The 52,015-nt window shown below is 39.2% G+C and carries 39 protein-coding genes (1 of these 39 only partly in view); 25 read left to right on the plus strand and 14 right to left on the minus strand.

Annotation, left to right across the window (positions count from 1 at the left end; translation table 11 throughout):
• The 4 genes from recA to HMPREF9010_RS02595 form a co-directional block, all read right to left on the minus strand.
• Positions 1-274: the 5' portion of a recombinase RecA gene (gene recA, locus HMPREF9010_RS02610; RefSeq protein ID WP_004302078.1), read on the minus strand. 761 nt of this gene lie to the left of the window's left edge; 274 of the gene's 1,035 nt are visible here — the first part of the coding sequence; it begins with the start codon at positions 272-274; the stop codon falls past the left edge of the window.
• A gap of 26 nt (positions 275-300) precedes the next feature.
• The gene (gene bcp, locus HMPREF9010_RS02605; RefSeq protein ID WP_004302079.1) at positions 301-756 is read right to left on the minus strand and encodes a thioredoxin-dependent thiol peroxidase; all 456 of its coding nucleotides are present in this window, start codon (positions 754-756) and stop codon (positions 301-303) included.
• A gap of 29 nt (positions 757-785) precedes the next feature.
• Positions 786-1,979 carry a saccharopine dehydrogenase family protein gene (locus HMPREF9010_RS02600; RefSeq protein WP_004302080.1) on the minus strand — a complete coding sequence of 398 codons (1,194 nt, stop codon included), beginning with the start codon at positions 1,977-1,979 and terminating at the stop codon, positions 786-788.
• Positions 1,980-2,076: 97 nt separating this feature from the next.
• Positions 2,077-3,360, minus strand: a complete 1,284-nt coding sequence (locus HMPREF9010_RS02595; protein WP_008651323.1) for a hypothetical protein — start codon at positions 3,358-3,360, stop codon at positions 2,077-2,079.
• Positions 3,361-3,505: 145 nt separating this feature from the next.
• On the opposite strand from HMPREF9010_RS02595, the gene HMPREF9010_RS02590 reads away from it, so the two are divergent.
• From HMPREF9010_RS02590 to HMPREF9010_RS02580, 3 genes are all read left to right on the plus strand, one after another.
• Positions 3,506-4,294 carry an META domain-containing protein gene (locus HMPREF9010_RS02590; RefSeq protein WP_008651324.1) on the plus strand — a complete coding sequence of 263 codons (789 nt, stop codon included), beginning with the start codon at positions 3,506-3,508 and terminating at the stop codon, positions 4,292-4,294.
• A 328-nt stretch (positions 4,295-4,622) separates the two neighbouring features.
• Positions 4,623-6,536 (plus strand): molecular chaperone DnaK, encoded by a 1,914-nt coding sequence (gene dnaK, locus HMPREF9010_RS02585; protein ID WP_004302085.1) that lies wholly within the window; start codon positions 4,623-4,625, stop codon positions 6,534-6,536.
• Positions 6,537-6,739: 203 nt separating this feature from the next.
• The gene (locus HMPREF9010_RS02580; RefSeq protein ID WP_008651327.1) at positions 6,740-8,386 is read left to right on the plus strand and encodes a M64 family metallopeptidase; all 1,647 of its coding nucleotides are present in this window, start codon (positions 6,740-6,742) and stop codon (positions 8,384-8,386) included.
• A 175-nt stretch (positions 8,387-8,561) separates the two neighbouring features.
• Here HMPREF9010_RS02580 and HMPREF9010_RS02575 read toward each other — a convergent pair whose 3' ends face one another.
• From HMPREF9010_RS02575 to HMPREF9010_RS26650, 5 genes are all read right to left on the minus strand, one after another.
• The gene (locus HMPREF9010_RS02575; RefSeq protein ID WP_008651328.1) at positions 8,562-10,817 is read right to left on the minus strand and encodes a cation:proton antiporter; all 2,256 of its coding nucleotides are present in this window, start codon (positions 10,815-10,817) and stop codon (positions 8,562-8,564) included.
• A gap of 51 nt (positions 10,818-10,868) precedes the next feature.
• Complete coding sequence (locus tag HMPREF9010_RS02570) at positions 10,869-11,885, minus strand: inorganic phosphate transporter (RefSeq protein ID WP_004312492.1); 1,017 nt, start codon at positions 11,883-11,885, stop codon at positions 10,869-10,871.
• A gap of 15 nt (positions 11,886-11,900) precedes the next feature.
• Positions 11,901-12,548 (minus strand): DUF47 domain-containing protein, encoded by a 648-nt coding sequence (locus tag HMPREF9010_RS02565; protein ID WP_004325331.1) that lies wholly within the window; start codon positions 12,546-12,548, stop codon positions 11,901-11,903.
• Positions 12,549-12,626: 78 nt separating this feature from the next.
• Positions 12,627-13,262 (minus strand): DedA family protein, encoded by a 636-nt coding sequence (locus tag HMPREF9010_RS02560; RefSeq protein WP_004305686.1) that lies wholly within the window; start codon positions 13,260-13,262, stop codon positions 12,627-12,629.
• Between the two features lie 149 nt (positions 13,263-13,411).
• The gene (locus tag HMPREF9010_RS26650; protein ID WP_004305687.1) at positions 13,412-13,843 is read right to left on the minus strand and encodes a hypothetical protein; all 432 of its coding nucleotides are present in this window, start codon (positions 13,841-13,843) and stop codon (positions 13,412-13,414) included.
• 281 nt (positions 13,844-14,124) lie between these two features.
• Between HMPREF9010_RS26650 and HMPREF9010_RS02550 the strand changes: the two genes are divergently transcribed.
• The 5 genes from HMPREF9010_RS02550 to HMPREF9010_RS02530 all read left to right on the plus strand — a co-directional run bounded on the left by HMPREF9010_RS02550 (position 14,125) and on the right by HMPREF9010_RS02530 (position 18,644).
• The gene (locus tag HMPREF9010_RS02550) at positions 14,125-15,384 is read left to right on the plus strand and encodes a carboxypeptidase-like regulatory domain-containing protein (protein ID WP_004319878.1); all 1,260 of its coding nucleotides are present in this window, start codon (positions 14,125-14,127) and stop codon (positions 15,382-15,384) included.
• A 50-nt stretch (positions 15,385-15,434) separates the two neighbouring features.
• Complete coding sequence (locus HMPREF9010_RS02545) at positions 15,435-15,986, plus strand: RNA polymerase sigma-70 factor (RefSeq protein ID WP_004305689.1); 552 nt, start codon at positions 15,435-15,437, stop codon at positions 15,984-15,986.
• Complete coding sequence (locus HMPREF9010_RS02540) at positions 15,986-16,840, plus strand: FecR family protein (RefSeq protein WP_004305691.1); 855 nt, start codon at positions 15,986-15,988, stop codon at positions 16,838-16,840. The genes HMPREF9010_RS02545 and HMPREF9010_RS02540 overlap by 1 nt, the downstream gene beginning before the upstream one ends.
• A gap of 21 nt (positions 16,841-16,861) precedes the next feature.
• Positions 16,862-18,406: a carboxypeptidase-like regulatory domain-containing protein gene (locus HMPREF9010_RS02535; protein ID WP_008651330.1), complete on the plus strand. Its 1,545-nt coding sequence runs from the start codon at positions 16,862-16,864 to the stop codon at positions 18,404-18,406.
• Between the two features lie 61 nt (positions 18,407-18,467).
• Positions 18,468-18,644: a DUF4250 domain-containing protein gene (locus HMPREF9010_RS02530; protein ID WP_004302174.1), complete on the plus strand. Its 177-nt coding sequence runs from the start codon at positions 18,468-18,470 to the stop codon at positions 18,642-18,644.
• A 95-nt stretch (positions 18,645-18,739) separates the two neighbouring features.
• On the opposite strand, the gene HMPREF9010_RS25040 is transcribed toward HMPREF9010_RS02530, so the two are convergent.
• Positions 18,740-24,202: a TIM barrel protein gene (locus tag HMPREF9010_RS25040; RefSeq protein ID WP_008651332.1), complete on the minus strand. Its 5,463-nt coding sequence runs from the start codon at positions 24,200-24,202 to the stop codon at positions 18,740-18,742.
• Between the two features lie 44 nt (positions 24,203-24,246).
• Complete coding sequence (locus tag HMPREF9010_RS02525; protein WP_008651334.1) at positions 24,247-25,416, minus strand: Ig-like domain-containing protein; 1,170 nt, start codon at positions 25,414-25,416, stop codon at positions 24,247-24,249.
• Positions 25,417-25,998: 582 nt separating this feature from the next.
• Between HMPREF9010_RS02525 and HMPREF9010_RS02520 the strand changes: the two genes are divergently transcribed.
• The 3 genes from HMPREF9010_RS02520 to HMPREF9010_RS02510 are packed head-to-tail and all read left to right on the plus strand — an operon-like array spanning position 25,999 to position 31,207.
• On the plus strand, positions 25,999-28,998 hold the full coding sequence (locus HMPREF9010_RS02520) for a SusC/RagA family TonB-linked outer membrane protein (RefSeq protein ID WP_008651336.1): 3,000 nt from the start codon (positions 25,999-26,001) through the stop codon (positions 28,996-28,998).
• An 11-nt stretch (positions 28,999-29,009) separates the two neighbouring features.
• Positions 29,010-30,803 (plus strand): RagB/SusD family nutrient uptake outer membrane protein, encoded by a 1,794-nt coding sequence (locus HMPREF9010_RS02515; RefSeq protein ID WP_008651339.1) that lies wholly within the window; start codon positions 29,010-29,012, stop codon positions 30,801-30,803.
• A 50-nt stretch (positions 30,804-30,853) separates the two neighbouring features.
• Positions 30,854-31,207, plus strand: coding sequence for a hypothetical protein (locus tag HMPREF9010_RS02510; RefSeq protein WP_008651341.1), 354 nt, complete (start codon positions 30,854-30,856; stop codon positions 31,205-31,207).
• Positions 31,208-31,525: 318 nt separating this feature from the next.
• Here the strand turns inward: HMPREF9010_RS02510 and HMPREF9010_RS02505 are convergent, their stop codons facing one another.
• Positions 31,526-32,614, minus strand: coding sequence for a LacI family DNA-binding transcriptional regulator (locus HMPREF9010_RS02505; protein ID WP_008651343.1), 1,089 nt, complete (start codon positions 32,612-32,614; stop codon positions 31,526-31,528).
• Positions 32,615-32,806: 192 nt separating this feature from the next.
• Between HMPREF9010_RS02505 and HMPREF9010_RS02500 the strand changes: the two genes are divergently transcribed.
• The 14 genes from HMPREF9010_RS02500 to HMPREF9010_RS02435 all read left to right on the plus strand — a co-directional run bounded on the left by HMPREF9010_RS02500 (position 32,807) and on the right by HMPREF9010_RS02435 (position 48,826).
• Positions 32,807-33,988, plus strand: coding sequence for a Gfo/Idh/MocA family protein (locus HMPREF9010_RS02500; protein WP_008651346.1), 1,182 nt, complete (start codon positions 32,807-32,809; stop codon positions 33,986-33,988).
• Between the two features lie 11 nt (positions 33,989-33,999).
• The gene (locus HMPREF9010_RS02495) at positions 34,000-35,472 is read left to right on the plus strand and encodes a divalent metal cation transporter (RefSeq protein ID WP_050428304.1); all 1,473 of its coding nucleotides are present in this window, start codon (positions 34,000-34,002) and stop codon (positions 35,470-35,472) included.
• 4 nt (positions 35,473-35,476) lie between these two features.
• The gene (locus tag HMPREF9010_RS02490; protein ID WP_008651351.1) at positions 35,477-36,313 is read left to right on the plus strand and encodes a sugar phosphate isomerase/epimerase family protein; all 837 of its coding nucleotides are present in this window, start codon (positions 35,477-35,479) and stop codon (positions 36,311-36,313) included.
• Positions 36,304-37,248: a sugar phosphate isomerase/epimerase family protein gene (locus HMPREF9010_RS02485; protein ID WP_008651353.1), complete on the plus strand. Its 945-nt coding sequence runs from the start codon at positions 36,304-36,306 to the stop codon at positions 37,246-37,248. Before HMPREF9010_RS02490 ends, HMPREF9010_RS02485 begins: the two co-directional genes overlap by 10 nt.
• Before the next feature lie 57 nt (positions 37,249-37,305).
• On the plus strand, positions 37,306-38,457 hold the full coding sequence (locus HMPREF9010_RS02480; protein WP_008651355.1) for a putative NADH oxidase: 1,152 nt from the start codon (positions 37,306-37,308) through the stop codon (positions 38,455-38,457).
• A gap of 39 nt (positions 38,458-38,496) precedes the next feature.
• Complete coding sequence (locus HMPREF9010_RS02475) at positions 38,497-39,495, plus strand: sugar phosphate isomerase/epimerase family protein (protein ID WP_157453735.1); 999 nt, start codon at positions 38,497-38,499, stop codon at positions 39,493-39,495.
• 7 nt (positions 39,496-39,502) lie between these two features.
• Complete coding sequence (locus tag HMPREF9010_RS02470; protein ID WP_149964963.1) at positions 39,503-40,465, plus strand: VOC family protein; 963 nt, start codon at positions 39,503-39,505, stop codon at positions 40,463-40,465.
• A gap of 86 nt (positions 40,466-40,551) precedes the next feature.
• A complete protein-coding gene (locus HMPREF9010_RS26230) occupies positions 40,552-42,171 on the plus strand; it encodes a DUF1080 domain-containing protein (RefSeq protein WP_050428306.1) in 1,620 nt (539 codons plus the stop codon).
• A gap of 28 nt (positions 42,172-42,199) precedes the next feature.
• Positions 42,200-42,712 carry an RNA polymerase sigma factor gene (locus HMPREF9010_RS02460; RefSeq protein ID WP_008651363.1) on the plus strand — a complete coding sequence of 171 codons (513 nt, stop codon included), beginning with the start codon at positions 42,200-42,202 and terminating at the stop codon, positions 42,710-42,712.
• Between the two features lie 164 nt (positions 42,713-42,876).
• A complete protein-coding gene (locus HMPREF9010_RS02455) occupies positions 42,877-43,416 on the plus strand; it encodes an RNA polymerase sigma factor (RefSeq protein WP_004302175.1) in 540 nt (179 codons plus the stop codon).
• Positions 43,417-43,420: 4 nt separating this feature from the next.
• On the plus strand, positions 43,421-43,765 hold the full coding sequence (locus HMPREF9010_RS02450; protein ID WP_004305697.1) for a hypothetical protein: 345 nt from the start codon (positions 43,421-43,423) through the stop codon (positions 43,763-43,765).
• Positions 43,766-43,798: 33 nt separating this feature from the next.
• On the plus strand, positions 43,799-44,359 hold the full coding sequence (locus HMPREF9010_RS02445; protein WP_008651365.1) for a hypothetical protein: 561 nt from the start codon (positions 43,799-43,801) through the stop codon (positions 44,357-44,359).
• A gap of 48 nt (positions 44,360-44,407) precedes the next feature.
• Positions 44,408-47,164: an outer membrane beta-barrel protein gene (locus HMPREF9010_RS02440; protein ID WP_004319867.1), complete on the plus strand. Its 2,757-nt coding sequence runs from the start codon at positions 44,408-44,410 to the stop codon at positions 47,162-47,164.
• A 90-nt stretch (positions 47,165-47,254) separates the two neighbouring features.
• On the plus strand, positions 47,255-48,826 hold the full coding sequence (locus HMPREF9010_RS02435; protein ID WP_008651370.1) for a ClC family H(+)/Cl(-) exchange transporter: 1,572 nt from the start codon (positions 47,255-47,257) through the stop codon (positions 48,824-48,826).
• Positions 48,827-48,911: 85 nt separating this feature from the next.
• On the opposite strand, the gene HMPREF9010_RS02430 is transcribed toward HMPREF9010_RS02435, so the two are convergent.
• Both HMPREF9010_RS02430 and nfo read right to left on the minus strand, forming a co-directional pair.
• Positions 48,912-50,864 carry an LruC domain-containing protein gene (locus tag HMPREF9010_RS02430; protein ID WP_032852920.1) on the minus strand — a complete coding sequence of 651 codons (1,953 nt, stop codon included), beginning with the start codon at positions 50,862-50,864 and terminating at the stop codon, positions 48,912-48,914.
• Between the two features lie 176 nt (positions 50,865-51,040).
• Positions 51,041-51,874 (minus strand): deoxyribonuclease IV, encoded by an 834-nt coding sequence (gene nfo / locus HMPREF9010_RS02425; RefSeq protein WP_008651372.1) that lies wholly within the window; start codon positions 51,872-51,874, stop codon positions 51,041-51,043.
• Positions 51,875-52,015: the final 141 nt, after the last annotated feature.

Below are 52,015 nucleotides of genomic sequence, written 5' to 3' on the forward strand. Positions count from 1 at the left end.
GGATAGCCAATGTTGTTTTACCGGAAGACTCCGGGCCATAGATTTCGATGATTCTACCTCTAGGGTAACCTCCAACGCCAAGTGCCACGTTCAGGGCAATAGAGCCTGTCGGGATCACTTCTACTTGTTCAACACTATCATCACCCATTTTCATGATAGAACCTTTACCGAAGCTCTTTTCTATCTTTTCCATGGCAGCCTGTAAGGCTTTTAGTTTTTCGCTTGATGCCATTTTATTATCTGTTTCAAAATTAAGTTCATCTTTCTTTGCCATACCTTATTCTTATATAATTAATGGAGTTATTGATTTAAAATCTGTGAGGCATGTTCCTTGGTCTTCACTTCTTTGGGAGTGATAATCCGTTCTACGATTCCTTCTTCATTAATCAGGAAAGTAGTGCGGAAAGTACCCATGTAAGCACGTCCGTACAGTTTCTTTTCTCCCCATACTCCAAACTCTTCCACTAACCTTTTGTCAGTGTCGGCAATCAGGGTAAAAGGAAGATTGTTTTTTTCGATGAATTTCTGGTGCGACTTTTCATTGTCTACGCTGACACCGATTACTTCATAGCCGGCTTTACGTAGTTCGGAATAGTTGTCGCGCAGATTACACGCTTGTGCGGTGCAACCTGATGTACTGTCCTTCGGGTAGAAGTACAACACAATCTTTTTTCCTTTATAAGCACTTAAACGGATTTCTTCGCCTTTTTCATTGATGCCTAAGATTTCCGGTGCTTTATCTCCTACGTTTATCATAACTATCTTTTTAATGAATAAGTCTACTCTTATAATTCCAGATTTTTGTCGAACTCTTCATGCCAGGGAAGACCTTGCTTGTTGAGTTGTTCCATAAACGGATCCGGATTGAACTCTTCTACGTTGTTTACACCCGGACGCTTCCACTCACCTTTGAAGAACATCATGGCTCCGATCATTGCCGGAACTCCAGTGGTGTAGCTCACTCCTTGCATACCTGTTTCCCGGTAAGCTTCCTGATGGCTGCAATTGTTGTATACATAATAAGTACGTTCCTTGCCATCTTTCAAACCGCGGATACGACAACCGATAGAGGTTTCTCCTTCGTAGTTTTCTCCTAAATCCTGCGGGTTAGGCAATACAGCTTTCAAGAATTGCAGCGGCACAATCTTCACTCCGTTGTAATCAACTTCGTCGATTCGTGCCATACCGATGTTTTGGATAACGCGTAAGTGAGTTAAATACTCTTGTCCGAAAGTCATCCAGAAACGTGCACGTTTGATTGTCGGGTAATGTTTCACCAATGACTCTAGCTCTTCGTGATAAAGAAGATAAGAATCACGCGGACCGATGTTCGGATATGTCAGGTCTTTATGAATTTCCAGCGGACCGGTAGTTACCCATTTGCCATTTTCATAATAGCGTCCGTTCTGCGTAATTTCGCGGATGTTGATTTCCGGATTGAAGTTCGTAGCAAATGCTTTATGGTGGTTACCCGCATTACAGTCTACAATGTCCAGATATTGAATCTCATCAAAATAATGTTTAGCTGCATAAGCGGTATAGATGCCACTTACTCCCGGGTCGAATCCGCAACCGAGAATAGCTGTCAGACCTGCTTCTTTGAAGCGATCGTGATAAGCCCATTGCCAACTGTATTCAAAGTGAGCTTCATCCTTCGGCTCGTAGTTAGCGGTGTCCAGATAGTTCACTCCAGCTTTCAGACAAGCTTCCATAATAGTCAGATCCTGATAAGGGAGAGCCACATTAATCACCATTTCCGGTTTGAAATCGTTGAATAAGGCTACCAGCTCATCTACATTGTCTGCATCAACTTTAGCTGTTTTTATATTGGGGTTACCTATTGCCTCGACGATTTTATCGCATTTCTCTTTCGTACGACTGGCAATCATGATATCTGTAAATACATCGGCATTTTGTGCCACTTTGTGCGCAACGACAGTGCCAACACCGCCCGCACCAATAATAAGAACTCTACCCATTTCGTTAATTGCGAATTAAAATATTAAGAATATTGGAATTGTTAGCTTTGCAAATATACGTGATTATTTTCAGATAATCATTCGCAGCTACCCCTTTTTATTTGTAACGCTGCAAGGTTCCATTTTCAAATTCCAGTGTTTTGCCATTGTAAAACCAAGTTTCGAAACGATTGTCTTTTTTTAGCTCGATTTCTATCGGATCACCAATGGACAAACGGCATTCCACTGTACTCATGCCCGTCTCCAGATCTCCCCGGGAGATAATCTGCCAACGATTTTCTGTGATACCCGGATATTTTTTATGTATATCTTCGAATCCGAAAAAGTCTTCGATATAATTTTCATTTCTGACGATAACATCATATTTCAGATCGGTTTCCAATTCATAGATCTCTCCGTCATTGTCTTTTAATGAAAGAATAGCCAGACTGCCGGGAGGAGATAATCTAATATCTTTGATTTGCAGAACTGTATATCGGGGCAGGTGAACGCGTGATTCGGTCTGCTTGTCTTCAAATGATACGATTCTTTTGGCTGGCAGCACCTTTTTAGGATAAACTGTCATTCCCATATATTTATTTTTCAGGCTTTCGATAGTGCCTAGACTCTTATTGGTGAAACTGAATGCATTTGAGAAATATTTCATTCTTTTTTCTCCTTGAAAATCATTCAGGTCCATGCCGGAGTTTGTTCGTGAGAGGGCAACTTCCAGATAATAAGAATGTCCCTGCGTATCTTTGAATACGATTTTTGCCGGATATGCCTGACTGCCGACTCCGATAGCGGTAATCGTTGCTTCCGTATTGACGGGAATGGCTATATCCCGGTAGCCGGAATAATTGTTGGCATCGTCTATCCGGACACTTTCTGCTTGTATATAGACTGTTTTTCCTACCAACAGCTCTTTAGCAGTATCCACATCCTTCAAATAAACCAATCCGTTGATGCCGGCACGGGGAGCCTTTTCGGAGATCTCCTCCAGCCGCATATTCTTTATCTCATAATAATATTTTCCTCCCTCACATTCGAAGATGAAGCGAGTGGAGTAGTTAGTCCCGTTGGGGATATTCTGAGCTTTCTCTTCAGTTCCCGTGAAAGTGAGTATTTTATGTTTCAGCAGGCTGTTGTCTACCCCTTTCTCGGTCTCGTAGCTGGAAAGGGTGGGAAGGAACATGCTCCGTGGAGATGGAACGAACATAAATTTCATTCCGGGTGTCCATTTGCCCAGCGGTAGCAACGGAAAGTTACTTTTGATAAACTGTTCTTCTTGGCCTACAGGGATTTCCTGTGCAGAAGGAGTAGTGACGATGTAATCATTTTGGGCTATGATAGGAGACGTACCACAGTAGAATAGAATCAAAGACAGGACAATTATTCTCATATTTGTTTACTTTAAGTGAACTATGTAAATTGTTCGTTTGTTGTACATTTACTGGCAAATGTATATATTTTATGTTGCATTGGATGTTATTTTCCAATCTTTTTGATATCTTTGCCCTCGATTTTAACTTAAACGTTATAACAATATGAAGAAAGTATTTGTTTCAATTTGCATTGCTGGTGCAGCACTTGCAATGTCTTCGTGCCGTTCGGTTGAGAAGGCAATTTCCCTGTCGTCTATCAATGGTGAATGGAATATCATAGAAGTCAATGGCTCGAAAATCACTCCGGGCGAAAGTAAATCCCTTCCTTTTATCGCTTTTGATACAGCAACCGGTCGTGTGTCCGGCAATAGCGGCTGTAATCGGATGATGGGTAGCTTCGATGTAAATGCGAAGCCGGGAAGTCTTGAACTTACAGGAATGGCTAGTACCCGGATGATGTGTCCGGATATGACTACTGAAAATAATGTATTGAATGCTTTTGCGCAAGTAAAAGGATATAAGAAGGCAGGTAAGGACAAAGTGTATCTTTGCAATTCGTCCAACCGTCCGGTTGTCGTTCTACAAAAGAAGGAGGCTGATGTGAAACTTTCGGTTTTGAATGGAGAATGGAAAATAAAAGAAGTGAATGGTGAAGCAATTCCTTCCGGAATGGAAAAACAACCTTTCATTGCTTTTGATGTGAAGAAAAAGACAATTCATGGCAATGCCGGATGTAATTTGATTAATGGCGGTTTTGAAACCAGTACCAGCAATGCCAAATCAATTTCTTTTCCGGGAGTAGCGAGCACAATGATGGCTTGTCCGGACATGGAAACAGAAGGTAAGGTGCTGAAAGCTATCAATGAGGTGAAGTCATTCGATGTGTTGTCCGGTGGCGGCATTGGCTTGTATGATGCAAATGGCGCATTGGTCATCGTGCTGGAAAAGTAATAAATAGATCAATCTATATAATAGGATATGCCTGTGTCGCACATGACGACACAGGCATATTTTTTTTCTTTCATCGAACCAGAGTCGTCTGTATTTGTTTAAAGAAACAGTTGCTGACTGGCTTTGAATATGACTATGTCAGCAGTGTTTATTTATTAAAACTGTCTTTTTGGCAGATATTATGTCATGCATTCGTATAATTTCTTTTTGGCACACGGTTTGCTTTTTAGTAAGCGTCCGTTCGCGACGAGGCTCCTTGATAAGAGCCGGAGAAACAACCGGACAAAAAGAAATCAATGAATAAATAATAAATAAAAAAATAACGATCATGGGAAAAATTATTGGTATTGACTTAGGAACTACAAACTCTTGTGTTGCCGTATTCGAAGGTAACGAACCTGTAGTAATTGCAAACAGTGAAGGTAAACGTACGACTCCTTCTGTTGTCGCTTTCGTAGATGGCGGTGAACGTAAGGTGGGTGATCCTGCAAAACGTCAGGCTATTACGAACCCTACACGTACAATCTTCTCTATCAAACGTTTCATGGGTGAAACTTGGGATCAGGTACAGAAGGAGGTGACTCGTGTTCCTTATAAAGTAGTGAAAGGTGACAATAACACTCCGCGTGTTGACATCGACGGACGTCTGTACACTCCGCAGGAAATCTCTGCTATGATTCTTCAGAAAATGAAGAAAACTGCCGAAGACTATCTCGGTCAGGAAGTAACAGAAGCAGTAATCACCGTTCCTGCATATTTTTCCGACTCTCAACGTCAGGCTACTAAGGAAGCCGGACAGATTGCCGGTCTGGAAGTAAAACGTATTGTAAACGAACCGACAGCCGCAGCTCTTGCTTACGGTCTGGATAAGGCTCACAAAGATATGAAGATTGCTGTATTCGACCTTGGTGGTGGTACATTCGATATCTCTATCCTCGAATTTGGTGGTGGGGTGTTTGAAGTACTTTCTACAAACGGTGATACTCACCTGGGTGGTGATGACTTCGATCAGGTAATCATCAACTGGTTAGTACAGGAATTCAAGAACGATGAAGGTGCTGACTTGACTCAGGATCCGATGGCTTTGCAACGTCTGAAAGAAGCTGCTGAAAAAGCTAAGATTGAGCTTTCTTCTTCTACAAGTACAGAAATCAACTTGCCGTATATCATGCCGGTAGGTGGTGTGCCTAAGCACTTAGTGAAGACTTTGACTCGTGCAAAATTCGAATCTTTGGCTCACGAATTGATTCAGGCTTGTCTTGAACCATGTAAGAAGGCAATGAGTGATGCAGGTTTGAACAATGCTGATATTGATGAAGTAATCCTTGTTGGTGGTTCTTCACGTATTCCGGCTGTTCAGAAATTGGTAGAGGATTTCTTCGGCAAGGCTCCTTCTAAAGGTGTGAATCCGGATGAAGTGGTAGCAATTGGTGCTGCTGTACAAGGTGCTGTTTTGACAGACGAAATCAAAGGTGTGGTATTGTTGGATGTTACTCCGTTGTCAATGGGTATCGAAACACTGGGTGGTGTAATGACTAAGTTGATCGATGCTAACACTACCATCCCGGCTCGTAAGAGTGAAACATTCTCTACTGCTGCCGATAACCAGACGGAAGTTACTATCCACGTATTACAGGGAGAACGTCCGATGGCTGCACAGAACAAATCAATCGGTCAGTTCAACTTGACAGGTATTGCTCCGGCTCGTCGTGGTGTTCCTCAAATTGAGGTTACATTTGATATCGATGCCAACGGTATCTTGAAAGTATCTGCAAAAGATAAGGCTACCGGTAAAGAACAGGCTATCCGTATTGAAGCATCCAGCGGTTTGAGCAAGGAAGAAATCGAAAAGATGAAGGCTGAAGCTGAAGCTAATGCTGAAGCAGATAAGAAAGAACGTGAAAAGATCGACAAGCTGAACCAGGCTGACAGCGTAATCTTCTCTACTGAAAATCAGTTGAAGGAATTAGGTGATAAGCTGCCTGCTGATAAGAAAGCTCCGATTGAAGCTGCTTTGCAGAAATTGAAAGATGCTCACAAGGCACAGGATTTGGCTGCTATTGATACTGCTATGGCAGAAATCAATACTGCTTTCCAGGCTGCAAGTGCTGAAATGTATGCACAGAGCGGTGCACAAGGTGGAGCACAGGCTGGTCCTGATATGAATGGTGGTGCTGGCCAGCAAGATAACAGCAAGCACGGAGATAACGTTCAGGATGCTGACTTCGAGGAAGTGAAATAAAATCGCTGAATAAGACGATTGAAATAATAGAAAAGGGGTTGAAAGTCATAGACTTTCAACCCCTTTTTATTTTTGAATGACTATTATTCTATATCGGAAAGTTCAAAAAAAAGTCCGTACGTCTTTTTTTTAGGGCGATTTGTCGAATAAATTTTCTGGTAATGAAAATGTAGCTTATCTTTGGTATAACAAAATAACATGTAATGGGTATGAGAACAATTTATCTTCTATTATTTCCCTTGTTTTTGTTTTTTATAGTATCCTGTACTGAAGATGAAGTAGATCCTAACTTTTCGATAGAGAATGTCGGAGATGTCGTGATGGGTTCGGCTAAAGGTTTGCAGGTAACAATCAGTTTTACGGGTACCCGTGAATGGAAGGCGAGTACAGTTGCGGATTGGTTTACAATCGCTCCGGTTTCGGGAGAAGCGGGTACGTGCAATATTACGCTTACTGCTATCAGTGAGAATGTAACAGGAAATGTACGTACAGCAACACTTACATTAACTTCTGGGACATTGACGCAAGACATTACCATAGAGCAGGAATCGGCAGAATTTGTGAATCTCGAGCAGAATATATATAATGTGTCTGTTGAAGGTGGAGAATTGGATATTAGATTCTCTACGAATATAGCTGAAGATGAATTGTTGATTTATGGTTCTTTGGGTACTGGCACTTGGCTGACACAGGAGACAAAAACTCGTGCATCCTCTTCCTACATGCTTAACCTGACTGTATTGCCTAATACTGATGGTGTTTCCCGTACTGCCTATATCTACTTTGTGAAAGTAACTGATATGGAATCGATCGTAGTAGAGATGGTTACTATCATACAAAGGGGGGAAGTAGCTAGTGAAACTACTGATTATTCGTCAGATAAAAAAGTACGTGTTCTGCAAACAGCAAAGTTGGGAAAAGGGCTTCCTATTGTGCTTATGGGCGATGGATTTATAGATACTGAAATTAACGATGGAACTTATGATGCGGTTATGGACAAAGCTTTTGAGAATCTTTTTACGGAAGAACCCATCAAGTCACTTCGAGATTATTTTAATGTATATGCAGTAACTGCGGTTTCGAAACACAATATTTTTGGTACAGGATATGAAACAGCGCTTGGTTGTGAACTGGCGGGTGGAAACAGTACGGGGATTTCCGGTGAAGATAATGCTGTACAACGTTATGTACAATGCGTGGATAATATAGATATGAGTGAAACATTGGCTGTTGTAATTCTAAATTCTCCTGCGTATGCAGGAACTACTTATTTTGGTTATACTAATCAGACGAAAGTGGTTGAGTTTGCTATTGCTTATTGCCCGGTGATATACGATTTGCAAAGTGAAAGTTTCAGGCAGGTACTTGTACACGAGGCTGTTGGACATGGTTTTGCCAAATTGGAAGATGAGTATGCTTATCAGGAAAATGGGACTATTTCTTCTAAAGAAATAAAAAATGTACAGTATCTGCAGACATTAGGATGGGCGCAGAATGTTGATTTTACATCCGATCCATCTCAGGTACTTTGGTCTGCTTTCTTGAATGATAATCGGTATGTGTCAGAAAAACTGGGAGTATTTGAAGGGGCATGTACTTATATAAAAGGGGCGTATCGTCCTTCAGAAGAGAGTATGATGAATAGTAATACCGAGGGATTTAATGCTCCTTCCCGTAAAGCGATATATGATAAAATAATGGAAAGAAGTTTGGGTACACAAATGTCTTATGAGGAGTTTGCCGTATTTGATTTGCAGAATAAATCACAAACGCGCAGTGCTAAACCAACTGTAGGACCAAGTAAACCATTCACACGTCCTCACTTTGTAAATAGAATGTTAGATAAGTAAAGCAGATGAGGCTGAACTTCAAATTTAGTTTTGAGTTCAGCCTCATCTGGACTTTATATGTAACGTATTTATTTTGAATCAGAACTTTATTGCAGTATACAGCCTATACAGAAACATTAAAGCTGTTGTATAGTGGGTACTATACTTTTGTATTCCATTCTGGCTTAGATACCAATTACGTTAAGTACAGTATTTTTCTAATCTTTTCCCGGTTGCCCACAATCCAAACGAGATCTCCTAATTGGAAAGTTGTGTCTTTATCCAAGGTAATCTGTTCGTCATTTCGTTCAATGGCTACAACAATACTATCATGCTTCTCTCCTAAATGAGACTGCGCGATAGTCTGATTTAAAAAGCGGAATTCTTCGTCTACCGTGAAAGAGTGGAGAGTTATCTTTTTATCCACTGCATCTGTATCTGATGTGCTTTTTACATCTTCTATTCTATTTCTGAATTCCTGCAATTGCGTATCTGTACCAACTACTGTCAATTTATCCTGCGGATAGATGTGTTCAGAGCTTTTCGGTATATATATGTTCAGATCGCCACGAGTGATCGCGACGACATTTACTCCAAAATTTTGCCTGAATGAAAGTTCTCCTAAAGACTTGCCGATGTAATCGGAATAAGGCGATACGAGGATAGATGTCAAGTCAAGGTCTTTATCATTGAATTCGCTATTGAAACTTGTTTTTAGCGGGTGCCGTTTTTTAGCTACCTCTTCCCGTCGGTTAAGATTGGCAAGGAATCTTGTTTCCAATCGTGAATATTGCGTGAGGTCTTCCCTAAGAATAAGAATCAATGCTACTACGGCTATGGCAATAATCACACTTATTCCCCAGTTGAGTTTAAAGTAGCTGATGACTACACTAGTGATAAAGAAAAGAGCAACAGATACACGTCCCAGAACCAGGGAAACCAGGCGTCCGTGATTGTAATTCTCGTCTCTCCATAGCTTCAGGAATAATTCCGAAGAGTTGTATTTGTTGGAGATGAGCGCCCATAAAAAAGGAGTCATAAGCAGAAGAGTACCCAGACACATCACCAGTTTGATCCATATAGTGATAGGAGTAAACATTTCGCTGATGGCGGGATAAATGATTTGTATCGACAGCAGCCAAATAGCAGTGAGCAGTACGCTATAGATGACAACTCTCCCAATCATGTTTTTTAGTAATTTCTTCCAGTCACTATCGTGGTTCATGGTCTTCTTGCCGGAAGCATAACGATCTAATGTCTCCTGTACTTTAGTAGGCAATATTTTGTAAAGCCATTCGGCAAAAGGATTGGCTAAACGGATAAAGTAAGGAGTCGTGAAAGTGGTAATAACAGATACAGCCACAATGATAGGTGAAATAAACGGATCAAGCACTTTGAGCGAAACACCCAGTCCGGCAATAATGAAAGCAAACTCTCCGATTTGTGCCAGGCTGAATCCGGATTTGATGGAAGTGTTCAGTGGTTCTCCGGATAAGAGTACGCCAAACGAAGAGAAAATGGCTTTGCCGATAATGGTAACCAATGTAATGATGATGACAGGCCAGGCGTATTCTACCAATACAGCCGGATTCACTAGCATACCGACCGAAACGAAAAAGATAGCTCCGAAGAGATCTTTTACCGGTTGTATGATATGTTCGATATGTTCGGCCTCGATGGTTTCGGCAAGGATAGATCCCATGATAAATGCTCCTAGCGCTGTTGAAAAACCTGTGTAAGTAGCCAATACCACCATTCCCAGACAAAGACCGAGAGAGACAATCAGAAGAGTTTCGTTATTCATCAACTTCTTTGCTTTTTTGAGAAAGGCCGGAATAACGAAGATACCTATGAGAAACCACAGGATTAAAAAGAAAACGACCTTGAGCACACTTATCAGCAAATCTTCACCCACAAAGTCTTGACTCACTGCCATTGTGGAAAGAAGCACCATCATTAAGATAGCAATCAGGTCTTCCACTACCAGAGTACCGAATACGATACCGGTAAAACGTTGGTTACGCAATTCCAGATCATTGAAGGCTTTGATAATGATTGTAGTGGACGACATAGACAACATTCCCCCCAGGAAAATGGAATTCATAGTGCCCCATCCTAATAATTGTCCCACCAAATATCCAATGAGCAACATACTGATTACTTCGGTGATAGCCGTTATAAAAGCTGTGGAACCTACATTCATGAGCTTCTTAAAACTAAACTCCAGTCCGAGTGCAAAGAGCAGGAATATCACACCTATTTCTGCCCATATATTGATATTCTCAATATCTCCTACTGTAGGGAAAATATTAATATAAGGACCTGCCAGCAATCCGGCAATAATGTAACCTAAGACTAAAGGCTGTTTTAGCCATTTGAACAATAAGGTTATGATACTGGCCGATATTAATATCAGCGCAAGGTCGGCAATCAAAGTTGGCAAGTGTGACATTAGGTGTGGGTTTATTTATTATAACATTCCTGATAGATAATATGTTTCCATCTATAAAAAGATGGAAACAATATAATAAATAGCTGCAGCTAAGAGTCCACTGACTGGAATTGTAAGAATCCAGGCAGTCATGAGGCTTTTGGTTACTCCCCAACGAACGGCAGAGAGGCGTTTAGTTGCACCTACTCCAATAATCGCTCCTGTGATAGTATGTGTGGTACTAACGGGGATTTTCAACATTTCCGTAATGTAGAGAGTGAAAGCACCTGCTGTTTCGGCAATCACTCCTTCCAATGGGGTTACTTTGGTAATTTTTGTTCCCATTGTTTTCACTATTTTCCAGCCACCGGACATCGTACCGAGTGAAATTGCTGTGAAGCACGAAAAAGCAACCCAGTCGGGAAGGTCATTGATGCTGTTGATACCCATGCCCAATCCCATTGAATGGCCGGCTATCATGGCAGCGGCAATAATACCCATTACTTTCTGTGAATCGTTCAAGCCATGTCCGACGCTGAAGAGGGCGGAGGATACGAGTTGTAACCTCTTGAACCATTGCTCGGCTGTGTGAGGATGTGCGCGTCGGCAGATGTAGAGGACAAACAGGGTGAAACCAAAAGCAATGACCATTCCGATAAAAGGAGCCAGAAAGATAAAGGCTGCAATTTTAAGAATGATGTTAAGCTGAATTGCTTCAAATCCGTTTGCCATAATGGCAGCTCCTGCAAACCCTCCGATAAGGGTGTGTGAGGAAGAAGACGGAATCCCTTTCCACCAGGTAACCAGGTTCCAAGTGATAGCCGCTATAATTCCTGCTAATATAATGGGCAGGGTGATATATTGCTCTACCACAGTCTTGGATACTGTATTGGCGATACCGAATCCACCTATTATATATTTGGCAATGAAAAAGGCTACGAAGTTGAAGAAAGCAGCCCATATTACAGCTTGAAAGGGAGTAAGCACCCTGGTAGATACGATGGTAGCTATTGAGTTTGCTGCATCGTGAAAGCCGTTGATATAATCGAATATCAGAGCCAGAATGATGATAGTCACTAATAATTCCATGTGTTCCGGCTTGCTTTATGCGTACTTTACAATCAGGTTTTTGAGAATCTTACCTACATGCTCTGCGGCATCGGTCGTTTTTTCCAGTTCATGCATGATCTCCTTTATTTTGATAAGTTCAATGCAATCTTTTTCCTCTTCGAAAAGTTTGGTGATAAAGAATTCGTATACATCATCCGCCTGGTTCTCGATTTCATGTAGTTTGGAACAGTATTCACGGAGAAGAGTCGGTTTCTTACGGAATGTTTCGAGTTCGTCCATGGCTTTGCATATATAGATCGCTTCCTCCTGAATCAAACGGCTCAACTCTTTGCCATTCTCTGAAATAGGACGGGGATTGTAAATAGAGATTCGTTTGGCACAACTGTTTATTCCGTCAATGACGTCATCCATGCAGGAAGCTAAGTCATGAATATCTTCGCGGTCGAAAGGAGTGATAAAGGTAGTACCTAATTCATCAAAAATCAGGTGTGTCAGTCTGTCGCCTTCCCGTTCCAGGTCTTTGATTTTTTTGTAGTAGTCCGAACGTTCTGTAGGTGAGTCATGTTGCAAGCTTTCTATTAAAACAACTGATGCTTCGCAGAGCACTTCTGATAGCTGTTTCAGTAAAGGGAAAAATTTGGGCTCCTTTGGAGTAAACCGGCTAAAAAAAGAATTTTTCATAAGTGTAAAAACTTTAAATTGTTTTTTCTTCTCTATTTATATTAGTAACAAATGAATACAGATTATAGTTTGCTGTTTTTAAGATTTTAGTTTGGCACGTACTACCTCTATAATGGCAGGCAATACAGAGATAAATATGATGGCTACAATCAGTAACTTCAGGTTTTCCTGCACAAACGGAAGGTCGCCGAAGAAATAACCAGCATAACAGAATACGGCAACCCAGAGCGCACCACCAACTAAATTATACATCATAAAATAGTAGTAATTCATCTTTCCCATTCCTGCTACGAAAGGTGCAAATGTGCGTACTATCGGGACAAATCTGGCTAGAATAATTGTTTTCCCACCATACTTTTTATAGAACTCGTGTGTTTTCTCCAGATAACTTTGTTTGAATATCCTGGAGTTGGGATTATTAAACAGCTTTCGACCGAAGAAATGTCCTATCATGTAATTGCAGGAATCGCCTAATACGGCAGCGGCAAATAAGATAATGACAAGTATATGCACGCTGATGGGCATATCGGGTAATGCTGAAATGGCTCCTGCAACGAAGAGTAAAGAATCACCGGGAAGAAAAGGAGTGACCACTAATCCGGTTTCACAGAAGATGATAAAAAACAATATGGCGTATGTCCAGGCATGATAATCACGCACAATCATCACCATATATTGATCGATATGAAGTATAAAATCCAATAAAAAGTCCATTTTATATACTTTGGTTATTATTGTAATGAAAGAATGTTATAGGCTTCCAGACCATAGTGAATTCTTTTTTCACTCAAATGGTGGAGGCAAACAGAAAGTGGGGCATAAAAGACTTGAATTGTCCTATGCCGAAAAAAGATATAAAATGGCTAAATGAGTATGTGTCCTAATGAATAGATATGATATCTATCGGAATATTTAAAAAGATTGGTATAATATGAAAAACCTGTCCATTGATTTTTAGGAAGTTGAATCTTTAGCGAGCTTAGTATGCGGATAGTGACAGAAGGAATATTGAATCTTAGTATTTTTAAGGGAGAGAGGTGGCGGAAGGAAAATGGATTTAAAACGCCGTTATCGTTATTGTAATTTTGCTTTCCGGCGTATTCTTTTGTCTTGACTAGTTTCTGTTCTTGATCCAGTTGTATAATGCTAGCTTTAGAGGTATATGAATAGGAATAGGTTTGTATGCCGTTACTACCGGCTTCTAACCGGTATGCCTCTTGTGCTTCGTTGGAAATCAGATGGAATCCCCAACACAGAAATACGCCTAATAGTATACAAAATATGTACTTCATCATAACGGCCGCAAAGGTAGAAACTATTTTTATATGAAATACATATTCACAAGCATAATTAACAATTATATCAGTGATTACCGGGAATTATTCTTTGAAGTTACTTATCGTAAATTTCATCGGAGTATATGTTATCCCATTGGTACATTGTTTCTTATTAATTCCCGGATATAACATTGGAATATGATTTCTTTTTCTTTTTTTTGTAAAAGCTGTAGGGTATTTCCAGTCTGAGCGCTCTTATAAATAGAAACGTAATTTATTTACCTTTAAAAAGCATCAGTATGAAGAATGTAGAAAAACACTTGGTTGGATGGCTGTCAGTTTGTTTGCTGCTTTGTAGCTTTCCTGTGTGGGCGCAAGGAGATGCCGGAGATTATCTAACAATCGTTGGCATGGTGAAAGACAAGCAAAATAAAAAAGCTCTGGAGAACGTAAATGTATCTGTACATGGCAGTAATATCGGCACTGTGACGAATGCGGAAGGAGAATTTGCTTTGAAAATCAAAAAAACAGAAGCGCTGCGCGAACTGGAGATTTCACATATAGGTTATGTAAATAATCATATCTCTCTGGAGAAAGAAACACCCTCTAAGTTGACGGTTTGGCTGACACCTCATGCCAACCTGCTGAATGAAGTGGTGGTGTTTGCTGAAAATCCACGTATGATTGTAGAGAAGGCAATCAGTAAGATTCCTCTAAATTATAGTGATAAGCGTGATATGCTGACGGGATTTTATCGGGAGACTGTACAGAAAGGGCGTCGGTATATCGGTATATCGGAGGCTGTAATTGATGTGTCCAAAACAGCCTACACTAATAGAAATACTAATTATGACAAAGTAAGGGTGGTGAAGGGACGTCGCCTGCTTAGCCAGAAAGCGAGTGATACATTAGCTGTCAAGGTTGTTGGCGGCCCTAACTTGAGCATCACTTTGGATGTTGTGAAGAACAAGGGAGCATTACTCGATATGGAAGAATTGAATAATTATGAGTTCTGGATGGCGGAATCTATGCTTATAGATAACCGTATGCAGTATGTTATTAATTTCCGCCCGAAGGTAATCCTTATGTATGCTCTCTTGTATGGCAAATTATATATCGATCGTGAACGCTTGTCATTTACCCGTATAGAGATGAGTCTGGACATGCAGGATAAATCGAAGGCAACCACTGCCATTCTATATAAAAAGCCTCTCGGTTTAAGATTCAAGCCGCAAGAGCTGTCCTACCTGGTCACTTATAAAGATGTGGATGGAAAAACTTATCTGAATTACATTAGCAACACAATCCGTTTCAAATGTGACTGGAAGAAGAAACTGTTTTCCACAAGCTATACAGTAGCTTCCGAAATGGTCGTGACCGACAAGAGAGAAGGAATGTTGGAGACTATTCCCAACAAAGAAGCCTTCAGCTTGAATCAAATATTCTATGATAAAGTAGACGAATATTGGAGTCCGGACTTTTGGGGAAACTACAATATCATCGAACCTACGGAATCTTTGGAGCACGCAGTGGATAAATTAAAAAAGCAATCGAATTGAAACAGGGATAGTTTTCTTATATTTGAGGTCAATCATAAAGAAAAGCAAGTATGCTGGATGAACTGCTCATACTAAAAAAGATAAAGGGAGGTGACATAAAAGCGTTTGAGGAACTCTTTCGCCGTTACTATTTTCCTCTTTGCTGTTATGCGGCAGGCATTACCGGGCAAATGGAAGTGGCTGAAGAGATTGTGGAGGAACTTTTTTATGTACTTTGGAAAGAAAGGGAGCGCTTACAGATCTTTCAGTCCGTTAAAAGTTACTTGTATAGAGCGACTCGTAATCAATCTTTGCAGTATTGCGAACACGAGGAAGTTCGGAACAGATACCGTGAAACTGTATTGACTACTTCCAACCCAGAGCAGTCAACAGATCCTCATCAACAGATGGAGTATGAGGAATTGGAGAGATTCATAAATGGAACCCTTGAAAAGCTGCCGGTTCGCAGACGGAGGATTTTCGAGATGCATCGTCTGGAAGGGCGGAAATATGTCGAGATAGCGACGCAGCTTTCGCTTTCTGTTAAGACAGTAGAGGCTGAAATGACAAAAGCCCTCCGGACATTACGAGAAGAAGTAGAAATTTATATTCACATGAAGTGATGAAAACAGATATTTATAAAATAAAGACAGATCAGGCGTGGAATCGATTGTATAATCGCTTGGACAATGACCGTTTACTTGCGAAAGTGGATGAAGGCCACCATACACGCAAATATTCACAATGGATCAGGTACGGAGCAGTTGCCGCCGTTTTGATAGGCGTCATTTGGGGAACTTTGTATTGGGTGACCGGTTCTGATAAAGAACTGGCACAGCATCTTCTTACACAGGAAAATCAAGGTGTTTCCACTTTGGCAACGACTCTCGAAGACGGTTCTGTCGTACTCTTGGCAAAAGAAACTTCCCTGTTATATCCGAAACATTTTATTGCTGATAAACGGGAAGTGAGTCTACAGGGAAATGCGTTCTTTGACGTAGCAAAGAAGCAGGGACAACCCTTTTGGATTGACACGGAGCAAGCTAAGATTGAAGTGCTAGGTACTGCTTTTAGTGTGCAAAGTGATGAAAATGCTCCGTTCCGTTTATCCGTACAAAGAGGGATAGTGAAGGTTACTCTAAAAAAAGGAAATCAGGAGTGTTATGTAAAAGCGGGGGAAATGGTAGTAGTGCGATCACAACGATTAGTCGTTTTGGATACAGATAAGGAGAATGAAGAGTGGGGGAGCTTCTTTAAGCATATACGATTTAAAGATGAATCGTTAGCGAACATTCTGAAAGTCATGAATTTGAATTCGGATAGTTTGCAAATACAAGTTGTCTCACCGGCATTGGAGGAACGTCGGCTGACTGTCGAATTCTCTGACGAATCTTCTGAAGTTATAGCTAATCTGATAGCTAATGCGCTCGGTCTGCAATGTATCCGGCAAGGAGATATTCTTTTATTATCGGAATAGAACTCATTAAAGTTGGGAAAAATGAAACAGTCTTATCATTATCTGTCCGTTCTGCTGATACTCTTCTTCTTCGTCGATATGATGAGAGCGGATGGAAGTGATGTGCTGGAACGTATAGTCAGACTTCCCAAGATAAAAGGTACTGTTTATTCATTGTTGAGTGATGTCTCTCAACAGTCGGGATATATGTTTATTTATGATAGTAAAGTCATTGATAATGATGCAGTAGTGAAGATAAAGGGAGGCGAACGTTCCATTCGTCAGGCAGTGTATGACATCGTAGGAAATACCAGTCTGGAGTTTCAAGTGATGGGCACTCACATCCTGATTACTCTCCCTTCGGAGAAAAAGGTACGTGTGCAACAAGATTTTGTTCCGGAACAGATAACAAACTTTGTCATTATCGGTACTTTGCTGGATAAGGAGACAGGAATACCTATCTCTTCTGCTACTGTTGGAGTGCGAGGAACATCTATTGGCAGTATAACGAATCAGAATGGAGATTTTAAACTGTCTTTACCCGATTCTTTGAAAAATGATTTGATTACTTTTTCTCATATAGGTTATCTTTCACAGGACATAGAGTTTGCTTTGCTGATTGGACGGCACAATATACTTAGTCTCGAACCTAAAGTTGTCCCTTTGCAGGAAGTGGTGATTCGTCGAAGTGATCCAAAGAAACTTTTGCGTGAAATGATTGAGCGGCGGAATAAGAATTATTCGCATACTCCGGTATATCTGACTACTTTTTATCGTGAAGGAGTTCAGTTGAAAAACAAATTTCAAAACTTGTCGGAAGCTGTGTTTAAGGTTTATAAGACATCCTCATATTCTTCTGTACCGGATCAGGTGAAGCTGTTGAAGATGAGTCGGCTAAGTAATGTAGAAGCAAAAGACAGCTTGCTTGTAAAAGTAAAATCCGGAATTCAGGCTTGTATCCAGATGGATATCATCAAAGATATGCCCGAGTTCCTGACTCCTAGTGTAGAGAAGGGTATTTATGACTATACTTCAGAAGGAGTAACATTTTTAGAGGACCGATTTGTAAATGTGGTGCATTTTGAGCAGAAAAAGGGAATCAGCGAACCTCTTTTTTGTGGAGAGCTATTTCTTGATTCCGAGACAAGTGCTCTATTGCAAGCCCGTCTGGAAGTTCATCCTGTATATGTGAAGAATGCGGCAGGTATGTTTGTCGAAAGGCGTACGCGTAACGTGCGAATGATTCCTCAAAAGGTGGTATATACAATTTCTTATAAACCGTGGCAAGGGACTTATTACATACACCATATCCGTGGAGATCTTCATTTCAAAGTGAAACGGGTAAAAATGCTGTTCGGCAGCCGGGATCTTCATATCTGGTTTGAGATGATTACTTGCAAGGTGGATACCGAGCAAGTGGTCGTATTTCCCCGTACAGACAGATTGCCCACCCGTACCATCTTCTCTGACACCTATTTCAAATATGATGAGAACTTCTGGAAGGACTTCAACGTGATCCCATTGGAAGAGGAAATCAGTAAACTGATAGAAAAGATCTCTTTGAAGATAGAAGAAATAGGAGATTGATTTGTTTTGTCATTCAATGAGATTGCTGTACCTTTGCATCCGGTTTAAAAGATTGTATGTTATGGAATTACCAAAAGATCCGATGATGTTGTTCAGCGTCATCAATATGAAGTTACGTGATTGTTATTCTTCACTTGACGAACTTTGTGAAGATATGAATGTGGATAAGGATGAATTAGTGAATCAGTTGAAAGCCGTGGGCTTTGAATATAGTGTGGAACACAATAAGTTCTGGTAATGTATTGGTTCTATTTATCTTAAAAATATGAGAAAAGCCTCTATAGATAATAAATCGATAGAGGCTTTTCTTATATTACAGGTATTGTGTGAAAACTACTTAGTATCTACGTTTATCGCCCAATAGGCATTGGCATTAGTGGAGCCGACGCCTTGTCCGTTTCGTGCACCAAACATCTGTATACGTAGTAGTCTGGCTTTTATATTCTTCGGGAATATGAATGTTTCATAATCAGATTTACTACTGCCTACTCCTGGCATAACTTGCATACCCATAATGTGTCCACGACCTAAATTGTCGGATTGCCATGATGAATTTTTGACCTTCTTCCAGGTATAGCCATCATTTGAAATTTCAAAATCAAAATAATATTGTCTTCTGATTTGCGTATTTCTGCCATAGCCGAGCGATACCTTTTCTATTTCCACAGGGGTGTCTCCTAAATAAAATTGTACGTATGGAGAACCTGATTGACTCCATAAAGTTTTTGGGTTACCATCTGTCAGTTTTTCTAATTGCTTGCTGCTTCCATTGGATGAGATTTTTTCTTTCGATACAAATCCATAAACTATCGTATAGACACTTGTTATCTTTCCATCTTTCGTAACAGTGAATGTAATACCTCTACTATTTTCGTCTTTTTGTATACTGGTTCCCTTTTCTCCTTTGACAGTCACTTGAGGTAATGTCTTGTAATCTAAAGCGATAGGAATAGTATAATTCAACACTTCTTTTTTGAAGTTTTCTAATTTTACTCCGTTGATGTTGATCTCACTTAAATAAGCAAACATATCGTTGAAACTGCCAGACTCATCTTTATAGGCCGGAATGTTCGATGAGTTTGTATTGTCTACAGCTTGTTGTCCCATTCTGTCCTTGAGCTGTTGTAGGTATAGGCTGGCCGGATTCATCTTTTTGCCAACGCTGTATTCATATGCTTTAAAATTAGGTACGTTTCCCGGATCTACTTCCGCCATGATAAACGGTAGGCGATCGTTTGCATCTGATTGTCCGAATAAATAGTTGGCTGCCAGCTGATTTTGGCTGATGATGAACTTGCCTTCATTGTTATACAAGGTATAGTTTGCTCCCGACCAGCCATGAGCCGTTCCGTTATTCCAGCGGTTTTGCACATAGATACGTCCTTTGATATTATCGAACAATCCACCGGTTGACCATCGGAGATGTGGTTCGTTGGCGTCGAATTGGTAATCACTCCGATCATTATAAAATACGTTTGGTCCCATCACTTGTCCCATAATAATAAAACCGTGACGAGTATAGCGGGCATAATTGCGCTGATTTAGAATGAGCGATCCGCCTGAATTCGTAAAACTATATCGGCGCTCTCCACCCGTGCCACTGACAGGTTCAAGGCAATTGACATCTTGTACGGTTACCCATCTGGCTCCATCTGATATATTAACTGCTACGTCAATATGGTAATTGGTGATTCTTCTTACCCATATATTTTCAGCATTGCCGATACGTACTGCTACTTGTGCATGATATTCATCATCATATGATTTGTAATTGATTCCGAAGGCAGAGTTTTCTGCGGTAGTTGATTTATCGAAGCGGGAAAGAATTTGAATATTTTCAATACCTGCATTTTGTACTCTGTTGTCGGATGTAAAACGGGTAACGGTTGATATGCCATATTTCATACTCAATGGATCTACAATGGGTTCTACCAATGTAATCGTATTGGTTTGAGAATTGACAGAGAGAATGGTGCGTTCCTGATAAACATTCATATAAGAACTCTCTAGTTTCCCATTCACTGCCCATTGATTTGCAGAAGGTACGGATGGAGCGTCTGTAATGACATCCATTTTTAAATCTTGTGCCCATGATGCGTTAATAATTCGGTTGACACGTATATTATCTCCTGCTTTTAATCCCTCAACAGTTTGCAATCTGATAGTACGTGTACCTGCAGGAACATATTGATCTGCTATTTCTATTGTCTTTTCAGTGTTGATATTTCCACCGGCAAAATTGAATACGGCAACATTTTTATTGTATGAGTCGGCTACCCATGTAGCTACTACTTTGGTAACATTCTTTTCTGCTTTTTCCGATTGTCCATAATCAAACCAATTATTGGGCCCAAGCGGTTTGGAGTGTTGTTTTATATTTTCGTGTCCGTCACCTTCTCCTTTAATAACAATGCCGCTTTTATCAATTTTGATTGATTGGCTGACACGGAATGTACCTGCTTTTAGTAAAATGGCTCCTCTAAATCCATTTTCGTCTGGCTGGAGGCGTCCCAACATATTAATAGCATTTTGAATACGTTCCGTATCATCTGCATTCTGATCAGCGGAAGGTTCCAGGATGACACGAACAGGGACGTTCGGAATTTTCACACCACCACCTTTGTAACCTACATTGGAGTAATCTATCACTGTATTTCCTCTGTAATCCGGTATATAGACAAGCCGACCTTCCTGCATATAGATAGCAGGGTAAGGTTTTTCATAGGTATACGAGGAAATATCTTCTTTTATGGAAGTAAAGTAATAGGAGTCATAAATGGTTTTATCGCTGGTTATGGCAAATTCCATATGATATGTTCCCAATGCATCGGCTACCTTATCAATGTCAATTTTGTAAGTATCTCCTTTCTTTATATGAATCGGTTTTAAAGCATATATTACTTTACCGTCAGGAGCCATCAGATTTCCTGTCACAGAAATATCCTTTTGCGCTATAATATGATAAGATGGTACGTGAGTTCCTTGTTGAATCACTGCCGGTCGTCCTACCATTATATTCATTTTGTCATAATCGGGCTTTATTCTGGCTGCATCAAAAGTGGGATAAGATGGTTGCGGGAGTGCGCCATCAACTAATTGTTTTTGGAACACAAATAGATTGTAAATCTCAATAAAACGATTGGCCAGTTTACCACTTACCATCACATATCTTGCTTTTATCACTTCAGGGAATGAGTGAATGAAAACTTTGTTTCCATTGGCATCAGGCAGTTCATCTACATTTTGCGAATGTATGATTGTCCATCCTTTAGGGGCACTGTATCCGTTCAGTCCAACAGAACCGCTTCCTTTAGCATTAGAAAGTTTAGTCCATTTATTTAAGTCATTTGTGTAGGCAATCTGATAAACTCCATCTACTAATCGTTTCTTTAAATTAGCAACTGAAGTTCCCCAGGCCACTCCGATGGAATGAATGTCTTTTTCTTCTCCCAAGTCTAATGCCAGCCAAAAAGTCTCTTTTCCTTCACTGTTTGCTTGCGAGCCATCTACTTGATAACCACTTCCTGATGTTCCTGTAGAGTTACCGTCAAAAGCTTTTTCGACCGTACAGTTCTTGCGGTAAGTACTGACCTTAATCTTTTGCGGTTCAGGATTAAGAGCAAGATTAATCAGTTCGTATCTTTTGACACTGATGGAATAAGTTTCTTTTGTTTTACCATTACTTATGATTAACAGATCTTTATTCTGTATCTCTTCTATATCCGTTCTGGGAGCTCCATTCGAATCTGTTACTCTCATAGATAGCCCTTGAGGGATATTGATTTGCTCATTCAGTTGATAAGGGCTGGTATTCGTTAATAGAGTCAGAGTCTTCGTCTTGTCATTGAATTTCAGAATATTAGGATGCGAAGACTTTAAAACAAAAGACAAACCACCCCCATTTTGGAGGTTGGTTTGTATCATTGTTGTTTCGGGAGGAGCCATTTTTACACCGAGCGGCTTCCTTTTACTTATTTCTTTGAAAGACTTAGTATCTTCCATTGCTTGCTTTAACTTCTTGATAAACTCGATCGTTTCTTCGTAGGGAGGGGTTTTTAAAGAAGTCGGGGAACCGGCATCCTTGCTAATCCACAATAACTCTATGGGAATGTATCCTCTATACGGGCTTTTACGAATATCTCTTATCAAACGGTTTAAGTCCATTAACTCCTGCGTTTCTGCTCCTGCCGGTTTTTTCTTTATCTGAAAATTGTTGGAGTAAGGAAGTACCAGGGCAATGTCTCTGTACCAATCGTACTTGGTAGCATCAGTGTTTAGAAAATCACGATAGAACCCTGTATCATTTACAATACCGACATTGTCACAATCAATCCATTTTAATAATTGTATTACTTGGTTTGCGGTAGCGAGCATGTCTCCATGATTTTGTACGCCGATGCGTACGTCCGGATAATTCTTTTGGGCATATATGGCAACCTCACGGATATGTGGCGCTATTCGTTCCCTTGCAATTTTCTCCCATCCTTCACGACGAATATCTGCGGGAGGCGGACCTGCGAAAATGCGTAGTACGGGAGCTCCCATTTCGTGAGCGATTTTAATCCAGTATTTAATTCTTTCAACATCTGTTTTTCGACGTGCCTCATTAGGATCAGCAAAGTTGTTTTGAATACCTGTACCACTAATGGCTATATTTAATTCTGAACAGAGGTTCTTAATGTTTCTTGCATATTTGATTATTTCAGAGTCCGGTCGGGTAGGCATTGCTGTATTGCTATACCCCGGAATATAGTAACAGGTGACATCTACTGCGTCAAAACCAACCTTTGCTGCCCATTTAATAGCATCCAGTGTGCTTAACTGCGGAGCCACTGTGGAGTTGTTCATCCAAGCATTGATATTTGTATTAAATGTATACATATTCAAGCTTAGTTTATAATCTCCCGAGTAATAATCTCCCGAGTAATCTTTATCTGTGCGGTCAAAATGTGGCAGAAGTTGATCGCGCAATGGGTCGTAAGCCGAATCATTGTATTCGGCAGCCTGTTGAATGGCAGGTAATTTATCTCCATTATCGGCAACGAAGTTGAAAGCACTCCAGTCTACAGACCCACAGTTTTCCACTTTCATGAATTCGTCATATACTTTGCGGCTAGGTATATGAATGACCATTTTGGTTACTCGTTCGAACCATAGTCCTTCTTTTCCTTCGGGCCTTTTTAAAGCTGGAGGAGCATTGAGATATAGTTCTGATAAATTAGTACAGTAATAGAACATTCGTGGATCAGCATGTTTCAGTTTAGGGAATCTTGCAATTCTTAGCTGACTGTTGTTTGAGCCTTTTGGCTGTGCGAATGCTTGTACACCGGTCTTTTCTACATTTGGAAAATCAATAGTTTCAAGTTTCTCACAACCACTGAAAGCTTTAAGTCCTATTTCTTTTGCCTGGGTTGCCTTTACTCTTTTAAGATTGGGCATCCCGTCGAAAGCTCCTTTGGGGATAATGCCATTGGTGAAATTGGCTGTTCCTTCAATAGTTAGCTCTTCCAGTCCAGTTAAACTTTTCTTTATGAACTTACAATCATCCGGGGTTAATTCTCCGGCTTGGATAATTAATGTCCTTAGTTGGCTGTAATTGTTTCCAAATTTAGCGTCTATTTTGGATTGCAATTTTCCACCCGACAAAGATTTGTCGGTAAGAACTAATTTGTCTGATGTGGACTTTATTGTTTCAGTTATAAAGTCCGGAATGCTAAATGTCTTGTTGACATAAGTAGCTGACAATGCTACCGCGAATAACAATGCGAGTGCAGAGCCGATTATTTTTTTCTTCATTATGTTGTGAAATTAGTTATTTATTTTCAAAATGCAAGCGTCTTTTATTCTTCATATCCTATTAAATAAAATTCAGCCATTTCTGTTGTTGAACTGTTTTGTGTGTTCCAGCCTGTTATTTCCACTTTTATATATCGGTAGGTATGAGCTGTGCTTCCTTTTAAATCTATTTCTCCGGAATCAGAACCCGCCGTCTCGGAGTTGGGTATTGAAACATTCTTTTCTTTAATCACTTCCCAAGCTCCACTATCAGAGTCTTTTCCATATATTGTAACAGCTGTCACACATGCTCGTGGGTTTTTACCTTCAGGTTGGATAACTTTGAATGAAAGGAATTCATTTTGGCTATTTCTGTCAATTACGAAATATTGATTATTTGTATCATCTGCCGGCCTGTTTCCTTTTCCGGGTTTATCGAATTTGATTGTTGATGCTTTATCCCCATCAATTACTCTAGCTCTCACAATCTCTGCAGTTTCGTCTCCTGACAGGGTTAAGTATTCGCTTGCTTCTGTTACTACCCAATTTTCTCTATTTAATATTACAGGTACTTTGACCGGAATATCTTTGACTTCAAGTGTCACAGATGTTTTAATAATCGGGTTTTCCGAACTTGTCACCGTAATAGTCGCTGTTCCTGGTGCAAGTGCTTTAATAATACCAAATTCATCTATTTCTGCAACCTCTTCTTTATCTATCGAATAGGTAACATTGGGGTTTGTCGCATCTTCGGGTGTAATAATCACATGCTCTGATAAATTGAATGTTTGTCCGGGACTCTCAATGACAATACCATTCTTTACTTCTTCGGAAAGAGTGATGTTTTCTACTAAGACTTTACCTGCTACTACATTTACGGTAAATGCAAACCCTAGTTTGGAATTATGTGAAGGAATCACATTAATCGTTGTTTCACCTACTTTAAGGGCTGTGATAACACCTTCTTCGCTAACTGTTGCTATAGCCTCGTTTGATGATTTGTATTGGAAGGTGTATTCTTCTTTGTCTATAGCATCCTCGGGGTATAAGTTCAGTCGAATTGTGAAACTAGCATTTCGTTCGAGATTGAGAGTGCTTCCTTGTATATCATCAGCTTTAATCCATATTACTTTATCATCTTCTTTAGAAGAATCCGCAGGATCTTCATTACAACTTATTAAAGTTGCAATGCAAACAAAAAATAGAAAATTTAATAAATAAGTTGTCTTCCTCATGGCTATAACTCTTATAATGATTATAATACCAAAAGGCTTAATGAATGGTTTTTATAATAGGAGTAATGCAACAACACTGCGACTGTGTATTACTGTGTATTATATTCAGGCACTGCAAAGATATGGATAAATATTTAAAAGCCAAATCTTTCGGATCTTTTTTTATTTCTCCTTATTCTTTTTATATCTTGCATGCTTTAAATTGATTCTTGGTGTCTTATGTACTGCTATATTTATTGTGTTCTGTGTTCGTGCACATTTTTATTTAAGAAAAAATATGTTTGTTTAGTTTGTTGATATATAGAGTATTATCGTCTTTCTTTCTGCGTTTTAATTAATCTGGTGAAAAAAAATAATAGCAAAAATATAGTTGGTTTCAAATAAAATCATATATTTGCAACACAAATACACAACTTTTGCTTTCGTTTGTGTGTGTTCGTGCACACTGTTCAGGCGTAATCAAGAGATTGTAACTTAAAAATGCAGCCAGAGGGCTTAATGATGGTTAGTGATTCGAAGGTGAAGGTTTTGGATTTGTATAGGAAATGAATATTTTATTAAAACATTAAGAATCTTTATTTAATGGAAAACAGGCTAATACACTTATGGAAAACAGATTGTCTGCTGATTCGATTGCTGTGTGTGGCAATTTTGATATCGTGGGCGAATGTGGAGGCTGGTGCTCAACAGAAAAAGGTGGAGCGGGCTATAAAAGGGGTTGTTTTGGATAGTGACACGAATGAACCTCTGATCGGAGTGAACATAACATTCAAGGAAATAAAGACGGGAACTATAACGGACGTTGATGGGAATTTTTCTTTGCTTATAGATAAGCAGAGAAAAGTGTATAATCTCGTCTTTTCTTATATTGGGTATCAAACAAAGGAAATAGCTTGTGCGGGAAATGAACCATTGATTGTAAAACTGTCGCAGCAGGCGCAAGCATTGGATCAGGTTGTTGTGGTTGGTTACGGTGTTCAGAAAAAAAGTGATGTGACGGGGTCGGTGGCTACGGTTTCTAAAGATCGTATTGAAAATACTATAACTACGGATATCTCCCAGTTGTTGCAGGGTGCGGTTCCTGGATTGAATGTAATGTCGCAAGCTGCAGGAGCGGATCCGGGTAGTGGAACTGTTATGCTGGTTCGGGGTCGAAATTCTATTAGTGCTAATAATGAGCCATTGATAATATTGGATGGTGCGCCCTATTACGGAAGTCTTTCTGAAATTGGGACTAATGAAATAGAGAGCATTAATGTGTTGAAAGATGCTTCTTCGGCTGCTATATATGGTGCACGTGCGGCGGCGGGAGTTATTTTGATTGAAACAAAGAAGGGGGTTAAGGGAAAAATTAAAGTTTCCTTTGATGGCTTTTATGGAATACAGAAGGTTGCCAATTATCCGGATTTGATGAATGGTGAACAATATCTGAATTATAAGAATGGATGGACGAATGATGATGCTAATGATGAAGATGCTGCGTTGACTGATTTTGAAAAGGCAGTTTATCAGAGCGGTTCTTATAAGGATTGGTCGTGGAAAGATTTGATTGTCAAAACAGGTCATACCAAGAATTTTAAATTGGGGGTTTCCGGTGGTGGAGATTATACACGTTTTAATTTTAATGCTTCCTATTTGGGTACGGATGGTATTGTGATAAATGATGAATATAAACGATTGAATACTAGATTGAATGTCACGACGGATATTAACAAATGGATTCGTATGGGAAATAGTGTCGGCTGGACGTATATTGACAGAAGCGGAGCTAAGCCGCCTTTTGTGGATGTGTTTAATAAATCTCCGCTTGCAAAACCTTTCAATGATGATGGGACGGTTAACATAAATCCAACGGGTGAGGACACTAAAGTTAATCCTTTGGAGTGTTATTTGTATGACGATTTGAATGTGAATTATGCTCTAACGGCTACAAATTACCTGGAAGTTAAGATTCCGGGTGTGGAAGGGCTTTCGTATAAATTGAATACGAATGTTCAATATGGTGCTGGAAAACAATATTGGTATCAAGGTTCTAATACGAAGAAGAGTGGGGCTTTTGGTGGAGAGGGAGAAATGGTTAATACCATGAAATATTCTTATTTGGTAGAAAATATTGTGAGTTATCAACATACGTTTGCTCAAAAGCATGAATTGTTTCTAACTGGACTTTTTAGTTTTGAAGAGAGTCATAAAGAGGGGACAACGATTACAGCTAAAGGATTCAGTGGGGATGATCGCTCTTATTACGGTATTCATGATGCGCAGGAAGTTAAAGTGGAGCCGTTTAAAAATGATAAGACTCGTTTACATTCATATATGGCGCGTGTTAATTATGCGTATGATAGCCGTTATTTGTTTACGGCAACTGTGAGACGTGATGCGTCTTCTACATTAGGGCGATATAAGCATTGGGGAACATTCCCCTCCATGGCTTTGGGGTGGAATATTCATAATGAAAAATTTTATGCCTCTATGAAGGATGTCGTGAATACTTTGAAGCTTCGGCTGTCGGTTGGGAAGAATGGTCAAAGCGGATTATCTCCTTATTCTACTCTTCCTATTATGGAGGATAATGGATATACAAATGGGAGTTCTCCTCTTCCTGGCTATATTCCTGGCACTATTGGATCTCCTAATTTAGGTTGGGAAGTGATGACATCTTATAATGTAGGATTGGACTTTGGCTTTTTGCGTTCTAGAATTACCGGTGAATTAAATCTTTATAAAAATATGAATAAGGATTTGCTTTTGAAGCGTACGATATCTTCGGTACATGGTATTAGAGAGGTTATGCAGAATATAGGTAGAACGGAAAATCGCGGACTGGAGGTGTCTTTGAGTTCAAACAATGTTACATTGAAAAATTTTTCCTGGCATACGGGACTTAGCTTGGCGTGGAATGATAATAAAATAAAGGAACTGTATGGGGATGGTTTATCGGATATTACTAATAAATGGTTTATAGGGCATCCGGTATTAAGTAATTTTGATTACAAAATTATTGGAACCTGGCAGTTGGGTGAAGAGGAAGAGGCTGCTAAATATGGTGCTAAGCCTGGTTATGCGAAGTATGAAGATCTTAATAAAAATGGTGAGATAGATCCGGATGACCGGCAAATATTGGGTTCTTCCGAGCCGGATTTCACTTGGAGTCTGTCGAATACGCTGAAATATAAAGATTTCTCTTTATTTGTGTTGTTGTATGGAGTTTCGGGGTCAACTAAAGCTAATCCATTTAGAGATAAGACGTATTTGATTAATCATAATTTCTGGACTGTGGATAATCCTACTAATGAATATTGGAGTACAGAGAAAAATGCGAATAAATATATTGCGAATAAATCTATAAGTCCAAGTAGCTATCAGAGTGCGGACTTTATGAGAATTAAGGATATAACACTAACCTATACACTTCCAACCCGAATTATTAGGAAAATGGGATTGAGCAAGTTGGCGATCTATTTTACAGGAAAGAACCTGTTGACGGTGACTGGATGGGAAGGTATGGATCCGGAGTTCGATACTCAACGTGCAATTCCGGTAAGTCGTGAGTATTCATTTGGTATTAATCTGGCTTTTTAAATACTAATAATATGAAAAAAGGAAAATATGCCCTGTTTGGGGGATTAATTGCTGTGTTGGGATTTTCTTCTTGTCAAAATGATCTTTTGAATGAAGAACCAAAGCATCTATATACGGCAGACCGGCTTTATACAAGTTTGGAGGGGTATGAAAATGGACTGAATGGGTTGTATGCGGAAGTGCGAAAAGAATTTGAAGGGATGAATTATACAACTAATTTTGGTACGGTTGATTTGCGTAATGTACTGTTTACTATTGGTACTGATAATATGTCGACGGGAAGTAATAAGGGAAACGTGCATAGAATGTTGAATAGTTGGGGGGTGGCAAATCATCCTTCTTATAAAGATTTTGATAAATATTTTTTGTGGTTCTATGAGACTATAAATGCAGCCAATGCAATTTTGGACAGGGCCCCGTATTCTGATATTAATTGGGATGATAAAAGCGGAAACAATCAGTATTATAGAGTAATAGCTGAAGCCAAGTTGTTCAGGGCATGGGCATATCGGCATTTGAGTTATTTATGGGGAGCGGTTCCGATTGTTACTACGGAATCTACGGATGCCATTCGTACGGATTTTGTGCGGGAGCCTGTTGAGAAAGTACGCCGTTTTATTATTGAAGATCTGGAATTTGCAGCGGAATATTTGCCGTGGACTCCATCCCGGACGGGAACGGTGAGTAAAGGAGTGGCGATGACCTATTTGGCGGAGATGTATTTGGCGCTTGGTGATGCGGAAACTGCATACAAGTGGGCAAATAAATGTATTACAGAAGGGCCATATGCTATTCAGAGGAGTAAGCATAGCACGGACAAGTCTGTTTTTATGGGTATGTTTCAACCTGAAAATATAAATAGTTCTAATCCGGAAATTTTGTGGGAGTTGAAGTGGGCAAGAGGAATTGTTGGCGGCGGTGAGAATATTATGCGTCATGAATCTACGTTGCGTTATGGAAATACAAAATGGAAAGGTGCGGATGGATTAACACTGGGTTATACAGAGGAGCGCGGTGGACGTGGATGGCATCGGATGAGTATATTGAAAAATACGTTATTGTTATATTACAGTTCGAGTAAAGATGCGAATCCCGCTAACGGGCAGATTGATGAGCGTGGAAATGAATATGCAATTGGTCAATACTTTGTGTTGACAGATGCCGATAAACTGACGGATAGTAATGGTAATGATATTATGAACGCTACAGAAGGACGTCCGTGGAAAATAGGGGATAAACTCTGGATTGGAGCGTCGAAAGATGCATCAATTAAAACGACAAGTGGTGGATATGACTATAATAACTTGAGTGATACTAAGGTTACGTCTAATAATCATCCATATCCATTGAAATTTGCTTTTTGTGATGTTGGTTATCCGGAGAATACGGAATCTCATTTTTCTCAAATTTATATGCGGTTGGCGGAGACATTATTGCTACGGGCAGAGGCTTCTGTTAGATTGGGCGATTTAGCATCAGCGGTTAGTGATATAAATGAATTAAGAGACAGGGCTAATGCAAAAACAATTACAGTTGCTGATTTAGGGGCTTCTTTAGAAGAGCGGTTGAACTTTATATTGGATGAGCGTAGTAGGGAATTGTTGTTAGAGGAGCATCGTAGATATACATTGCTTCGTATGGGAGGTAAGGATTTTATGTATCCTCGAATTAAAGCATATAATCCCATCGATGGAACAAACTTTGCTTTAAGAGATACTATCTTCCCGATACCGCAAACTGTTATTGATGCTAATCGTACTTTGTATATGCCGCAAAATCCGGGCTATACATCAGCGAGTGAATGATAGAATTATGAGACTTGGTTTTAATAAATTATTTACTAAAAAATTAAAAAATGATGAGAAGTATTATTTTGGCGTTATGCCTATTGTTTGCATCTTCTGCATGTGTGTTTACATTTGCGCAGAAGACAAAAAGTGTTGAAGAAAAGGCGCAGAAAATGGTAGAGAAACTGGATGCTTTGTTGGGGTTAACTCAAGAACAGAAGGATAAAATTCTGGTGATATACTCGAAGCCTAAAGATCAATGTGGTAAGGTGGATGCTCAACTGAAAGAAATATTGACGGTGGAGCAGTATAAAAAATATCAGGATAATAAAGCTGCGGAAAAAGCGAAAAAAGGCGAAGGAAAAACTGGAGATAAACAAGAGAAGAAAGGTGGTAATAAGAATAAAGAAAAGACTAAGTGATGAGTTTTGAAGATTAAGTTTAAATTTCATAAAGAAGAGTTTTCTTGAACTTTATGTGGATAGAAAGCTCTAGTGTTTTAGAGGTTTTGGATAAGGTGTGGGTTGTATCAATTCACGCCTTATTCATATTTTCTTGTTTCAAATGATTGTTGTAAGAAGGATTAATAAGACTGGGGTTATTCTCGCTGCAATGAGAAAAAAATCTCATTGCGGTGAGAATTTTTTCTCATAACGATGAGAATGCTTGAGTATTTTAGTGGTCGTAAATGGCTGTGTACTTGTTGGTTACCAGAAATGTAAAGTCTTGTAATTGCATTGCTACCGTTGGGTGTTGAAAAATAAAGTTGCCGCACTGGATTCTTTATATAAATCGGCATTCTCTTTTACAATAATATCCATTGGCATATAATTGTTGTTTTGCACGCTTTTCCCAAAAACTAAATATTGTATAAGTGTTTCTACTGCCATGTAAGCTTGTTGTCCGGCTCTTTGTTCTACGAGAAAATCAAGATAACCTTCGTCCAGCGCTTTTGCATTTTTTTCTGTTAAGTCTATTCCGACAAATTTGACGTCGCGGATTTTATGTCTTTTGAAATAATTAGTGATGACATGTGCTCTGGAGTTGAATATGACCGCTCCTTTTATATTGTGGTTTGTGATAAAGTAGTCTTTCAGTAAATCTTCATTTTTTTCGTTGTCCTGTGCTGAATAATTAACGCGACACAATTTATTCTGCAGTTTATGTTCCGCATAGTAAGCCATGAAACCGGCTTTTCTTAGAATAGTGGTATTGGCGCTTTCGTCCCCAACTCGTATGGCTTGAAAAAGAGCGATATCTGCGTCTTTAGGAGTAATCTGGGTAATTAATTTCGCAATGAGATATCCGCATGTGTATGGGTTGGCTGTGTAAAACGCCAACGGACTGGCCCCTTCTACTGTGGAGTCAACAAATATATATGGAATATTCATGTCTGAAAGTTGATTGGCCAGGTAGATAGTTTCATCTCTGAAGGTGGGGCCGATAATTACGGCATCCGGTTCGTGCTGAATAACTTGCTCAAAAGAAGTTCTGCATGAAAAAAGGTCGAAATGGTTGTAATAACAGAACTCGCATTGAATATCTATTGCAGAATAGGTTTCTAGAGCTGCATTAATTCCTTTTTCGGCAAAGGACCAATATTCTCCTGCGCTGGATTTAGGAATGGCAATAACGAATTTGTAGCTTTTCCGAAGAGAAATGGCAGAAACATGAATGTTGGGTGTGTAATTCATTTTTTGCAGAGCTTCTTCTATTCTAATTCTCTTATCTTCGGTGACATTGCCACGGTTGTGTAAAACACGGTCAACTGTTCCGGCTGAAACTCCTGCTAAATCTGCTATGTCTTTGATTCTAATTTTCTTTGCCATATGAATAAATCTCTTCTTTAAAACTTTTTTGATATTGCAAAGATAACCAATATAAGGTAATAGTAAAATATAAAATGAAAAAAATACGTAGTTTTTTATAGATATTGTTTGTGTTTCAAAAAAAACTAAATATATTTGTGGACGTACACAGAATTGAATGTGATATATTTAAAAACAATAAAAAGAGATACGATGGAAAAGAAGATTTTAAAGGCAGGTTTTGTTGGTTCCGGGTTTGCAGCACGCTTTCATTACAATGCGTTACAACATGTGTTTAGTGCGAAAGTAGAGATTGCAGGTGTGTTTTCTGTAGCTAGGCAAGAGGCGGAACAGTTTGCAGTCCATGGAAATATGGCAATTTTTGATACACTTGAAGAATTGATTGATGCTTCTGATGTTATTCATGTGTGTACTCCACCGGTGACACATGAAGAAATTGTAGTCGCTGCATTAGCCAAGAATAAGAATGTGATTGTAGAAAAACCATTCACGGGTTATTTTGGCGATGGTACAGAGGATTTTAGCGGGGAAAAATTTTCGCGTGAAGAAGGACTTCAGAAAACAGTAGAAAGTATCAAAAGAATGTTGGATGCTGAAAAAATTAGTACTGGGCGGATTATGTATGCTGAAAACTGGGTGTATGCTCCTCCCGTACAAAAGGAACGTGAGATAATTGAAAAATCAAAAGCGCAGATTTTGTGGATGAATGGGGAACAATCTCATTCGGGTTCACATTCTTTGGCTTATGGTGAATGGAAATTTTCTGGTGGCGGTTCTTTGATAGGAAAAGGTTGTCATCCGTTGACTGCTGTTATTTATTTCAAACATGTGGAAGGAAGAACCCGGTTTGGCGAACCTATACGTCCGAAAACAGTTTCTGCCCGCGTGCATTCCATTACCCGTTTACCTAATTTCGATGATCGGGGATATTTGAAAACTCATTATAAAGATGTGGAAGATTTCGCAATTGTCCATATTGTATTTGAGGATGGTACGATTGCCGATGTTATAGCAAATGAACTAAGTTTGGGCGGTACTAATAACTGGATTCGTGTCAATGCAAACAATCATCGTACATTGTGTAATATGAGTCATAACAATACTATGGAAACATACACTCCCGATGAGAAATATTTTGATGACATTTACGTCGTGGAAAAGACCGAGACCAAACAGGGATGGTCGCAAATATCTCCGGACGAAGGCTGGTTTTTGGGGTATCAACACGAATTAAATGCGTTTTATAATGCTGCTGCTTATGGAACACCGATAGAAAGTAATAGCAAGTTGGCTGCTGATACTATGTCTACACTATATGCAAGTTATGTTTCAGCAGAGAAAAATGGTACTGAAGTCGAAATATCTATTCTTTAATAATATAAACCATGGAAGATAATAAACGTATATACGAATCGATGTCGAGTGATGAAATTTCTGCTGCCTATAATTCTCTGGAAGGGAAGTCAGAATTGGTGAAGAAAGAAGTAGCGGAATTGCGTGGATTAAAAAATGAGGGCTTTTGGAAACGTACTAAATGGTATTTTTCAAAATCGGGTCCAGGGTGGATGCAAAGCGCTATGACTCTTGGAGGAGGTAGTGCCATGGCTTCTTTGTTTTCAGGCGCACATGCACAATACCAGTTATTGTGGGTACAACCTGTTGCTATGGGAATTGGGGTTATTATGCTATCGGCTTTGGCTCATCAGACCATGTGCAGGGGAGAACGCCCTTTCTATGCAATGAAGAAATATGTGAGTCCGGTTATTGCGTGGGCATGGGCTTTGTGTACGATCGTTGCGACCATGATCTGGCATTTTCCACAATATTCTCTAGCTTCAGGAATGACTCTTGATTTGATACAGGCATTCGGAGGGTTCCAACTGGAAGATGGTTCAGCAGGACAAACTGCTGCGTTGCTGGGAATTGCGGCGATAGTTTTGTGTGTGGCATGCCGTATTGTCTGGAATTATAATAAAGGAAGTAAAGGAATCAAGGTTTTTGAGAATATAATCAAGAGTATTGTTTGGTTTATTATTCTTTCATTTTTGATAGTCGTTGTAGTTTGCAGTTTCAGTGGCAATGGAATAGACTGGTCTGCTGTGGGAAGAGGATTTTTACCTTTTTCTATGGAAGGTGGATTTCATTTAAATATTCCAGGAGATACACAAGGCATTCAGATTTTTATAGCATCGTTGAGTGCAGCTGTCGGTATCAATATGACTTTTTTATTTGGATATTCTTTCCTGAAAAAAGGTTGGACAAAAGAGTATTCCGGATTGGCAAAGTTTGATTTGATAACAGGAATGTTGATTCCATACACCATTGCAACCTCTTTGATGATAATAGCTGCAGGAGCTACGATCACTCTGGCGCCGGGTGAAACCTCTATTTCACCGATTAAAGCTGCGAGTATGTTGGAAGCAGCCGGTCTTCCGGCATTAGTATCCCGTTTGATTTTTGGTTTGGGGATTATTGGTATGTCTCTGAATGCTATAATACTTCATATGGTAGTTTGTGGTTTTGCAATTTGCGAGATATTTAAATTACCCGAAACTGGCTGGAAGTACAAATTGGCTACATTAGTTCCCGTACCGGGATTTTTGGGTGCTATACTTTGGAGTAAAATGGGTACATGGATTGCTATTCCTACATCAGCCATTGCATTGATTTTATTGCCTGTGGCATATATCGGCTTTTTCTTATTGAATAATAGTGAAAAGTACATGCGTTCCGATATGCCTCGTGGTGGCAGACGTTTTTGGTGGAATACTGGTATGATTATAGCTATTTCTATAACATTGATCAGTGTCGTTTATTATTTAGTGAAAGTAGCACCTACATATTTTACAAAACTCTAATACTATGGTTCAGTTAAGTGGATTTGCAGACGAAGTTTATGTGAACTTTAAGCAGCAATTGGATTTTTTTCATTCGGTGGGACTCAAGTATATTGAATTGCGCTTTTTAGATGGAATCAATATATTGGATATTTCGAAGGAAAAGTTGACAGAGGTTAGACAGATGTTATCGGATAGTGGCATTGGCGTTAGCGCCATTGCCTCACCGATTGGCAAGTACGGTTTGGATCAGCCTTTCTCTCCCCATTTTGATAAATTTAAGCATGCTGTCGATGTTGCTTCATTTTTAGATACTGAGTTGATTCGGGTCTTTAGTTATTATGCACCCGAGAGAGAAGATGTAAACCGGTATCGGGATGAAGTGATGGAGCGTATGACAGCAAAGGCTGAATATTTAAGAGGTGGCGGAGTGAATATGGTACATGAAAATGAATCTCATATTTACGGATACTGTGCGCAAAACTGTGTCGATATTGCATCTACTGTTAATTCTGAACATTTGTCTCTTGCGTACGACCCGGCCAATTTTGTATGGGGAAGTGACATTGTGAACAATGTGGAGGTATGTTGGCCATTGATGAAGTCGTATACTACTCATATACATATTAAAGATTGGAAATTGGGCAGTAAAGACATTGGTAGTCTTCCGGGTGAGGGAGATGGACAGATCGAACAGTTGATAAAGGAATTGTCCCTTATGAAATATGCAGGTTTTGTGACTTTAGAACCTCATATGAGTTCTGGAGGACAATTTGGTGGAGAGACAAAGCCGGAACAGCTGAAAGCTGCATTAGAAAATGTAAAAGCCTTTTGTAATAAATATAATATAGTATGCGTATAGAGACAGATGCTAAGATAGAACGGAGGATTGAGAATATTCCGGCTCGAAAAAAAATAGTTCCACGGTTCGATTTACAAAAAGATTATAAGGTAGATCAACCACAGGTAGAAGTAGGACTGAATGCATTTTCATTTAATGATGAGTTGATAGACTATGCAAAAGGATTAGGTGGCGGATTATCTGTTTTTGATCTAATCGATTTCTGTGCTTTGCACAATATTAAAGCACTAGACTTAACGGCTTATTATTTAATCGGTTATCCGGATGTTCCTGCTGATAACTATCTATTTGAAATTAAAAGATATGCTCGCAAACGTAATATTCATTTATCCGGAACTGGTGTTTGGAATGATTTTGCAGATCCGGATCCACAAAGAAGAAAATATTTTGTCCAGTTGATAAAAAACTGGATTGAAGCTTCGTCCAAAATGGGAATTGAAGTTATCCGAGTATTTTCGGGAGTTCCACCGGAAGGATATACGGAAGAAAAACGTCCAGAAATTGTAAGGCAAATAGTCGAATGTTTGAAAGAATGTGCTGTTCATGCTGGTAAATATGGGATTATGATAGGTTTACAGCACCATGCGGATATGCTAAAGACTGCTGATGAGACTATTGAGATGATAAAAAAGATAGATTCTCCATGGGTAGCTGTAATTCTTGATACAGGTAATTTAATTAGTGAGGATCCTTATGCTGATATGGATAAATTGATGCCTTATGTAATTAGTTGGCAGTTGAAGGAGAGTGTGTTTGGGTGGAACTTATCTGTGAGAACTGATTTGAAAAAAATCATGCAAATTATACGCAAACATAATTATCGTGGTTATTTGCCGGTAGAAACATTGAATACCGGAATTTGTAAGTATGATCCTTATGAACAGGTTCCCCGATTTATTAATGAGGTTAGACAGGCTATTGCTTCTGCTTTTTGAAAAGAAGTGCTGTGCGTTGGGTTGTCAGATTGGGCTTTCTTGTAGATAATAACAGAAATGGAAAATTTATTTAAAAAAGGAATAATAGGTAATCGGATTATTCAAAACAGGTGGGTTGCCCAACCTATGGAAGGTAATTCCAGTGGTTTGGGAGGGGCTGTATCAGTGCTTACAATAGATAAGTATAAAAAGTTGGCAGCAGGTGGATGGGGAGTCATTATTGTAGAAGCAATATCTGTAACTTCAGGCTCATTGGCGAGAAAAAACGCTTTGGTGATGAATCATAGAAACTTAGATGGATTCAAAAAGCTTGTTGACCAGATAAAGGCTATAAATCCAGATGTGACTCTCTTATTTCAAATTACTCATTCCGGCTCTATTAGTAATCCTGTTTTTTCGGAGCAGGTATCTGTTTCTCCGTTTTCGGAAGGGAGGTTACTTAGCTCTGATGAAATAGAGCAGATTAAAGATGATTTTATAACTTGTTCGTTGCTATCGGAAGAAGCTGGTGCGGATGGGATTGATTATAAATGTTGTCATGGCTATTTGGGTGCCGAAATGTTGTGTCCGGCAAATGTTCGTACTGATAAATGGGGAGGAGCCTGGGAAAATCGTACGCGCTTTCTTCGCGAAGGTATTGGAGAAATTATAGCCCGGCGCAAAACTTCTGATTTTATAGTAGGTAGCCGTATTTCAGTATACGAGGGGGTGAGAGGGTGTTGTGGTACCTCTGCTCCGGATGAGTTGGTTGAAGACTTAACAGAATCACTCCAGCTTGTTCGTTTGATGGATTCATTACAGATGGATTATGTGAATGTTTCTGCAGGTATTCCTGCAAAAACTCCGATTTTAACTCGTCCTGTTCAGAATTCTGAATTAATGTATTTGCATCATTTGCGCTATACTAAAGAAGTGAAAAACGCCTTGAAAAATTCGTCGATGAAAGTAATAGGTTCTGCCTATTCTATCTTGCGCGAACGTGCTTTTTCTGTAGCAGATGAAATGTTGGAGAAGCATTACACTGATTTTATCGGTTGGGGAAGACAAACGTTGGCTGATCCCTTGACGCCGCAGAAACTATTGAATGGAGAAAGAATCAATTTTTGTTTAGCTTGTTCAGGATGCTCAAAAATGATGCTGAAACAGATAAATGTAGGATGTATTATATTTAATGAATACTATAAAAAATATTGGAAAGAAAATCTTTAGTAATACCAGTGGAAATACTATATAAATAATTGTAATGCCATGATAAAAAATAGATTATTACTGATTGCTGCTCTACTTCTACTGTCAATAGGCTGCATTTTTGCACAAGGTAGACGTCAATCTAATAAAACAGTCAATACAAACAGGCCAACAGGTGCGCCTATCGAACATTTTAAGAAATTTGATACATCTGCTTCTTATGTGAAAGTTGCTTTGAATGCATATTCATTTACTAAGAATTTGAATGATTATATTAAAGGGCGTTCGAATGATCCTATGACGCTTTTTGATTTAATTGATTTTTGTGCAGCTAATAAGATTGATGCTTTGGATGCTACAGGATATTTCTTTGTCGGTTATCCTGATGTACCGACTGATAAATATATTTATGAAGTAAAGAAATATGCTTTTCGTAAAGGAGTTGATATTTCGGGTACGGGAATAATGAATAACTTTGCTAATCCTGATGCGGCGGCTCGTGCAAAAGACGTACAGCGTGTAAAAGATTGGATCGATGTTGCAGCAAAACTGGGTGCTCCTGTCCTTCGGGTATTTTCAGGACCTGTTCCTAAGGGATATGAAGATAGATGGGATGAAGTTGCTTCCTGGATGATTCCTTGTTTCAAAGAAGTGGCAAAGTATGGAGAGAGTAAAGGGGTGATGGTGGGTGTACAAAATCATGGAGACATGATGGCTACCGGAGAACAAACTGTAAAAGTATTGAAGGCAGTAAAGCACCCTTGGTTCGGCTTGATACTTGATACTGGCTATTTTCATACGGAAGATCCCTATAGGGATATGGAGATGTGTCTGGACTATGCTATTAATTGGCAGATAAAGGAGAGTGCTTTGGGGAGAGAAAGTATGCAGCCTCTTGATTTAAAAAAAGTCATGAAGATGGTACGTAAAGTGGGTTATCGTGGTTATCTGCCTGTAGAAACGTTGTCTGTGCCGGGACGTCCATACGAACCGGTTAAGCTGGTTCCGGAATTTATAGAAAAAGTTCGTAAAGCCATTGAAGAAGAATTTGCAAATTGATAATATTATGAAGAAAAGTAGATTAATTGTATTGTTGTGTGCTTTGTTAGGAATATGCGGAACGGTAAAAGTTGAAGGACAGACACCACAACGTCCACCTATTACCGGAGTAGCTCATGCCGCTTTTTTTACGAAGGATTTGGAACATACCCGCAGTTATTTAAAAGATTTCTTGGGATATGATGAAACGATAACTCTAAAAAATGCGGAAGGTAAAGTCTCATTATCTGTTTTTAAGATTAATGAAAGACAATTTATAGAAGTTTTCCCCGAACGCAAGGAGAAATCTAATCGTATGTATCATTTTGCTGTAGAAACGACTGATGCGGAAGCTATGAGAATTTATTTGAAATCGAAAGGGTATAAAGTTCCCGATCATACTCCGAAAGGTAGAACAGGTAATCTGAATTATTTTGTAACAGATCCGAATGGCACAATATGTGAAATCGTCCAGTATGGCACAGAAGGAATGATGGCAGCTAAAAAAGGTAAAGATTTATCAGAGAATAGGATTTCACCCCGTATGAGTCATGTTGGTTTTATGGTGGCCGATGTTGACAAAGCTGTCGAATTTTATTGTGGTGTATTAGGTTTTAAAGAAGTTTGGCGGGGAGGTAGTAATCCGGATAAAGTCAAATGGGTGCATCTTCAAGTACCCGAAGGAGATGAGACGATTGAACTGATGCTTTATGATAAAGAACCTACTTGGGAACGTATGGGCTCTATGAACCATATCTGTTTGGAGGTGAAAGATATATATGCTGCTGAAGCCACGTTAGCAGGTAGAGTACAGCCGGAGGGAGTACGTGTACCAACCCCGCCTAAAGCTGGTTTTAACAAAAAACGGCAGATTAATTATTACTTGATTGATGATACACGAATTGAAATAATGGAAGAACAGCCTTTTGATGGAATTCCCGCTCCATCCTCCAAAGGCAAATTGATGAAATATATTCCTATGGATAAATAAGGAGTTATCGAAGAATAATATATCTTTGATGACATTCAAATGAGAAATAATCGTTTCTAATGTATACACACTATAAAAAATAAGTTATGAAAAAAGTTTTGTTATTTATATTTCTAGCTGCTGCAATGTTTTCCACATTAAAGGCGGAAGAGGGTAAATGGATTAATCTGTTTGATGGAAAAACATTAAATGGATGGAGAGTGTTAGGAGATAAGGCTACATTTAGAGTAGAAAAAGGGATGATTGTTGGAACCACTTCGACTGGTGGTGAGAATTATAATACATTCCTTTGTACAGAAAAGGAATATGGTAATTTCAATTTAGAGTTTGAATTTCTGGCAGATGAGGGTCTGAATAGTGGGGTGCAGTTCAGGGGAGTATTTTCTGATGGTTTGGTACGTGGGTATCAATTTGAGATAGATCCGGATAGGACTACCAAGTATGCGGCACAACCTTGTAATCAGGATGCAAAGGGGCAGATAATACCTTCGGGGAAAGAACCAAGAAGTTGGACAGGAGGAATTTATGACGAAAAGCGCAGAGGATGGTTGAACAATTTGACAGAGAATCCTGAAGCACGTGCTGCTTTCAAACCGAACAGCTGGAATAAAGGTCGGATCGAAGCTCATAAAGATGGAATACGGACTTATATTAATGGAGTACTCGCATCTTCAATGGTCGATTATATGACACCAAATGGTTTTATTGGTTTGCAAGTACATTGGTTGAAAGAGTATAAAAAGATGGAAGTACGTTTCAGAAATATACGTATTCAGGATTTAGGATTGAACCCTGCGGGAACAGGGGAAACTGTAGATCGGTTTATTGGTGAATGGAAGGATGATCGGACAAATTATTTGGCACAGTCTTATATAGACAAGACTACAAAAGAATATAAATTGAATATTTCCAAGATTCCTTATGCAAATGCTGCACCTTTCGTTGTATTAACAGGAACCGTTAGTGGAAATCATATAACTTACTCTAATGAACAAGGATATAATGCTACTGTGGAGAAAGGAATCTTGAAAGTAAAAGGTGAGGGATTGGATTTTTCCGGCAGACTGGTCGTTCGCAAATCTCCTACTCTGAATATGCCTGCTCCAAAAGATGCAGAGATTTTATTTGACGGCAATGATCTGAAAGCATGGGGAGGATTAGTTAAGAAAGAGTGGCTGAAGTGGAGTTTTGACGCAGATCAGTCAGTAGAATTGACCCCCGCTGGTAATATTCGCATGATTCCCGGCAAACAGTCCATTATTACGAAGAAAGATTATGGAGATATTAAACACTTACATTTAGAATTTCGGTTATTGGGAGAAGTGACGAATGGCGGTGTGTATATGCAAAGTCGTTATGAGTTTAATATTAAAGATTCATGGGGACAGGGTAAAGGAGCACCATGTGGCACCTTTGGTAATTTGGTAAATTCAAAAGAGCCTGAATTTAATTATGCACTACCTCCAATGGTATGGCAAACGATGGATATTCAATATAAAGCAGCACGTTTTAATGAGCAAGGTGAAAAGATAGCTAATGCACGAGTATCAATGAGTATGAATGGTATGCCTATTTATGAAGATTATGAACTCGGTCTTATCAAGGGAGCAGCTGGGGGACGTACCCCTCTGGGACCATTAGGACCTATTTATCTCCAAGAGCATGGGACTGCTTATGAATTTAGAAATATCTGGGTCGTTGAGTAAAGTAATTACCGACACTGCATATCCGGCAATGAAGAAAGTGGATTTTACTCAGAATATAGTGGAGATGGAACGGGATCTTTATCACTTTGCATACAAGCTGACTTCTGACTATGATTCTGCCAATGACTTAGTACAAGATTGTATACTGCAAGCACTAAATAATTCAGAGAAGTTTATGTATGCTGATAATTTGAAAGGCTGGATGTATACTATCATGCGTAATATTTTTATAAGTAACTATCGGCGTATGGTGCGTGAAATGAATATTATTGATAAGACCTATACTGTTTTTCAGCAAAGTTTAATCGAAGATGAAGATAGTGATCGTTTTGAGTTATCTTATGACATCAAGCAGCTCTATCGTGTGATATATTCTGTGCCTGATGAATTGAGAGTACCATTTCAGATGTATGTAGCCGGATTTAAATATAGAGAAATTGCAGAAAAATTGGATTTGCCTATAGGAACAGTGAAGAATCGTTTATTCTTTATTCGTAAGCGCTTAAAAGATGAATTGAAGGTTCTTTTGGATATTGAATGATAAGTATAATATTAAAATAGAGAGAGAAATGTAAGAGTCGGAATAGGTTATATCCTATTTCGACTTTTTTATTCGTGCCTGTTAATAAATGCAAAATGCGAATTCCTGTATTTAACTTCCTCGTTCTTCCTCGTTCTAACTAATAAAGCTCAGAAAAAGAATTGATGATAAACGAGAATAAAATTCGTGAAGCTTGTGCCTCGAATCGCGAACGGGGATTCAAGATGTTGATGGACTCTTTTCAGGTACCGATATATAATTATATCCGTAGACTGGTCGTATCTCATGAAGATGCGGAGGATGTGCTTCAGGAAGTCTTTATCCGGGTGTTCCGGCATATCGATCAGTTTCGCGAAGAAAGTTCACTGTCAACCTGGATTTACCGGATTGCCACGAATGAGAGTTTACGCTTGCTGAACGGTCGTAAAGATGAGGGAGTTGTTTCTGCAGAAGATGTTCAGGAAGAGTTGATGGGCAAGTTGAAGGCTTCCGATTATATTGATTATGAAAATGAGCTGGCAGTGAAGTTTCAGGAGGCCATTCTAAGTTTGCCTGAAAAGCAACGGCTTGTATTCAACTTACGTTATTACGATGAACTTGAATATGAAGAGATTGCCCGTGTACTGGATAGCAAAGTGGATACACTAAAAGTGAATTACCACTATGCGAAAGAGAAGATTAAGGAATATATATTAAACAGATAGAATGATGAAAAAGGATTTTGATTTTGACGATATTGGTAAACGGACACCTTACCGTACCCCCGATGGATTCTTCGAGGATGTGCAACGAAAGGTGATGGAACGCGCCGGAGTGAAGCAACAGCGGAAATCTCACATGAAGCTGATTATTTCTACGGTGATTACCATGGCGGCAGTATTGATCGGATTTTTGTTTGTTCCATCTTTGAGACAGGCAGATGAGGTGAAAACGTCTTCTTCGAAAGTATTAGCTAATGGTACAGAATCTGTAGATAAATGGATTAAAGAACTATCGGATGAGGAGTTGGAAGAGCTCGTCAGCTTCTCTGAAAATGATATATTTTTGAATTAAGTAACTCAATCATTATTTTTAAACGTGAAGATTATGAAGACTAAATTTATTTATGTAATTTTGGCTGTCCTCTTGATGGGAAGTCAAATGGCCTTGTCTGCACAGAATACAGATAACAAAGAGAGAAAACAGCGTCCTACACCGGAACAAATGGTGCAGATGCAGACTAGCCAGATGGTAAAAATACTGATGCTGGATGATGCAACAGCTGCCAAGTTTACTCCGGTTTATGAGAAATATCTGAAAGATTTACGCGAATGTCGTATGATGTCCAAACCGAGAACTGAAAAAGCGAAAAAACAAGGGACAGATGCTAATGCTAAGAAAGAACGTCCGTCCATGACTGATGACGAGATTGCGACCATGTTACGGAACCAGTTTACTCAAAGCCGTAAAATGCTGGATGTTCGTGAAAAGTATTACAATGAATTCAGCAAGATACTTTCGCAGAAGCAGATTTTGAAGATTTATCAGCAGGAGAAGATGAATGCTAATAAGTTTAAGAAAGAGTTTGACCGAAGAAAAGGACAGAAACCGGGACAGGGACATCACCAGGGGCAAAGATCTCGCGCTCCACGTCCGGACCAGAAATAAATATTAGGTTTATTTTATTATAGTTTTATTTTACTAAATCAACACAATTTGAACATAGACAGCCATATTTATTCTTTTCAGTACCGTTTGATTACTTGTTATGTCTTGTTACTGATTAGTTTGACTGTTTTTGCTCAGTCCGGCAAAGAGCGTTTTTCCGGTCGTGTGATTGATACTGAAACCTATCAGCCGGTACCGTTTGCTACGGTCCGGCTTTTAGCTTTACCGGATAGTACATTGTTGGGCGGCGGCGCTACGGATGCTATCGGTAAATTTCAACTTTCCGTTTCCATTCCTAATCATGCAATTAAAGCGAAGTCTTTATTATTACAGGTGTCATATGTCGGATATAAGCAGGTTTTTCATCCCATTTCCATTTCCAGCAAAAGCTCTTCTTACGAATTGGGGGATATAAATCTGACTCAGGAAAGTTATGCTTTGGATGAAGCAGTGGTAGTAGGGCAGGCTCCAATGGCGGTGACAGAGGGGGATACAACGGTATTCAACGCTTCTGCCTATCGTACTCCCGAAGGCTCAATGCTTGAAGAATTGGTAAAACAGCTTCCGGGAGGTGAAATAGATGCAGACGGTAAGTTGCTAATACATGGCAAGGAAGTAAAAAAGATTTTGGTGGACGGTAAAGAGTTTTTCTCTGATGATCCGAAAGCTGCTCTTAAAAATCTTCCTGTGGAGATGGTGGAGAAGTTAAAAGCGTATGAACGTCAATCGGATTTGGCACGTCTTACGGGAATAGATGACGGAGAGGAAGAGATGATTCTGGACTTGTCTGTGAAAAAAAATATGAAACGGGGCTGGATGGAGAATTTTATGGGAGGATATGGAAGTAAAGACCGTTATGAATTAGCCAATACCTTGAACCGTTTTCGTGAAAACTCTCAATTAACCATTATCGGGAATCTGAATAATACCAATAACCAGGGATTCTCGGAATTACAGAATGAATCTTCCAGTTCAACAGGCAATATCCGTAGCCGGATGGGACTGACTACCTCCCGCTCATTGGGGCTTAATGCGACTTATGATTGGAAGCGCGTTAAATTACGTTCAAATATTCAATATGTCGGCACCGATCGTTTGGAAGATAGCCGTACCACAGTCGACAACTTTCTCCGGGAAGATAAATCAATCAATCTGGGCACGAGTCATAGCCGACAACAGAATCACGAACTGGTAGCCAATGCTTCTCTTGAATGGAAAATGGATTCTGTTACTACATTGATTTTCCGTCCTCAATATCGTTTCTCAGCCAATGACAGAGAGAATAGTGGCTTTCAGGAAGGGTGGGGGAATGATGTCTTGTTGAATGAAAGAGAGTCCTCCGGCACCAATCATAATTCCCGGTATAATCTGACGATGATGTTGCAACTTAGCCGGAAATTGAGTCGTTTGGGGAGAAATGTTGCTTTGAAGGTAGACTATGGTACTAATGCTTCAGCTACAGACCGAAAGAGCCTTTCCACCACCCGGTACTTCAAAAATAATACGAAGAAGATTCAGAATCAGAAAATAGAGGATGATGTTGACGGCTATAATTACCGGGTGCAACTGGTGTATGTAGAACCATTGCCGTGGCGGCATTTCCTGCAACTTCGTTACAGCTATCAGTATAGAGTGAACAATTCGGATCGTTTTGTCTATGACTGGGATAAGGAACTGGAAGAGTTTGCTCCTGACTTTGATGAAGACTCTAGTAACCGTTTTGAAAATCAATACAGTAATCACTTAGTGAACCTTGCCATACGTACTTCACAAAAGAAGTATAATTATAATATTGGTGTTGATTTTGAACCTCAAAAGTCTGTTAGCCATTCATTGTTGAGTGATGCTCCCGAAGATCAGTTGGAAAGATCGGTCATGAATTTTTCGCCTACTGTCAATTTCCGCTATAAGTTTTCAAAACGCACCCGTTTGCAAATTGTGTATAGGGGAAAAGGGAAACAGCCTAATATACGTGATCTCCAACCTGTGACCGACCGTACCAACCCTTTGAATATCCGTGTCGGAAACCCTTCGTTGAAGCCTTCATATATGAATACTTTTACGCTGAATTTCAATTCTTATAATACCAAATATCAGCGAAATATGGTAGCTACCGCTTTGTTCGAGAATACCATTAACAATGTAACTAATCAGGTGACTTATGATAGTGAAACCGGTGTACGAACTACATCTCCGGTCAATATGAATGGTAATTGGCGGGCCATGGGTTCTTTTTCTCTCAATACCCCTTTTAAGAATCGTAACTGGATATTTCGTACTTACTCCTATCTGCAATATCGGAATCAGAATGGCTATACAACCTTGAATAAAGAAGAACCGGTGAAAACTTCCGTACAGCATTTAACGGGACGTGAACGTCTACGGATTACTTATCGTACCCGCCAAATGGAACTTACAGGGCTTGTTGGCCTGACTTATAACAATTCTTATAATGACGTACGGGAGAAACGTACTGAAACTTTTGATTATCAGGCAGGAACTGAATTGCAGCTTTATCTTCCCTGGGGGATGGAGTTATATAATGACCTGACTTATTTCCTTCGTACCGGATATGGTTATGAGGGTTATGCCAAAGCAAATTTCATGTGGAACTGTCAGCTGTCAAAAGCCTTTTTGAAGAGGAAACAGTTACTAATCCGCTTCAAAATATATGATATTCTTCATCAGGACATTTCTATGATACGCACGATAACCGCTACTGCCATTCGTGACACTGATTATAATGCACTGGGTTCTTACTTTATGGTGCATGCTATCTTTCGTTTGAATATGATGGGAAAATAATTAGAAATTAAATCTTCATTAGTTTGAAAACCACAGCAGGGTTTTGATTGTTGTATGTCCTACGTATAAAAACAATGTAAGGCTGGCTGAATGTTTCGACTGATAAAAATGATAAAAGATAAAGGTCGTTGGCGCATTTTTAAACTGAAGTTGATTGATGCCCGACTATACTTTGTCAGTATCTTCGTAGGATTACTGACAGGACTTGTGGCTGTGCCTTATCATTACCTATTACAGTTTTTCTTTAATCTCCGTCACGATTTCTTTGATTCTCGTCCCAAATGGTATTGGTACATACCTCTTTTTCTTTTGATGTGGGGAATACTTGTATTCGTATCCTGGTTGGTAAAGAAAATGCCGCTTATTACCGGTGGGGGTATTCCGCAAACACGTGGAGTTATCAATGGCAGGGTTGATTATAAACATCCTTTTCTGGAATTGGTGGCAAAGTTTGTAGGTGGAATACTTGCATTAAGTACTGGATTGTCTTTGGGGCGTGAAGGTCCCTCCGTGCAAATAGGTTCGTATGTTGGATATTTGGTATCCAAATGGGGGAGGGTGCTTAGTGGTGAACGGAAACAACTATTGTCTGCCGGCGCCGGTGCCGGGTTAGCTGCTGCTTTTGCTGCCCCATTGGCTTCATCATTGTTGGCGATCGAATCTATCGAGCGGTTCGATGCACCTAAAACAGCTATTACCACTCTTTTGGCAGGAGTAGTGGCAGGTGGAGTTGCCAGTTGGATTTTCCCGATCAATCCTTATTTTCATATTGATGCTATTGTACCGGAGATGACTTTCTGGGGGCAAGTGAAATTGTTTCTTTTGCTGGCAGCAGTGGTTTCTGTCTTTGGAAAGTTCTTTTCTGTCACCACTCTTCAGGTGAAACGTATTTACCCTGCTATTAAGCATCCGGAATACGTGAAGATGTTGTATTTGCTTTTTATCGCTTTTCTGATTTCTATGGCTGAGTTTAATCTGACCGGAGGAGGGGAACAGTTCTTGTTATCACAAGCTATGCATCCGGACACGCATATTCTCTGGATTGTCGGCATGATGTTGTTGCATTTTGTTTTTAGCACTTTTTCTTTTTCTTCGGGTTTACCGGGAGGAAGTTTTATCCCGACGCTGGTGACGGGAGGACTTCTTGGACAAATAGTGGGATTAATTATGGTTCAACAGGGTGTTATTGCTTATGAGAATATTAGTTATATCATGTTGATTTGTATGTCTGCATTCCTTGTTGCAGTAATCCGTACCCCTTTGACAGCTATTGTACTAATAACCGAGATTACGGGGCATTTGGAAGTCTTTTATCCTTCTATTGTTGTAGGAGGATTAACTTATTATTTTACGGAAATGCTTCAAATCAAACCGTTCAATGTTATTTTGTATGACGATATGATTCATTCGCCTGCATTTAAGGAAGAACCGCGTTACACATTGTCTGTAGAAATAATGAGCGGCTCTTATTTAGACGGGAAAATAGTAGATGAACTTCGTTTACCGGAGCGTTGTGTGATAATTAATGTTCATCGTGACCGGAAGAATTTGCCTCCTAAAGGGCAGACATTAATGCCCGGCGATCAGGTGCAAATAGAGATGGATTCGCAGGATATAGAGAAACTGTATGAACCTTTAGTCAGTATGGCGAATATTTATTAAGTGTCTGGCTCTTATCCTTTGATATATACAAAAATAGCTGAAAGAGAAATTCTTCCAGCTATTCTTGTTTCAGTATATTAAGTACTTATTTTTTCTTATACCAATCGGCGTTTGTATCATATTTAGCCCAGTCTATAAATTTAGGATAGATTTCGCTGATAGACTTCTTCTCGTTTTTATCGAAGTTCTTTAGTTCTGCAATATCATTAGCATTGGCATTTGACAAATAGAATGCAAAAGGATAAATATTCTCTTGATTCGATACATAGTAAATGCCTTCATTAGGTTTAGAACAGTCTTCATATTGTCCGAAGAGAGAAGTATCGACTTTAGAAGTTGGTTTCTTCATAGGACAATGAACTTCCAAGCGATTACCTTCTTTGCTAGGACGGTATATGAATGCATCGATTGATGTTTCCTGCTTTTTATTCGAGTTTTTATCTCCGTATTTGAATGTTACTTTATATTCGGCATTTGGGTTTGTTTTAACATTATCTGTCAATATGATTGCATTGCTTTCACGAGTAAATTTGTCAGCTCCCGAAGCTACAGTAAAGTCCTTTTCATTTTCTTTTCTAATAAAGTATTCAGTTGACTGTGCATTTCCCTCATTTGAAAGAATGAAACCTAATCCGTTAGTGAATACAGTCGATTTATTATATAAAGTTTTAAATGTAAATGACTCGCTTAAGATTTCATTGAATATATTGAATACTTTTTGATAAGTATACTGAACCAATACGTCATTCATATCGTAATCACCAGCTTTAGGCCATTCATCTTCAAATGCGTATACACCTGTCTTTTCAATAGTTGTATTTAAGTCTTCATCTACAGGAGGAACATTAGTGATTTCAGGATTGGCTTTTAATGAGAATACAACATCTGTAAAATTCTGATCATCCATGAAATCTTCAAAGGCGATAGCAATGTTACTGTTTTTATCTTTAAACATAGCTGTACGTACATCTATACCGCTATTAACTTTAGTACTAAATCCTTTTGTGGAACTAGCATAAAATCCTTCGGTTAGAGTATAACTGTTGAAACCTGTAAAATAGGTGTTCCATGCGTTGCAAGCGAGAATAAAACCAATGTAGTATCCTTTGGGGAAGTTCTTGCCTTTTGGATATTCCGGATCATCAAAATATTTTAGTTGTACAGCTGTACCTTCTTTTATACCTTGGGGAGAGGCTTGAAGGCTTCCATTATTCCAGGTCATTTGAGTATTGGGGAATACAGCATATACTTTTACGTCTTTCAGACTGGCAGGAGCTTGATCGTATCTGTAATAGTAGTAGCCTAATGAACTGTTCCAACAGGTCCATCCTCTTAATGCAGTTAGTACTACGGCTGTTTCATCTTCCTCTACATATAAGTCGGCTTGAGTACGATATTCCTCTGGACAACTTCCTAATGTATTCAACACCTTGCTTACAGTAGTACGTAATTCGTTCATTTCAGATTTACTTAAAGTGAGCTTAGGATCATTACCTTTATAAGCATAATCAATAACTCCACTGCGATCGTCGAATGAACCGAGATTAGTATTCCAACCTAGATTATTAAACCGATTTCTATCAAACCGGGTTGACTCTCTGTAGGATGCTCTGGTAGTAAGTTGTTCATCTGTGTCTGATACTTTCAAAACACCGTTAACTATTTTTCCAGGGATTGCCTGTCTGGCAAAAGGTGATGTAGAAACGATATACACATTAGATACATAAGCCGGCAATTCAACCGTTGCGGTGAATTTACCTTGTTCATCTGTCCATGCACCATCTAATGCCTGAACGTTTTCTTTTAGAATGGTGGTGTTTTCACCTTCAATCAATGGATTTCCATCATAAATGGAAAAAGGAACTCTTGATTCGGAATTGGAATAATCAATTTCTACTTGTACTTTTTGTATAGTAGAAAAATTAGAGGTGTTAATTTCTGCCCCTGGAGCTTCTTGGTATAAGTCTTTATCACTATCCACACAACTGCTTATACCCACTACAATTACCATTGTGCATGCTAACCAAAATCTTCTCATATCTAATAGTTTTTGTTTATGCGATACTTTAGTTCGTTTTGTTTTTAAAAGAAACCCGTAAGTTCTTTGAAGTTCAAAGGCTTACGGGTACAAAGATATATATAATATTCAACACAACCATAAAATAGTTGAATATTTTTTCAAAATATGTTCTATAACTTGTATTTTCTAATCTTTTATTCCATACTTCTTAACCATGCAATTTCTTCTTTCCATTTACTTTCATCCGGAGTTTCGAGTATTAACGGTATATTATCAAATCTGGAATCTTGCATTAATCTTTCAAAAAAAGCTTTGCCAATCAATCCTTTACCAATGCTGTCGTGGCGGTCAACATGGGTGCCTAATGCTTTTTTAGAATCATTCAAGTGCATACCACGGAGGTAGTTGAATCCGACTTCTTTATCAAATTCATCAAATACTTTATCATATTCATTGACAATATCGTAACCAGCGGTATAGGTATGGCAGGTATCGAGACAAACACCTACCCGGTTCTTATCGTTTACCCGATCAATGATATATTTCAATTGCCAGAATTCGCTTCCTAAATTACTGCCTTGCCCGGCTGTGTTTTCAATAACAGCTGTTACTCCTTTTGTTTTTTCTAAAGCGAGATTAATGCTTTCTGCAATAAGCGACAGGCAATCTTCTGTTGATATTTTATTGAGAGAGCTACCGGGGTGGAAATTTAAAAGCTTCAATCCAAGTTGCTCACAACGTTGCATTTCATCCAGAAAAGCGGCACGACTTTTTTGAAGTCCCTCTTCCTCCGGATGCCCCAGATTGATAAGGTAACTGTCATGTGGAAGGATATATTCCGGTTGGAAAACATATTTCTCACAATTCTCTTTGAAGAGACTGATACTTTCTTCTGTTAGAGGTTTACTTACCCATTGACGTTGATTCTTGGTGAATAATGCAAAAGCATTTGCTCCTATTTCGTGCGCATTAATGGGTGCGAACTCTACGCCACCAGAGGCGCTAACATGTGCTCCGATATATTTCATTGTTCTTTCTTAATTTATTTTACTCTGCAAATATAACGTTTTTAAAGGAGTATATGTTTGTAGAGAGAACTCTTCTTGGTTACAATTCATAGGATCATGTACTTTATACTCTGTTCTTTATCTTTTATTCTCTATAAAAAA

This window comes from Bacteroides sp. 3_1_23 (assembly GCF_000162555.1).
In the GTDB taxonomy this organism is placed as follows: Bacteria; Bacteroidota; Bacteroidia; order Bacteroidales; family Bacteroidaceae; genus Bacteroides; species Bacteroides ovatus.

Coding starts and splice junctions, on each gene's coding strand:
- HMPREF9010_RS02445 (WP_008651365.1), top strand. CDS start 43,799: ATGAAGACTAAATTTATTTATGTAATTTTGGCTGTCCTCTTGATGGGA.
- HMPREF9010_RS02470 (WP_149964963.1), top strand. CDS start 39,503: ATGAAGAAAAGTAGATTAATTGTATTGTTGTGTGCTTTGTTAGGAATA.
- HMPREF9010_RS02480 (WP_008651355.1), top strand. CDS start 37,306: ATGGAAAATTTATTTAAAAAAGGAATAATAGGTAATCGGATTATTCAA.
- HMPREF9010_RS02575 (WP_008651328.1), bottom strand. CDS start 10,817: ATGTCACACTTGCCAACTTTGATTGCCGACCTTGCGCTGATATTAATA.
- HMPREF9010_RS02535 (WP_008651330.1), top strand. CDS start 16,862: ATGAAACAGTCTTATCATTATCTGTCCGTTCTGCTGATACTCTTCTTC.
- HMPREF9010_RS02570 (WP_004312492.1), bottom strand. CDS start 11,885: ATGGAATTATTAGTGACTATCATCATTCTGGCTCTGATATTCGATTAT.
- HMPREF9010_RS02475 (WP_157453735.1), top strand. CDS start 38,497: ATGATAAAAAATAGATTATTACTGATTGCTGCTCTACTTCTACTGTCA.
- HMPREF9010_RS25040 (WP_008651332.1), bottom strand. CDS start 24,202: ATGAAGAAAAAAATAATCGGCTCTGCACTCGCATTGTTATTCGCGGTA.
- HMPREF9010_RS26650 (WP_004305687.1), bottom strand. CDS start 13,843: ATGATGAAGTACATATTTTGTATACTATTAGGCGTATTTCTGTGTTGG.
- HMPREF9010_RS02595 (WP_008651323.1), bottom strand. CDS start 3,360: ATGAGAATAATTGTCCTGTCTTTGATTCTATTCTACTGTGGTACGTCT.
- HMPREF9010_RS02495 (WP_050428304.1), top strand. CDS start 34,000: ATGGAAGATAATAAACGTATATACGAATCGATGTCGAGTGATGAAATT.
- HMPREF9010_RS02545 (WP_004305689.1), top strand. CDS start 15,435: ATGCTGGATGAACTGCTCATACTAAAAAAGATAAAGGGAGGTGACATA.
- HMPREF9010_RS02505 (WP_008651343.1), bottom strand. CDS start 32,614: ATGGCAAAGAAAATTAGAATCAAAGACATAGCAGATTTAGCAGGAGTT.
- HMPREF9010_RS02525 (WP_008651334.1), bottom strand. CDS start 25,416: ATGAGGAAGACAACTTATTTATTAAATTTTCTATTTTTTGTTTGCATT.
- nfo (WP_008651372.1), bottom strand. CDS start 51,874: ATGAAATATATCGGAGCACATGTTAGCGCCTCTGGTGGCGTAGAGTTC.
- HMPREF9010_RS02565 (WP_004325331.1), bottom strand. CDS start 12,548: ATGAAAAATTCTTTTTTTAGCCGGTTTACTCCAAAGGAGCCCAAATTT.
- HMPREF9010_RS02450 (WP_004305697.1), top strand. CDS start 43,421: ATGAAAAAGGATTTTGATTTTGACGATATTGGTAAACGGACACCTTAC.
- HMPREF9010_RS02485 (WP_008651353.1), top strand. CDS start 36,304: ATGCGTATAGAGACAGATGCTAAGATAGAACGGAGGATTGAGAATATT.
- HMPREF9010_RS02550 (WP_004319878.1), top strand. CDS start 14,125: ATGAAGAATGTAGAAAAACACTTGGTTGGATGGCTGTCAGTTTGTTTG.
- HMPREF9010_RS02520 (WP_008651336.1), top strand. CDS start 25,999: ATGGAAAACAGGCTAATACACTTATGGAAAACAGATTGTCTGCTGATT.
- HMPREF9010_RS02460 (WP_008651363.1), top strand. CDS start 42,200: ATGAAGAAAGTGGATTTTACTCAGAATATAGTGGAGATGGAACGGGAT.
- HMPREF9010_RS02580 (WP_008651327.1), top strand. CDS start 6,740: ATGGGTATGAGAACAATTTATCTTCTATTATTTCCCTTGTTTTTGTTT.
- HMPREF9010_RS02455 (WP_004302175.1), top strand. CDS start 42,877: ATGATAAACGAGAATAAAATTCGTGAAGCTTGTGCCTCGAATCGCGAA.
- bcp (WP_004302079.1), bottom strand. CDS start 756: ATGATAAACGTAGGAGATAAAGCACCGGAAATCTTAGGCATCAATGAA.
- HMPREF9010_RS26230 (WP_050428306.1), top strand. CDS start 40,552: ATGAAAAAAGTTTTGTTATTTATATTTCTAGCTGCTGCAATGTTTTCC.
- HMPREF9010_RS02515 (WP_008651339.1), top strand. CDS start 29,010: ATGAAAAAAGGAAAATATGCCCTGTTTGGGGGATTAATTGCTGTGTTG.
- HMPREF9010_RS02435 (WP_008651370.1), top strand. CDS start 47,255: ATGTTTCGACTGATAAAAATGATAAAAGATAAAGGTCGTTGGCGCATT.
- HMPREF9010_RS02500 (WP_008651346.1), top strand. CDS start 32,807: ATGGAAAAGAAGATTTTAAAGGCAGGTTTTGTTGGTTCCGGGTTTGCA.
- HMPREF9010_RS02430 (WP_032852920.1), bottom strand. CDS start 50,864: ATGAGAAGATTTTGGTTAGCATGCACAATGGTAATTGTAGTGGGTATA.
- HMPREF9010_RS02590 (WP_008651324.1), top strand. CDS start 3,506: ATGAAGAAAGTATTTGTTTCAATTTGCATTGCTGGTGCAGCACTTGCA.
- HMPREF9010_RS02510 (WP_008651341.1), top strand. CDS start 30,854: ATGATGAGAAGTATTATTTTGGCGTTATGCCTATTGTTTGCATCTTCT.
- dnaK (WP_004302085.1), top strand. CDS start 4,623: ATGGGAAAAATTATTGGTATTGACTTAGGAACTACAAACTCTTGTGTT.
- HMPREF9010_RS02560 (WP_004305686.1), bottom strand. CDS start 13,262: ATGGACTTTTTATTGGATTTTATACTTCATATCGATCAATATATGGTG.
- HMPREF9010_RS02540 (WP_004305691.1), top strand. CDS start 15,986: ATGAAAACAGATATTTATAAAATAAAGACAGATCAGGCGTGGAATCGA.
- HMPREF9010_RS02530 (WP_004302174.1), top strand. CDS start 18,468: ATGGAATTACCAAAAGATCCGATGATGTTGTTCAGCGTCATCAATATG.
- HMPREF9010_RS02600 (WP_004302080.1), bottom strand. CDS start 1,979: ATGGGTAGAGTTCTTATTATTGGTGCGGGCGGTGTTGGCACTGTCGTT.
- HMPREF9010_RS02490 (WP_008651351.1), top strand. CDS start 35,477: ATGGTTCAGTTAAGTGGATTTGCAGACGAAGTTTATGTGAACTTTAAG.